General features: G+C 57.5%; 46 protein-coding genes and 2 pseudogenes (2 of these 48 cut by a window edge). 19 read left to right on the plus strand and 29 right to left on the minus strand.

Translation table 11 applies throughout. The features are described 5' to 3' along the window. The 3 genes from A3AY_RS0127465 to A3AY_RS0127475 all read right to left on the minus strand — a co-directional run. Positions 1 to 56, minus strand: partial view of a hypothetical protein gene (locus A3AY_RS0127465; protein ID WP_018328885.1) — the start only. The gene continues 391 nt to the left of window position 1, outside the view; the window shows 56 of its 447 coding nt (coding positions 1–56); its start codon is at positions 54 to 56; its stop codon lies off the left edge, out of view. 32 nt (positions 57 to 88) lie between these two features. Continuing rightward, on the minus strand, positions 89 to 1753 hold the full coding sequence (locus A3AY_RS0127470) for a GMC family oxidoreductase (RefSeq protein WP_018328886.1): 1665 nt from the start codon (positions 1751 to 1753) through the stop codon (positions 89 to 91). 78 nt (positions 1754 to 1831) lie between these two features. Next, complete coding sequence (locus A3AY_RS0127475) at positions 1832 to 2938, minus strand: NAD(P)-dependent alcohol dehydrogenase (RefSeq protein WP_026203893.1); 1107 nt, start codon at positions 2936 to 2938, stop codon at positions 1832 to 1834. 1110 nt (positions 2939 to 4048) lie between these two features. On the opposite strand from A3AY_RS0127475, the gene A3AY_RS0127480 reads away from it, so the two are divergent. From A3AY_RS0127480 to A3AY_RS0127510, 7 genes are all read left to right on the plus strand, one after another. Next, positions 4049 to 5137: an ABC transporter substrate-binding protein gene (locus tag A3AY_RS0127480; protein ID WP_018328889.1), complete on the plus strand. Its 1089-nt coding sequence runs from the start codon at positions 4049 to 4051 to the stop codon at positions 5135 to 5137. Positions 5138 to 5193: 56 nt separating this feature from the next. Continuing rightward, complete coding sequence (locus A3AY_RS0127485) at positions 5194 to 6720, plus strand: sugar ABC transporter ATP-binding protein (RefSeq protein WP_026203894.1); 1527 nt, start codon at positions 5194 to 5196, stop codon at positions 6718 to 6720. A gap of 9 nt (positions 6721 to 6729) precedes the next feature. Then, positions 6730 to 7671, plus strand: coding sequence for an ABC transporter permease (locus tag A3AY_RS0127490; protein WP_018328891.1), 942 nt, complete (start codon positions 6730 to 6732; stop codon positions 7669 to 7671). A 5-nt stretch (positions 7672 to 7676) separates the two neighbouring features. Continuing rightward, positions 7677 to 8675, plus strand: coding sequence for an ABC transporter permease subunit (locus A3AY_RS0127495; protein ID WP_018328892.1), 999 nt, complete (start codon positions 7677 to 7679; stop codon positions 8673 to 8675). A gap of 64 nt (positions 8676 to 8739) precedes the next feature. Next, on the plus strand, positions 8740 to 9840 hold the full coding sequence (locus tag A3AY_RS0127500) for an NAD(P)-dependent alcohol dehydrogenase (RefSeq protein WP_018328893.1): 1101 nt from the start codon (positions 8740 to 8742) through the stop codon (positions 9838 to 9840). An 11-nt stretch (positions 9841 to 9851) separates the two neighbouring features. Beyond that, positions 9852 to 10163 carry a putative quinol monooxygenase gene (locus A3AY_RS0127505; RefSeq protein ID WP_018328894.1) on the plus strand — a complete coding sequence of 104 codons (312 nt, stop codon included), beginning with the start codon at positions 9852 to 9854 and terminating at the stop codon, positions 10161 to 10163. 70 nt (positions 10164 to 10233) lie between these two features. Continuing rightward, positions 10234 to 11496 (plus strand): NAD(P)/FAD-dependent oxidoreductase, encoded by a 1263-nt coding sequence (locus tag A3AY_RS0127510; protein WP_018328895.1) that lies wholly within the window; start codon positions 10234 to 10236, stop codon positions 11494 to 11496. 24 nt (positions 11497 to 11520) lie between these two features. Here the strand turns inward: A3AY_RS0127510 and A3AY_RS40830 are convergent, their stop codons facing one another. Continuing rightward, positions 11521 to 11901, minus strand: a complete 381-nt coding sequence (locus A3AY_RS40830) for a hypothetical protein (RefSeq protein ID WP_234913117.1) — start codon at positions 11899 to 11901, stop codon at positions 11521 to 11523. A gap of 13 nt (positions 11902 to 11914) precedes the next feature. Between A3AY_RS40830 and A3AY_RS40835 the strand changes: the two genes are divergently transcribed. The 8 genes from A3AY_RS40835 to A3AY_RS41605 all read left to right on the plus strand — a co-directional run bounded on the left by A3AY_RS40835 (position 11915) and on the right by A3AY_RS41605 (position 21917). Further along, a complete protein-coding gene (locus tag A3AY_RS40835; RefSeq protein WP_026203896.1) occupies positions 11915 to 12208 on the plus strand; it encodes a hypothetical protein in 294 nt (97 codons plus the stop codon). 646 nt (positions 12209 to 12854) lie between these two features. Beyond that, on the plus strand, positions 12855 to 12983 hold the full coding sequence (locus A3AY_RS41125; protein ID WP_018328896.1) for a hypothetical protein: 129 nt from the start codon (positions 12855 to 12857) through the stop codon (positions 12981 to 12983). 161 nt (positions 12984 to 13144) lie between these two features. Beyond that, the gene (locus tag A3AY_RS0127530; protein WP_018328897.1) at positions 13145 to 13849 is read left to right on the plus strand and encodes an SDR family oxidoreductase; all 705 of its coding nucleotides are present in this window, start codon (positions 13145 to 13147) and stop codon (positions 13847 to 13849) included. A 183-nt stretch (positions 13850 to 14032) separates the two neighbouring features. Further along, positions 14033 to 16549 carry a methyl-accepting chemotaxis protein gene (locus A3AY_RS0127535; protein WP_018328898.1) on the plus strand — a complete coding sequence of 839 codons (2517 nt, stop codon included), beginning with the start codon at positions 14033 to 14035 and terminating at the stop codon, positions 16547 to 16549. A 220-nt stretch (positions 16550 to 16769) separates the two neighbouring features. Continuing rightward, the gene (locus A3AY_RS0127540) at positions 16770 to 17939 is read left to right on the plus strand and encodes an ABC transporter substrate-binding protein (RefSeq protein ID WP_026203898.1); all 1170 of its coding nucleotides are present in this window, start codon (positions 16770 to 16772) and stop codon (positions 17937 to 17939) included. 404 nt (positions 17940 to 18343) lie between these two features. Continuing rightward, positions 18344 to 20902 (plus strand): sensor domain-containing protein, encoded by a 2559-nt coding sequence (locus A3AY_RS0127545; protein WP_018328900.1) that lies wholly within the window; start codon positions 18344 to 18346, stop codon positions 20900 to 20902. A 7-nt stretch (positions 20903 to 20909) separates the two neighbouring features. Continuing rightward, positions 20910 to 21350, plus strand: a complete 441-nt coding sequence (locus tag A3AY_RS40840; RefSeq protein WP_245275952.1) for a 3,4-dihydroxy-2-butanone-4-phosphate synthase — start codon at positions 20910 to 20912, stop codon at positions 21348 to 21350. Between the two features lie 75 nt (positions 21351 to 21425). Then, the gene (locus tag A3AY_RS41605; protein WP_420830254.1) at positions 21426 to 21917 is read left to right on the plus strand and encodes a hypothetical protein; all 492 of its coding nucleotides are present in this window, start codon (positions 21426 to 21428) and stop codon (positions 21915 to 21917) included. Here A3AY_RS41605 and A3AY_RS40845 read toward each other — a convergent pair. The 16 genes and pseudogenes from A3AY_RS40845 to A3AY_RS0127625 all read right to left on the minus strand — a co-directional run. Beyond that, positions 21914 to 22215: pseudogene (locus tag A3AY_RS40845) on the minus strand (IS6 family transposase); the annotation flags it as partial. The gene A3AY_RS41605 and the pseudogene A3AY_RS40845 overlap by 4 nt on opposite strands. Positions 22216 to 22265: 50 nt before the next feature. Then, positions 22266 to 24965, minus strand: a complete 2700-nt coding sequence (locus A3AY_RS0127560) for a sensor domain-containing protein (RefSeq protein ID WP_026203900.1) — start codon at positions 24963 to 24965, stop codon at positions 22266 to 22268. Between the two features lie 174 nt (positions 24966 to 25139). Further along, a complete protein-coding gene (locus A3AY_RS0127565; protein WP_026203901.1) occupies positions 25140 to 27407 on the minus strand; it encodes a methyl-accepting chemotaxis protein in 2268 nt (755 codons plus the stop codon). A 271-nt stretch (positions 27408 to 27678) separates the two neighbouring features. Continuing rightward, positions 27679 to 28659 (minus strand): helix-turn-helix transcriptional regulator, encoded by a 981-nt coding sequence (locus A3AY_RS0127570; RefSeq protein WP_018328904.1) that lies wholly within the window; start codon positions 28657 to 28659, stop codon positions 27679 to 27681. A gap of 187 nt (positions 28660 to 28846) precedes the next feature. Beyond that, positions 28847 to 29023, minus strand: a pseudogene (locus A3AY_RS41610) (IS6 family transposase); the annotation flags it as partial. 6 nt (positions 29024 to 29029) lie between these two features. Further along, positions 29030 to 29833, minus strand: coding sequence for a 3,4-dihydroxy-2-butanone-4-phosphate synthase (ribB, locus tag A3AY_RS36305; protein ID WP_018328905.1), 804 nt, complete (start codon positions 29831 to 29833; stop codon positions 29030 to 29032). 15 nt (positions 29834 to 29848) lie between these two features. After that, positions 29849 to 30358, minus strand: a complete 510-nt coding sequence (locus A3AY_RS0127580; protein ID WP_018328906.1) for an NADPH-dependent FMN reductase — start codon at positions 30356 to 30358, stop codon at positions 29849 to 29851. A gap of 16 nt (positions 30359 to 30374) precedes the next feature. Further along, a complete protein-coding gene (locus A3AY_RS0127585; RefSeq protein ID WP_018328907.1) occupies positions 30375 to 31391 on the minus strand; it encodes an ABC transporter permease in 1017 nt (338 codons plus the stop codon). Positions 31392 to 31403: 12 nt separating this feature from the next. After that, positions 31404 to 32372, minus strand: a complete 969-nt coding sequence (locus A3AY_RS0127590; RefSeq protein ID WP_018328908.1) for an ABC transporter permease — start codon at positions 32370 to 32372, stop codon at positions 31404 to 31406. Beyond that, on the minus strand, positions 32372 to 33931 hold the full coding sequence (locus A3AY_RS0127595) for a sugar ABC transporter ATP-binding protein (RefSeq protein WP_018328909.1): 1560 nt from the start codon (positions 33929 to 33931) through the stop codon (positions 32372 to 32374). Before A3AY_RS0127595 ends, A3AY_RS0127590 begins: the two co-directional genes overlap by 1 nt. Before the next feature lie 498 nt (positions 33932 to 34429). After that, positions 34430 to 34828 carry a GFA family protein gene (locus A3AY_RS0127600; protein ID WP_026203904.1) on the minus strand — a complete coding sequence of 133 codons (399 nt, stop codon included), beginning with the start codon at positions 34826 to 34828 and terminating at the stop codon, positions 34430 to 34432. A 2-nt stretch (positions 34829 to 34830) separates the two neighbouring features. After that, positions 34831 to 36081: an LL-diaminopimelate aminotransferase gene (locus tag A3AY_RS0127605; protein WP_245275958.1), complete on the minus strand. Its 1251-nt coding sequence runs from the start codon at positions 36079 to 36081 to the stop codon at positions 34831 to 34833. A gap of 43 nt (positions 36082 to 36124) precedes the next feature. Continuing rightward, positions 36125 to 37294, minus strand: coding sequence for an ABC transporter substrate-binding protein (locus A3AY_RS0127610; RefSeq protein ID WP_018328912.1), 1170 nt, complete (start codon positions 37292 to 37294; stop codon positions 36125 to 36127). A gap of 128 nt (positions 37295 to 37422) precedes the next feature. Further along, entirely contained in the window at positions 37423 to 38547 is a 1125-nt protein-coding gene (locus A3AY_RS0127615) for an LLM class flavin-dependent oxidoreductase (RefSeq protein ID WP_018328913.1), read from the minus strand. 55 nt (positions 38548 to 38602) lie between these two features. Then, positions 38603 to 39004, minus strand: a complete 402-nt coding sequence (locus A3AY_RS0127620) for a carboxymuconolactone decarboxylase family protein (protein WP_018328914.1) — start codon at positions 39002 to 39004, stop codon at positions 38603 to 38605. Between the two features lie 89 nt (positions 39005 to 39093). Then, the gene (locus A3AY_RS0127625; protein ID WP_018328915.1) at positions 39094 to 39603 is read right to left on the minus strand and encodes a flavin reductase family protein; all 510 of its coding nucleotides are present in this window, start codon (positions 39601 to 39603) and stop codon (positions 39094 to 39096) included. A 129-nt stretch (positions 39604 to 39732) separates the two neighbouring features. On the opposite strand from A3AY_RS0127625, the gene A3AY_RS0127630 reads away from it, so the two are divergent. After that, positions 39733 to 40500 carry an SDR family oxidoreductase gene (locus tag A3AY_RS0127630; protein ID WP_018328916.1) on the plus strand — a complete coding sequence of 256 codons (768 nt, stop codon included), beginning with the start codon at positions 39733 to 39735 and terminating at the stop codon, positions 40498 to 40500. A 376-nt stretch (positions 40501 to 40876) separates the two neighbouring features. Here the strand turns inward: A3AY_RS0127630 and A3AY_RS0127635 are convergent, their stop codons facing one another. The 6 genes from A3AY_RS0127635 to A3AY_RS0127660 form a co-directional block, all read right to left on the minus strand. Further along, positions 40877 to 42109, minus strand: a complete 1233-nt coding sequence (locus A3AY_RS0127635; RefSeq protein ID WP_018328917.1) for an alpha/beta fold hydrolase — start codon at positions 42107 to 42109, stop codon at positions 40877 to 40879. 108 nt (positions 42110 to 42217) lie between these two features. Further along, on the minus strand, positions 42218 to 42907 hold the full coding sequence (locus A3AY_RS0127640) for a GntR family transcriptional regulator (RefSeq protein WP_018328918.1): 690 nt from the start codon (positions 42905 to 42907) through the stop codon (positions 42218 to 42220). Between the two features lie 151 nt (positions 42908 to 43058). Then, on the minus strand, positions 43059 to 43835 hold the full coding sequence (locus A3AY_RS0127645; protein ID WP_018328919.1) for an N-acyl homoserine lactonase family protein: 777 nt from the start codon (positions 43833 to 43835) through the stop codon (positions 43059 to 43061). A gap of 21 nt (positions 43836 to 43856) precedes the next feature. Next, positions 43857 to 44981 carry a zinc-dependent alcohol dehydrogenase family protein gene (locus A3AY_RS0127650; RefSeq protein ID WP_013984731.1) on the minus strand — a complete coding sequence of 375 codons (1125 nt, stop codon included), beginning with the start codon at positions 44979 to 44981 and terminating at the stop codon, positions 43857 to 43859. 12 nt (positions 44982 to 44993) lie between these two features. Continuing rightward, a complete protein-coding gene (locus tag A3AY_RS0127655; RefSeq protein WP_018328920.1) occupies positions 44994 to 45887 on the minus strand; it encodes an MBL fold metallo-hydrolase in 894 nt (297 codons plus the stop codon). A gap of 85 nt (positions 45888 to 45972) precedes the next feature. Continuing rightward, positions 45973 to 48489 carry a methyl-accepting chemotaxis protein gene (locus A3AY_RS0127660; protein ID WP_018328921.1) on the minus strand — a complete coding sequence of 839 codons (2517 nt, stop codon included), beginning with the start codon at positions 48487 to 48489 and terminating at the stop codon, positions 45973 to 45975. Between the two features lie 454 nt (positions 48490 to 48943). On the opposite strand from A3AY_RS0127660, the gene A3AY_RS0127670 reads away from it, so the two are divergent. Then, entirely contained in the window at positions 48944 to 51388 is a 2445-nt protein-coding gene (locus tag A3AY_RS0127670; protein ID WP_026203905.1) for a beta-glucosidase H, read from the plus strand. Between the two features lie 609 nt (positions 51389 to 51997). After that, positions 51998 to 52279 (plus strand): hypothetical protein, encoded by a 282-nt coding sequence (locus A3AY_RS38330; protein WP_026203906.1) that lies wholly within the window; start codon positions 51998 to 52000, stop codon positions 52277 to 52279. Positions 52280 to 52432: 153 nt separating this feature from the next. On the opposite strand, the gene A3AY_RS0127685 is transcribed toward A3AY_RS38330, so the two are convergent. From A3AY_RS0127685 to A3AY_RS0127700, 3 genes are all read right to left on the minus strand, one after another. Then, on the minus strand, positions 52433 to 53431 hold the full coding sequence (locus tag A3AY_RS0127685; RefSeq protein ID WP_018328926.1) for an MBL fold metallo-hydrolase: 999 nt from the start codon (positions 53429 to 53431) through the stop codon (positions 52433 to 52435). Positions 53432 to 54064: 633 nt separating this feature from the next. Then, positions 54065 to 55930, minus strand: a complete 1866-nt coding sequence (locus tag A3AY_RS0127695; protein WP_026203907.1) for a TRAP transporter large permease — start codon at positions 55928 to 55930, stop codon at positions 54065 to 54067. 9 nt (positions 55931 to 55939) lie between these two features. Beyond that, on the minus strand, positions 55940 to 56956 hold the full coding sequence (locus A3AY_RS0127700) for a TRAP transporter substrate-binding protein (protein WP_018328929.1): 1017 nt from the start codon (positions 56954 to 56956) through the stop codon (positions 55940 to 55942). Positions 56957 to 57474: 518 nt separating this feature from the next. Between A3AY_RS0127700 and A3AY_RS36310 the strand changes: the two genes are divergently transcribed. After that, positions 57475 to 57671: the start of an NAD(P)-dependent oxidoreductase gene (locus A3AY_RS36310; RefSeq protein ID WP_234913097.1), read on the plus strand. The gene runs 652 nt beyond the window's last position; the window shows 197 of its 849 coding nt (coding positions 1–197); its start codon is at positions 57475 to 57477; its stop codon lies off the right edge, out of view.

Raw genomic sequence — 57671 nt, forward strand, 5'->3', positions numbered from 1 at the left:
TGCGCCGAGAGTGAATAAGAGGCTGTAGTCTCGTCCAGAACCTCGACAACCCGCATCGAGATGGTATTTCTCGGTGTCCCCGCAGTCCTCATGCCGCGTGCTCCGCGCGGGTCACTATCGCGGCTAACTTTCTGCCCAGAATGAGATCGGCCGCCTTCTCCGCGATCATCAGAGTGGAAGCATTCGTATTGGCCGATGGCATTGAGGGCATGATCGAGGCATCGCAGACCCGGAGGCCCGCCACCCCGTGGACACGAAGCTCAGCATCGACGACTGTTCCTGGAGAGGAGCGGGGACCCATTCGTGCGGTCCCGATCATGTGATAGACAGTCGTCCCCTTCTGACGCGCGAAATCCAGCAACTCGTCATCGCTTTCGAAATTGGGTGTCGGGGATGTCTCCGCTTCGATGTAGCGATCGAGCGCCTGGGAGCGGAACAGTCGCCGGGCCAGCCGCATTCCTCCGATCAGCGCGTTCTGGTCGGTCTTGTGCGTGAGATAGTTGGGCTGGATCGCGGGAGATTCGAATACGTCTGAAGACTTGACGTGACAAGAGCCCAAGCTTTCTGGGCGCTCCTGCCATATTCCAAGGGTTAGCCCGGGATGTTTGTCCAGAAGCCCGACGACGCCTTCGCGGAAGCTCGCCGGAGCGCAGGCGAACTCAAGGTCGGGGCGCGGGAGTGCAGGATCGGATTTCCAGAAGATGTGGACGAGCGAGGGGCTGACGGCGAGGATGCTTGGTCTACCGAGCGCCCACCGAGCGATCTGGCCGAGCAGGGCGGGTCCTTGAGCGACGTCGTTGATTGTCTTCGAGCCTTTGACCTTGGCAACCATGCGGACCGCGTAGTGGTCGCGGAGATTGTTTCCTACGCCCGCCAAATCATGAAAAATCTCGATCCCGGCGCGGCTGAGGACGTTAGCCGGTCCGATGCCTGAAAGCTGGAGAAGCTTTGGAGTGTTCAGCGCGCCTGCGGTTAGAATGATCTCCCGCGAAGCGCGGACCTCCCGTCGTGAGCCGCCCGGCCCCCCCAGCACATACGTGATCCCGACAGCCTTATTGCCTTCGAAGAGAACCGATGTCGCGTGGCAGTTTGTGCGGACATCGACATTGTTGCGTTTGATTGCCTTGCTGAGGAAGGCCCTTGCCGAACTGTGACGGAACCCCTTGTAGATCGTTCTTTGGAAGAACCCCACGCCGTCCTGCTCTGCTCCGTTGTAATCTGGATTTCGGGGAATTCCCAACTCGACGGCGGCGTCGATCAGCGCATCGCTCACTGGATGGTGCCAGTCGAGATCGGTGATCGGTAGTTCGCCCTCACGACCGCGATAGCGATCGTCGGCGTCGCCTATACGCCTTTCCGATCGCTTGAAATATGGGAGGATCTCGTTGTAGCTCCACCCTGGGTTTCCTTCAGCCGACCAGTTGTCGTAGTCGATCGCTTGGCCTCTCACATAGTTGAGGCCGTTGATGGAGCTCGATCCTCCAAGCACGCGCCCTTGCGGGAGAGAGAAACTGCGATTGTTGGTGCCCGGATTCGGCTCGGACATGAAGTTCCAGGTCAGCTTCTTGCTGGAGATGTTCTTGATGTAACCGGCGGGGATATGGATCATCGGATTGATGTCCTTAGGGCCTGCCTCTAGCAGACAAACCTTGAAGCCAGCTTGGCTCAGACGATTCGTGATGACGCATCCCGACGTTCCGCCTCCAATGACGACGAAGTCGAACGTCTCGATTTCTTCTCGCGCGTTTGCCATCACTCCTCCAAGTGCAAAGGCATCCTCGTGTCCGCAGACTGCCCGGTCCCTGTCAGTCGTTCATAGAAGATTGAAGCATCAATGCTTCATGCGGAGGATGGGCTTGATGACCTTCCCGCTTTCGGAGTCGGCCATCGCCTGGTTGATATCGTCCAGTTCATAGAACTGCACGAGCTTGTCGAATGGGAAGCGGCCCTGTTGCCAGTATTCGATCAATTGCGGCACGAACTCCGACGGAACGCTCTGGCCCTCCACGACACCGACCAGCGTGCGCCCGAACAGGAAGCTGCCGATGTCGATAACGCCTTCGGTTCCGAGGGCCGAAGACCCTACCAGGCCGCACGTTCCCGGCGTGCCAAGGCAATCGACGGCCTGTCGGAACACCCGCGGAGAACTTGTGCATTCGAGGCTGAAGTCCACGCCGGCGGGGACGATCTCTCTGATGGCCTTGACGCTATCCAACTTGCGCGCGTTTACGGTGTGGGTCGCGCCGAGTTCGATGGCGAGTTCAAGCCGTTCGTCGTTGAGGTCGATGACGATGATCTTAGTGCACCCAGCGATCTTGGCGGCCATGGCCGCTGCCATGCCGACTGCTCCCGCGCCAAAGATAGCGATTGATGACCCCTTCTGCGGTTTCAGGCAGTTCAGCACTGCGCCCGCACCTGTTTGAAGACCGCAACCCAGTGGGCCAATCAGCTCGAGTGGAACATCCCGCGAAATCTTCACGGCGTTCCGCTCGGAAGCGATAGCGTAGGTTGCAAAAGAGGACTGCTCGAAAAAACAGCCGCTAATTTGGGTGCCATGCGCATCATGGATCGGGCAGGTGCCGTCTGGGCGTGAGCCGCGAAAATTCCTGCCAAAGAAATCCTCGCAATAGTATGGCGTACCACTCGAACATTTCTCGCACTTACCGCAATAGGCGTAGCTCAAGGCCACATGGTCACCGGGGACAAGACCCTTGACGCCACTGCCCACCGCTTCGACGATGCCCGCACCTTCGTGGCCGAGAACGACGGGCTGCGGCACGTCGTACCCTTGATCTCGAACCACCATGTCGGTGTGGCATACTCCAGATGCGACGATGCGCACGAGGATTTCGTCTGCCCGTGGCTCCTCGATGCCTATGCATTCTAAGACCAGAGGTTTCGATTTCTCCCGCGAAATCGCGGCATATGCTTGTTTCATTAAATTGCTCCTCCAATGCGCCTTGGACGCAAATCCAGGAAAGCCTAGGATATGTTCAGACAATCAGTCAATCAATTTGTTGCCTGGATAGCGCACAACGCTTTGCCAATCATAGGAACCGCGTGAAGTTCACTGAATTGAAGGATTCGCGAGGCACCTGCGATTGGAACCTCATTAAATTTAACAGATTGACTGACGAAAATAAGGTTTTGACTCGTAAAGTCATGGCCCCACCTTTCTCCCTTGGTCAATCCGGTTAGTTCACCGTAGTCACGCTCGTTGAGAGCGTCGCTCCGCACCGGCGTGCCCGCGTGTCGTTGGCTTCCGACAAAATTATCCGGCATGTCTCCACGGCGCGGCTCAGGTTTGAGCTGAGCGCTTTATCGAAACGCAGGCCATAGCATCGTGCCGGCTAACGAGTTCCCTCCAGACCACGGCGGCAACGGGCTTGTCTTCCCAGCCCGTTCCGTTCGTTGCCGGAACTCTGCCTGTGACGGACGACAACAAGTGTAGGCAAGTACTTTACAAACAAACACAAGAACTTACTTTGGTCCGATTGACTGCGTCGAGACGTAAAATTACAGAGCAAGCGTCATGATATCAATCTCTTCTCTGCGCTCTTGGCTCGTCAACCTCTTGGATAGAATGGTCGCCTGTCAAAAGATGCAACACGCTTGGCAGATTGCTGATTTTTACGCGCTCAGCGAAAGCTCTAACTGAGGATACGCCATTCTTTTTCATGCCTCACCAGCCCCGTTTTTCGGGCGGTACGGCGGGAATCGCTCGAAACCTCACTTCCATGAACCTTGGCGGCGAGGCGCGATCCCGCCTGTTGCCTAACGAGGCGTTCATTACTGAGGAAACGGTGGCCGCGTTGTCTTATTGCTGTATCGAACCAGGAAGAGACAAAAAGAACTGTTAAATCAATGTGATAAACACAGAAAAAGCGTCGAAAACCTCGATTCAAGATAATTTATTGACAGATTGTCTGCTTATTCATAATGATGCGACCTGCCGTTTAGGGGAGAATTCGGCGACGGCTGGAGGATAACGGCGCTCCAGGTCGCAGACAAAATGGCCGCGTTGGGTGGCAAGAGGAGGAGAATTTCGATGAAAAGACGTACATTCCTACAGACGGGCAGTGCCTTGATTGCAGCTGGCGCGTTCGGAATACCGGGCATCCTGCGGGCAGAGGATGCGATCGCCCTGCTACCCGACACCTGGCCGTCCGAAGGGGAAAACCCCGTCGTCGAAGCTGGTAAGTTTGCCAAGGCAGGTCCCTGGAAGATCGGTCACAGCCATTATGGCCTGGCCGGTTCAACGCACACCTATCAAACCGCATTCGAGGCCGAATACGAGATCAGCAGGAACAAGGCCCGTGTCGCCGACTATCAATTCCGTAGCGCCGACCTCAACGCCTCAAAACAGGTCGCCGACATCGAAGATCTGATCGCACAAAAAGTAGATGCAATCATCATTGCGCCGCTTACGACAGGCTCGGCCGTGGAAGGCATCAGGAAGGCAAAGGCCGCCGGCATTCCGACGGTCGTCTATCTCGGTCGCGTCGATACCGACGAATTCACGGTGCAGGTTCAGGGCGACGACTTCTACTTCGGCCGGGTGATGGCGCAGTTTCTGGTCGATAAGCTCGGCAACCAGGGCAAGGTGTGGGTGTTGCGCGGCGTCGCCGGACATCCGATCGATGCTGATCGTTACGCCGGGGCGATGGAAGTCTTCAGCAAGTCCGGTCTCCAAATCACCTCAACCCAGCACGGCAGCTGGTCCTACGAGGACTCAAAGAAGATAGCGGAAAGCCTCTATCTCTCTGATCCCGATGTCGCCGGGGTCTGGACTGACGGCGCAAATATGTCGCTCGGGGTCCTGGACGCGCTGCAGGAAGCCGGGGCTTCCACCATTCCACCGATCACGGGAGAGGCCCTGAACGGTTGGATGCGTCGTTGGAATGACGAAAAGCTCTCTTCGATTGGGCCCATTTGCCCTCCGGCTCTTTCGACGGCAGCCCTGCGTGCGTCCTTCGCGCTTCTCGAGGGCAAGCCGATCCAGCGCAATTGGACCAACCGGCCCAAGCCGATCGTCGACGACAATCTTGCACAGTTTTACCGCTCCGATCTCACGGACGCTTACTGGGCCCCGACAGAAATGCCGAATGAGAAGCTCCTCGAGTACTTCAAGGCCTGACGCATGGAGGGCGCGGACAAAGCGCGCCCTCTCCACCCTCGCAGATGGAAGTGTTCATGAGTATGCTTGTCGAGATGGTCGGCATCAACAAGTCCTTTGGCGCGACCAAAGTCCTGTCGAATGTTCAATTTTCGCTTGAACGCGGCTCTGTCCACGCATTGATGGGCGAGAACGGGGCCGGAAAATCCACGCTGATGCGAATTCTGGCCGGCGTCTATCAACAGACCGCTGGACGCGTCCGTCTGCGAGGAGAAGAGGTGATCTTCCGGTCCCCCAAGGAAGCGCGTCTCGCCGGGGTGTCGACGGTGTTTCAGGAGTTCACCCTGATCCCCAATCTCACGGTCGCCGAAAACATGTTTCTTGGGCACGAACCGCGGCGTGCCGACGGGTCGATAGACAAGGTCGAGGTCGTCGAGCGATCCCGCAAGCTGCTTGCCGACGTTTTCCCTCAACTGGACCCGACGGCGATTGTGGAAACGCTGACGGTTGCCCAGCAGCAGGCAGTGGAAATCGCCAAAGGTCTGACATCCAATGCCGATGTCTTCATTTTCGATGAACCGACCGCGGCACTAAACTCGACGGACGTCGCTCATCTCTTCAAGGTCATCCGCGATCTCAAGGCACAAGGCAAGGCTGTCGTCTACATCTCGCATCGGATGAACGAGGTGTTCGAACTGTGCGATACCATCACCGTCATGAAGGACGGGGCTTGGGCAAAGACAGCCAGGACAGAAGACTTCAATCTCCAAACGCTTGTGGCAACCATGGTTGGACGCGAGCTTCAGAATTTCTTTCCGCCGAGGGCGCAGGCCATTGGATCGCCAATGCTCGACGTGGCAGGGCTTCGTCTCGATGACCATGGCCCGCCAGTCGGTTTTTCCGTATGCACGGGCGAGATAATCGGACTGGCCGGGCTTGAAGGCCAGGGGCAGCGCGAAATCATGCGTGCGGTCGTCGGGGTCGAAACCGCCGCAGCCGTGAGCGTCCGGCGTCGCCGCGACGATAGCATGATCAGTGTGAACGTATCCTCAGGCTTTTCGAGTGCGATCTCAGCCGGCATTGGTTTCATTCCTGAAGACCGCAAGCAGGAAGGCCTGTTTCTTCGGCTTCCGATCTACGACAACATCGCCCTTGGCAAGCAGTTGAACCGGAACATGGCGAGCGTTGCATGGCGTTCCATCTCCAGGGTTCACGATGTCATAAAGTCGCTCCGCGTTGCGGCCGCCGACCCAGCATCGCCCGTCGGCAAACTTTCGGGCGGAAACCAGCAAAAGGTCCTTCTTGGCCGTTGGCTGTTATCGGGGGTCGATATCCTTGTCATCGAGGAGCCGACACGTGGCGTCGATGTCGGCGCGAAAGCGGAAATCTACAAGCTGCTTCGCGATTTTGCCGATCGTGGCGGTGCCGTGATCGTCTCCTCACGCGAGCACGCCGAGCTGATCGGGCTTTGTGACAACATCCTGGTCGTTCACGACAAGAAGATCGTCGGGCAGATGCCCGCGCTTGATGCCACAGAGGAAACCATCCTGGGAACCGCACTCGGTTCGAACTCCGCGCACGATCCGCGCGCCGCTGTTCATTGAGGAGGATACATGAATACCGTCGCAAAGTTCCTGAAGACACCTTATAGGGCGGGTGCGATCCGGCTGTCGATCGGGACGCTACTCGTGCTGGTGGTCGCCTCGGTCATCCTGCTTCCAGAATTCCTGGCGCCGGAGAATCTGTCGAACCTGCTGGCCCAATCTACTGTTCTTGTCATTTCTGCGCTCGGCCAGACCTTTGTGATCCTGACGGGCGGCCTGGACGTTTCCGTTGGTTCGATCATCAGCGTGACGACCACGATCATGACACTCGACATGCCCGAGGTTGTCCGTGTCATGCTTTGCATTGCGGTTGCGATCGCATTCGGACTGGCGAATGGATACGGCGTAGCAAGGCTCAACGTCCATCCGATCATCATGACCCTGGCAACAATGGGTATCGGCCAGGGATTGGCGCTTATCATACTTCCTATCCCCGGCGGGAAGGTGCCCGAATGGCTTTCGGCGTCAGTCGCGGGTTCGGTCGGGCCCGTGCCAAACTCGCTGCTCTGGCTGATCGCCGCTGCTTTCGTTGCCGCCTGGTTGCTTTATCGCAGACCGTTTGGCCTCTACCTGTTCGCCTCGGGTGGCAACGACTTCAATGCCCGCATGAATGGCGTCCCGGTCGAGCGCACAGTCATCAAAGCCTACATCCTGTCGGCGCTATTTGCTTGCGCTGCCGGGATGTTCCTCGCGGGCCGCCTTGCCTCGGGCGATCCCAAGGGGGGTGCCACCTTCGGAATTGAATCCGTTACCGCAGCAGCGCTCGGGGGTGTTCACCTGGCTGGCGGTATCGGCAGCATCCTCGGCACTGTCGCCGGCGCGGCTATCCTCGGCATCGTGAACAACGTGATGAACCTCGCCAACGTCTCGGCATTCCTCCAGTCGGTCGTGAAGGGCCTTCTGCTGCTGGCACTCGTCGTCTCGCAGCGTCGCAAAACGATCGGACTTTGAAAGAGATGGACCTCTCGATGACCACAACAGATGCGAAAATTGAGACGCCATCCCGCACTCTCACCGCAAGACGCGTGTTTTCCTGGGTGCTCGGCTTGCCCCCAGCATATTACGTGCTCGCAATCCTGATCGCTGTGGCCCCCGCGGTAAGTGCGACGCTGATCAATCCGAACTATTGGTTCGTGATCCTGAAACAGTCAGCGCCGCTCGGTATCGCGGTGCTGGCGCAATCTCTTGTCATGCGGGTGCGTTCGATTGATCTCTCGGTCAGTGGCGTGTTTGCTTTTTCGATCTATCTCGCCAGCTCCGGGCTCCTCAACAGTTACTCGCCCTTCGTCACGGCCCTGATGCCGATCGTCATCGGCCTTGGCGTCGGTCTGATCAACGGCGCCCTCGTGGCCTATGTCCGCGCCTCCGCGGTCATCGCGACGCTGAGCGTATCGGCGATCCTCATAGGGATCGTCCAATTCATGAGTTCGGGCCGTGCACCGGGTTCGACACCAAGCTGGCTTCGCGTCCTGACGAGCGGGAACATCTACGGCCTGTCTTACTCCGTGATCGTCTGGATCGGGATTTCCGTTGTCGTCGCACTGGCGTTCCGCTTCCTGATCCTCGGGCGATACTTCCGCGCTGTCGGCGACAATCCGAGGGCGGCGGAGATAACAGGCATACCCCTGGCCCGCACGATTTTTGTCTCCCATACGTTTGCGGGCACGCTGACGGGCATTGCCGCCCTGGTTCAAGTGTCGGCGCTGGCCGTTGGCACGATCAAGCCCGGCTTCGACACGTTCATGAACGCACTCGCCGCCACGATTCTCGGTGGGGTGACGTTCGGCGTCGACCGCGGTGGCGTCGCGGGGCCTTTCGTGGCGGTCGTCGCCTTCAGTTTCCTCTTCGCGATGTTGACAGTGTTCGGCATCCAGGAGCCCGGCAAGCTTATCGTCCAGGGCGGGATCATCGCTCTTGCTGCAATCATTTACGGAGCACGCGTCGGTCGCGTCTAGGCCGCACAGGATCTGCCAGATAGATCATTCCCGGCGTCAACGCGGGAAAATGCAGGAGAAAAGCATGGTGAAGATAACAGCGGCCGTCGCCGTAAAACCGAAAGCTCCACTTGAGTTTCGTGAACTTGAGCTGGCGGATCCAGAAGGCAATGAAATTCTCGTGCGGACGGTCGCTACGGGCATCTGCCATACCGACCTGTTGCTCCGGGATGGGATCTTTGGGCCTCCCGCCCCGGTCATACCGGGACATGAAGGTGTTGGCATCGTCGAGGCCATCGGGGCGGACGTCCAAGGGTTAAGGGTCGGCGACCACGTTGCGCTCAGCCAGAGTTCATGTGGCTTCTGCGGTGACTGCCGGCGCTCTCACCCGATGAACTGCCAGAACTACACCCAGTACAATCTGACGGGGCTTCGTCCGAACGGCAAAAAGGCCTTGCTCTGTGATGAGGTCGGCATCGGCAGCAACTTTGTCGGCCAGTCATCCTTCGCGACCCACATCCTGGCGACGGAAAACAACGCCGCGCAGCTTCCCAAGGATTTCGACCTGACGAATGCGGCCCCGCTCGGTTGCGGCATGGCAACGGGAGCAGGTACCGTTATCAACGCCATGAAGCCGGAGATCGGACAAACCATTGCCGTGTTCGGCGCGGGAGCAGTCGGCATGGCTGCGGTGATGGCCGCCAAGGTCCGGCGGTGCAGCAAGATCATCATCATCGACCTGAACGAGCAGCGTCTGGCCATGGCCAAGACGTTGGGCGCGACCCACGCCATCAACGGCCGGGACCCAGACGTCGTGGAGCAGATCCACGCCTTGACGGGCGGCGGTGCCGATTTTGCGATCGACGCCGTGGGTATCATTCCCGTCATCCTGAACACGATCAAATGCACGCGGGCAGGGGGCCATGTCGTCCTCCTCGGGCTCGACGCGCTCGGCAAGGACATTCCAATTCCGCTGGACCTCATGGTCTTCAACCGGAAAATTCAGGGTGCCATCCTCGGAGATCAGATCCCTCAGCTCTTCATTCCCCAACTGGTCGAGCTGAACCAGGCGGGCCTGTTCCCGTTCCAGAACCTGATCACAAAGTATCCGTTCGAGAAAATCAACGAGGCCATCGCCGATGCCGAAGCTGGCCGCGTGATCAAGCCCGTCATCGTCTTCAATTAGGAGCTTCCCACATGGCATCGAGCAAGTCCGACGAACAGCATCTCATTGTTGAGTTTAAAACATCGACGCGTAACCGGGACCGTGTCAACACACTGCTCCAGGAGTTTGTCGGCCCTGCCCGCGAGGAAGAGGGCTGCCTTTACTACAATCTCTACCAGCGCTCCGACGAGCCGAATACGTTCTTCATTCTCGATGGTTGGGCAAACGAGGAGGCAGCCGCGCGTCACGGAGAATCTGCGAACGTCAAGCGTGTTCTCGAACCGTTGCTTCCGTTGCTGGTAAGCCCCCCTTCCATCATTGTGAGCAGTCGCATCAGCGACTGAGCTTGCGATCGTGCAACACCGAAGGACCCGCCCGAGGCGGGTTTTTTCCAAAAGCTCGCGGGAGGGCGAAATGGAGCATCGAGTTGTCATCGTGGGAGGCGGTTTCGCCGGCCTCCAATTGGCCAAGGATCTCAAATGTCCAAACCTCTCGATCACGATCGTCGACAGACGCAATCATCACCTGTTCCAGCCGCTGCTCTATCAGGTCGCGACGACGGTCCTGGCGACGTCTGAGATTGCCTGGCCCATTCGCGCAGTATTCCGTGGAAGGAAAGATGTCACGACGCTTCTTGGCGAGGTCGTGGACGTCGATGTCGAGAAGCGGCTTGTCTCGCTCAAGGGCGGTCATGCCATTCCCTACGATACCCTTGTTCTCGCAACGGGTGCCCGTCACGCGTATTTCGGCCGGGATGAATGGGAGCCTTTCGCGCCCGGACTGAAGGCGCTGGAAGACGCCACCACCATCCGCCGTCGTCTTCTCCTGGCATTCGAAAAGGCGGAGCTGGAAACCGATCCCCAAGCGCGGGCGGCGCTGCTGACCTTCTCGATAATCGGCGCCGGGCCGACAGGCGTCGAAATGGCCGGGATCATCGCCGAACTGGCTCAAAGGACGCTTGTCGAGGAATTCAGAAATATCGATACGACTTCGGCGCGCATTCTTCTTGTAGAGGCAGGGGCGCGTATTCTGCCTGTTTTCCACGAGGCGTTATCGCAATACGCCGAGCGGTCCCTTGCGTCGATGGGCGTCGAGGTTCGCACGGGACGGCCCGTAACCGACTGCAACGAGGAAGGTATATCGATTGGCGACGAGTTCGTCCCGAGCCGCACGGTCATATGGGCGGCGGGCGTGCAGGCATCCAGGGCCGCCGTTTGGGTCGGGGCGGAGATAGATCGAGCAGGGCGGGCGGTCGTGCAGCCCGACCTCACGGTCTTCGAACACCCGGACATCTTCGTTATCGGCGATACCGCCTCCGTTAAGACCGGCGAGGGAATGCTGGTTCCTGGTATCGCGCCTGCCGCAAAGCAGCAGGGAAAATACGTCGCTCAAGTGATCAAGGCCCGCCTTAAGCAGCGCGCAGCGCCGCCTGCCTTCAAGTACAGACATCTTGGTAACCTTGCGACCATTGGACCAAGCTCCGCGGTGATCGATTTCGGAAGGCTGCGGCTGAAGGGCTCCATCGCCTGGTGGATCTGGGGCCTTGCCCACATCTACTTTTTGATCGGAACACGGAGCCGCATGGCGGTCGCGCTGAGCTGGCTCTGGGCATTTACCTCCGGACACCACTCTGCCCGCCTTATTACCCAGAAGGAGACGCTGAAGGACGAGGTTTAGCAGCATGGGCAGGAGGTGCGCTGGTCAACATGATATTTGAGAAGGGTGGGCAATGATCTCGTTGAGCTCAATGCCGACAATCGCCGCGCGTTCTCGTACAGACCGACCCGCGGCGCCGCCTAATTTAACAGCGTCGATCTGCTCGCCTAGATAAGCACATTGACTGTCTGCAAAGTGAAGCAATCGAGACCCGTCAATGATCCTGCCGGCGGTCCCGCCGGTGCGTTGATGGTCCTTTATCGGATTAAGGCGCTGAAGCAGCATCAGATCAGAACCGGAAGCATCTTCGGCTTCGAAGGCGCGGCCTCGTTCCCCGGCGATATGACGGGCATTGAGCAGCCGTGCGGCGTTCTCATTCCGGCGGCCGTGGAAAAATGCCATCCATACCGGTAATGCAGACCGCATCAAGGCAAACCTGGTGGTCGAAGCCGCCAACGGAGCCGGTTACCTTCGAGGCCGACAAGGTGCTGCGCGCACTCGTGGCGTCACCATCCTTCCCGATCTCTACGTCAATGCCGGCGGTGTGGTCGTCAGCTACTTCGAATGGGTGAAGAACCTGACGCATATTCCCTTCGGCCTGATGGAACGGCGCCGCCGCGAACGGCGCAACCAGACCATCGCAACAGCCCTCGAACGCATGACCGGCAAGGAATTCCCCGCCGATATCCGCGATGAGTTCCTCGAAGGCGGCGCCGAAACCGATAACCCATGACATCAACCAGGCGAACGAAAGTCGCTCCCGAGAGACTGTCCGGGATTTAGTGAAACGACTGTCCGGGATTTACCGGAATCGCTGTTCCGTTAATCCGAAATCCGCATCGTAATCCCGCGCCCCCGCGTAGCCGCGGCCGGGTGGCTGTCAAACTGCGGGTCGAATTGCGCCGATCAGAAACCAGCCGTAAGGTGTCAGCCAGCTCGGAAGAGCCCTAACCGCGTGTCAAGGCTCAATAGTAGAGCGCATCTCATTTTTTGCTAAACCGCGTGCAATAAACAGAAATCCGTCGGCAATCAGGTCGCGGAAATTTGTGGCCGGCCCTTTGTCTTTGTTGGCCTCGTGCGGCATGCAAGCACCACATCGACATGGCGGCGAAGGTAGGGCTTTGCAAAAGAATTTGCCCAGTAAACAATAACAGATTGACAGATTGTCTGATAATCAGTTTAGTCCGACTCAATACCCTGCCGCGATGGCGCGTGTTCCACCGGAGGAAAATTGTCAGACTCTCAATAAGCGCGCGTTGAATTCATTTGGTTGGGCGCGATAGGCCAACCGAATGGCATACGGACCAGCGAGCCGCGTGTAAAAGCGTACGATTTTCCCGATAGATGCCGTTCCCCAAAGACATCCATGGGCGCTTCTATTGAAGGTTCAACTGTGGCGCGGCCAGACCAAGCCGACGCGCGCCAAAGATGAGGTGACGCCGGACGTCGAAAAAGCCGATGGATTATCCGTCGATCATCTTTTCACCTCTTCGTGGCTGCCTGAGTAGGAGAGGCGGGAGACAACGTGATTTGGAGATAGGTGTGTGGATTGCCTGTTGAAATATGATCGAGGTGCTAGAACTCACGATTTCCCACATGGGCCGTTTTCCGCGTGAAACCGGTATCGCAGACACACAACGCACGCCCGGCGACGCCGACGGATCGGTTTATGGAAGGAGGACAGACCGCCGCCGGCTCTTATGCTGGCAAAGTATGCGTGTTGGTGGGCGCGTCAAACCCGGTCGGTTTCTGTCTCGCGCAGTCTTTTCTCGAAACTGGCTACCGTGTCGCCGTAGGCGATCTCGACCCTTCAGACTTCAGTTCATTAACCGCAGTCTCGGGGACGAATTTGTTTCCGGTTAAGGTCAATTTGAATAGGGACGTGTATGTCAATTCAATGGTCGATCAGGTCTACCTACGCTGGAGCCGGGTCGATATTCTGGTGAACATAGCCTTCCGTCGACGTGAATGCGCCGATCCGCTTTCCGCTACGGATCTTGGGCTTGATGCCGTCTCCAATCTAATAAGGGTGACAAGTGCTTTCGGCTCCCGGCTCCAGGGAGAGGAACTCGCTGTTGTCAATATTGCGTGGTTTGACGAGAAGACGCTGCTAGAGGCCGACCGCGAGGCTGTGCTCCAAGCGGCCTTACGAACCACGACGAGTGCAATGGCGAAGAAGTATATCGACACGGGGCTTCGAATAAACGCTGTTCATACCAGAAATGCGCGTTCTACATCTTGCGTTCAAAGCGAGACGCTCAGGACGCTTGTTCAAGCTGTCCAATTCCTTGCAAGTCCGGAACTGTCTGGAAAGCTCACGGGGAACGTCTTGGACATCGACCTGAAACCTGACGATAGTCCTTTCCGAGGATAATCCGCGACTATATTAACTTGGCGTTAAGGTTGATAGTTTGTGCGTCAATTCGACGTGGAAATCCTAACAAGATGTAAAGCGTTTAGCGTCTCGGCATTCGAACATTCTTCCTCTTCGTTTAGGTCAAATAACTAAAACTCCAAGAACGGGTGGCAGTGCCCGCTTTAGTCATCTGGAGGTTTTATGTTCGTCGATCGCTTGCTATCCGCTTTCAGCATCAGAGCGAAAGTCCTATTAGTACTGGTGCCGCTGGTCATGATACTGGCAGCCGTCGGCGTCGTGAGCCTGCAGGCGACCGGATTGCTGCAATCTCGCCTACGCCTATCGAGCGAAGTTCTCGAGACTTTGAGCGGATTTCGGGACGTCTCTGAGAGCATGAACCGGTTTTTGGCGCAGAGTTCGACGGAGAACCGTGATCAGGCCCTGGCAAGTCTAAGCGGGCAGGGCGCCACGATGCTGTCGCTTCAGAAAGCCGCCGCTGACGTTGGTAGTGACACTCGTGCTCTTGAAAGCAGTGAGTCCGCGATGTCTGCTATTTCTGACAGCATGGACCGCATGTGGTCCCTGCACAACGATGAGCTGTCCATTCGTCGTGACGTTGCCGCGAGCTTGACCGAGATCAAGCAGGTCGCGGCCGACCTGAAGCTGGCCGCGGTTAAAGTCCGTGCGCAGGTCCGCAACCAGGAAAACTCTGGCAAAACGATGCTCAGAGAGGCTACCCGCTCAATCGACACGGCGGCAATTATGCAGCGGTTGTCGGAAAATCTAGTGAACCTTCCGGCCAGCGCGATGCAAACCCCCGAGGCACAGCAACAGGCGCTCATGATTAAAAAGGCGATGAAAACTGTCAAGCGCGTCGTTGCTACGGGCGATGATGGACAAGCAGTCGCAAACTTGGAACAGGCAATCTCCAGGCTCGTCGCTAATTCCGGGCTGGATAGCGCTTTCCTTCACAGCATTGGGATCGACCTTAGTGCGTTTGCCCCGCGACTGCGAAATGACGCCATACAGCATATGATCGAGGGAACCCATGCAGTTCGGGGCTTGGATAAGCCATTGGCGGAATCGGAGACGCTCGTTGCGGCAGTGGCATCGGTAGGCCAGGATGCCGATTCGATTGAGATTGAGATAAACAACCTGTTGCGGGCGGCCAGCACGGAAAACCAGCAGCGACTCGTTGAGCAACTTACGAAACTGACGCGTGACACCGTAGCGGTTGGAGGCGTAGCCGGTTCATTGCCAGACTTCCCCAAAATGGAAGAGACCCTCTACTCACAGGGGGATGCCATCGAACAGAATACCGAGAAGTTGGTCAAGATTGCGGAAGGGCGGCAGGCGCAGTACGCAGAGGCGGATAAAACCGTCCAGTCGATATGGAAAAATCTCGTGTCGTTCGCGTCGACTCAGGAACATGACGCTCACCGGGAAAGCGATTTCGCCCGACTGTTGTCCGCAGCTGCTACCGTCTCGGGTGTCTTGGTCGCCCTCTTGGCTGGAGCCGGCCTGATGGCGACATTGCGCTCGCCAATCGAACGGATCGCAAGGCGCATGCAGGCGCTAGCAACCGGTGATCTTCGATCAGACATCGTTGGCTGCCAGCGGAAAGACGAAATTGGCGATATGGCTCGGGCGCTTGAAGTTTTTCGCGGAAATGCGGTCTCCAAGCTCGAAGTTGAAGCACGTGCGCAAAACGACCGGAAAACGGCTGATCAGGAGCGGACGGATCGTGAGTTTGAACGTGCCCAGCTTGAGAAAGAAGTGTCCAGCGCTGTACAAACACTCGGGGAGGCACTGTCTCGATTGGCGCGGGGAGACATCTCGCAAACGATCGACCGCCAGTTCCACCCCAATCTCGAGCAACTGCGGCGCGACTTCAACCACTCACTGTCCGTCCTCAGGGATACCGTGTCCCATATCGACGAAAATACCCAACAAATCAAATGGGGAACCAACGAACTTTTCAAAGCCTCCGATGATTTGTCACGCCGGACTGAACGACAAGCTGCTTCCCTCGAAGAAACCGCCGCAGCCGTCGAGCAGGTGACTGCGACGGTGAGGAACTCCTCGGAGAATGCCTGTGAGACACAAGCGTTCGTTTCTGCAGTCAAGGAACATGCAGAGGGCGCGGCCATCATTGTAACTGATGCTATTAGCGCCATGGGGCGAATTCAGGATGCATCTTACAAGATCGGTCAGATCATAGGATTGATCGACACGATTGCATTCCAGACGAACTTGCTTGCGTTGAATGCCGGCGTTGAAGCAGCTCGTGCCGGCGATGCTGGAAAAGGCTTCGCGGTCGTTGCACAAGAAGTACGCGAGCTTGCCCAAAGGTCGTCAGCCGCAGCGCTCGAGATCCGGCAGTTGATTTCAGAATCTTCCTCAGAGGTGGCCGTCGGTTCGGATTACGTCGGCAAGACCGGGGAGGCTCTGCACAGCATAGCGGCATCCATCGTGCAGATTTCTGATCGCATCGACCAGATCGTGAGTTCCAGCCGCGAACAAGCGACTTCGCTGGCCGAGATCAATAACAACGTCAATGTTCTTGATCAGGGGACGCAACAGAATGCAGCCATGGCTGAGCAGACAAACGCTGCAACGAAGACGCTTTCTGATCAGACTGTTGAACTCAGCGAACGGCTTGCTGGGTTCAAGTTATCAGATGACGGGCCGGCTCATCGGATAGGTCTCGCTGCATAAGGCAGCCGTGGTTAGGTTCGAAGCATTCCGATGGCGGGCCATGCCGCCATTCGATCGAATGAAGGTCACATACCCCAGCGCACGATTTCGCTTCGATGCGCCGGTCTCTCTCCTGGTAGCTCTTTGTCGCTCTCCGTCGCGCAGGATTCAGCACGGCCCGGGCCGACCTTAAGACAACGAAACTATCATCCAGTGCTCAGACTTTGAAAGGTGTCTATCCGTGTGCGTACGTGAGTTGATAATTGGATTTTTTCTCGCCGCAACCCTGGCTATCCCGCTGACGGCAAAGGCTGGCGGGCTCAGTGAACTGCCGCGGGAAGAGCGAAAGACCTACGAGTTATTGGACCCGCGGTTGCCCACGGGAGAGTCTGTATTTCGGAATTTCAAAGCAAAGCGAGCGCCACCGTGGAAAATTGGTTACGCCTCTAGCTACGCTGATAACACATGGCGTGCGAACGTCCTTGATGAATTTACAAATGAGCTTCTGCCGACTTTCAAGAAGGCTGGGCTGGTATCCGAGCTCGTCGTTACGCAGTCCAATCTCGATGATAGCGCCCAGATCAGCCAAATGCGGCAGATGGTAGATGATGGTGTCGACGCCATAATCATATGCTGCTCCAACCTTACAGCGCTCAACCCGACAATAGAGTACGCCTATTCGAAAGGCGTGCCTGTTATCTCATACTCCGGTTACGTGACGTCGCCGTTCGCAATCAATGCGACAGAGAATAACATGCAAGGCGGTTTTGAGGCGTCAAAGTGGTTGGCTGAAGAAATCGAAGGCAGCGGCAATGTGCTGCTTGTGTCCGGAATCACTGGCTTCGCCTCCTCAGACAGCTTCCAGGTCGGCGCCACAAAGGCCTTGGAGTACTATCCCGAGATCAACGTCGTCGGACAGGTTGACGGGAAATGGACAGACAGCGTCGCACAATCTGAAGTGCAGAAATTCCTTGCCGCTAACCCTGGCCGAATTGATGGTATTATTGTTCAGTCGGGAGCCGAGTCTGGTGTGATCGACGCCGTCCGCCAGTCCGGGCGCGAGATAGTGCCGGTCGTGCTTGGGGGAGAAGCTTCGGCATCATGCTACTGGCGTAAGAATCCTGAATTTGTAAGCAGGAGCTTCCACTTCTGGCCGCCGCGCTCCGAGGCTCGTTTCGTATGGGACGTAATGATGCGCACTCTGCAGGGTCAAGGTCCGAAGATACAGTCCATTCTGCGACCGGCGATTCCTTACACGATCGATGATGTAAAGGCGGATCTGCCAGCCAATTGCGATCCTAATAGTGAAGACTGGCTCGAACCGAAGGATGCAGCTTGGTGGACTGCTGACGCTGCCGCTAAATATTTCGACAATCCAGCAGATCCACTTTCTTGGAGACCAACCAATTGATCTTGCATTGCTGTATAGTCGGTGAAACGCACCCCGCCCAGCCTCGGGCGAGGTCGGCGACGTGCGGGGAACGCCGCTTGTCGCGTCAGGAGGAATTCTAGAAACGTTGCGGTTCCAATGGAGCAACGATGTTCCTTGCCGGGGCACTCTCGCCCCGGACGCTGGGCATATTCTCCTGCGCTATTACTGATCCACCCCTGCCACACCCCCTCACGAAGTAGGACAACGTTCTCACTGCGCCAACCAATCCGCACTACGCGGCGAAAGTTGCCGCTCCGGAAGGCAGCCGTCCGACCACAACTGCAACAATTTGCGGCTCAAATGACTTGGGCAGCGTTCCCCGGAAGAACTCCTGATGGGATGGATGATGCATCCTATTTTGGTCCTTGGTAAGGAGCTTCACGATGAAGTCGCCACTAGAACCGCTTGGGCAGCCTTCCTTTTTTGTGGAAAGGCGCGATCGCCAGCGAGACGGAGCGCTGCATCACGATACCTCAACCGACCGAAGAGCGGTTCTTGAAGCGTTGCTCGGCGTGTTGCCCCTCCCGATTTTCTACAAAGATTGCCAGTGTCGTTACGTGGGCTGCAACAAAGCGTTCGAAGACCTCCTTGGTTACTCGCGCGATGAAATCATTGGGAAAACGGATCTTGATCTCGGTTCGACACAACTAGCGGAACTTTATTCTAGCGAGGATAATGCCCTTCTCGAAAGGGGTGGATCCCAAGTCTCCGAGCGTAAGATCGCCATTGCAAGCGGTGTCGTGCTAGATGTTGTCTGTAACAAGGCCGTTTTCAGAGTTGAGGACGACGAGCCCGCCGGTTTGATTGGTGTTATAGTCGACATTACCGAGCACAAGCTGGCAGAGCAGGAGCTCAAAAACGCCCTTGAACTCGCCGAAGGGATCGTCACTGCCATTCCAGATGTTCTCTTCGAGGTGGACGAGGAGGGGCGTTATCTTCAAGTTTGGACCAGAAATCCGGAACTCCTAGCCCAGCAACGGGAGATGCTCCTCGGCAGGACGGTCAACCAGGTTCTCGCGCCTGATCAAGCGGCCATCGCAATGGAGGCGCTTCGAACTGCAAGCAATGAGGGAGTTGCCTACGGCCGATGCATTTGCGTCTCATTGCCGAACGGCGAGACACGGTGGTTCGAGCTGTCTGTGGCCAGACGACCGAGCGCCGATCCTGACGCCGCCACGACGCTCCTGGCATTCTCGCGCGATGTCACCGAACGAAAACAGGCGGAAGACGCCATCAACTACGTGCGGACGCAATTGCTGAGCGTGCTTCAAACAATTCCTGATATGGTTTGGGTAAAGGACGTGGATGGTGTCCACCTATTGTGCAATCATGCCTTCGAGCGGCTGACTGGGAAGACGGAGGCGGAGGTCGTTGGAAAAACCGACCTCGAGTTGTTCGGGGCTAAAAGAGCTCGGATTTTCCGAAAGTCTGATAAGGCTACAATCGAGGCCGGTGGCATTCTGATGGACGAGGAATGGGTGGTTTCGTCGGAGAACGGTCAATCCATCCTTCTCGAAACACGTAAAGTTGCGGTCCTCGGCGCAGGTGGAGAAGTTACCGGAGTCCTGGGTGTATCTCGCGATGTCACGGAACTGAACGCCTCGCGGGAAAAAATCAAACAGATGGCCTTCTACGATGCGGTGACTTGTTTGCCGAACCGATTGATGTTTAACGACCGATTGCGACAGGTGGTCAGTGCCGTGTCATCGCAAGGTAAGCGTGCCGGGATAATGCTGATAGACATCGACCATTTCAAAGTTGTCAACGATACGATGGGTCACCCGGTCGGTGATCAATTACTCTGCCAGGTTGCTGCTCGGCTTAAAGCATCGGTTCGCGACCGAGACACCGTTGCCCGGTTCGGCGGCGACGAATTCGCCATCCTGCTGCCAGAAATCCGGAAAGCCGACGACCTCGATCGGGTTGCCTGCGCGATCCTCGAGAGGTTCAAAGATTGTTTCCTACTGGATGGCAAGGAAGTCTACGTTTCATGCAGCGTAGGCATCGCGGTCTCGCCCGACGACAGCACAAATGTCAATGACCTCGTGAAATACGCCGACTCGGCGATGTATTTTGCCAAACGCTCGGGAAGAAACAGTTTTCGCTTCTATTCGAAGGACCTGACCGTAGACGTGGAGGAGCGCATGCACTTGGAATCTGAATTGCGCCGCGCTATCGAGCGCGAAGAATTGGAGCTGCACTACCAGCCCAAGGTGCTTCTGGCCAGCGGCGCAATGGTTGGTTCGGAAGCGTTGTTGAGATGGAATCATCCCCAAATGGGCATGATTCCGCCCGCCCGCTTTATTCCGGTCGCGGAGGATACGGGGCTAATCGTTGAACTCGGGCGATGGGTGCTGCGTGAAGCTTGCGAGACAGCGAAGGAGCTGAACGCCGATAGCCAGCAACCGCACAAGGTGGCAGTCAACCTTTCGGTTAAGCAATTCCAATGTGCACGGTTGGCAAACTCGATCGCGGAGATTCTCGATGAAACCGGCTGCCGTGCGGAATGGATCGAAATCGAAATCACGGAGAGCCTGCTTTTGGATCGGAAAGACAATACACTGCAGACGCTTCTCAAGCTGCGTCAGATGGGATTTTCAATTGCTATCGATGATTTTGGCACCGGCTATTCGGCGCTCAACTATCTCGCCCGCTTCCCAATCGATACCCTGAAGATTGATCGGTCATTCATAAATAGCGCAGACAAAAGGAACGAAGAGTTGGTCAAGGCAATCCTCTCCATTGCGCAGTGTCTCGGACAGAATGTGGTGGCAGAAGGTGTTGAGACCGCCGAGCAGGAAGCATTTCTAGCGGCGAACGGATGCGGTTCGGCCCAAGGCTTTCTTTACAGCAAGGCCTTACCCAAGACGGAGTTCATCGCTCTGTGGCAGAGCTCGTCCGCCACCGGCTACGTTTCAGGTGAAATGAGGCGTTTTGGATGATTGCTAAGTGAACGTCGCGAACCGATTTAGCGGCAATTACCATCGTCGGCCAGAGCCTGCGGCCGCCGGTCTTCCGGGGCGCGCAAATCGTCTCGGCGTCTTAGGTCGTCCTGGGCACACTGAAGGCGCCGTGGATATTGCAAGCTTGGCGGGCCTGGTTGGTGTCATCTGCGAGATCGCCAATGACGATGGGACCATGTCGCGACTGACAGATCTCGAGAAGTTCGCGAACGCCCATGGCCTGCACATAATAACGATCGACGCTTTGATTGAGTACTGCAGTAGCCACGATCTCAAGGTCAAGCGTTACGCGCAATCGCGTATGCCAACGCCATTTGGCGCATTCAATGCGATCGCCTACCGCGGCGGATTGACTGGAACAGAACACGTAGCATTGACACTTGGCGAGTTGCGCGAACAGGAGGACTTCTCGACGCGTGCACTCTGAAAGTCTGATGGGTGAGGCCTTCCGCTCCCTGCAACTCGAAATGCCCCTTCGAGCGGTCCAGCTATCGGGTGCGGGTTGCGTGATCTATATGCGCGGCCAAGAGGGACGTGGCATCGGCTTAGGAAACAAGATCGCGGCCTACAGTTTGCAGATTCATCGTTTGACACACTCGAGGCCAATCGGGCACTCGGCTTTGCATCCGATTCCCGTGGCTACGATGCCGTTGCGGAAATCATCCGCGACCTCGGTATACGTCGCAGAGGCGCTCGCGGGGAATGGCAGAGTTTTACGGCTGCGCTGGCGCACCATTGTTGCTTCGGAGGACAAGTATTCGAATTGCTCGAAAGAAATTTCGACAAGTCACGGCACAAGTTCCATAATAGAACTTACCTGATTTTGGCTAAGTCTCTCGAATCATTTGTTAAATGGCGAGTTTTTGCGCCCCATGGCGTGAAAATAACGGTCCGCCTCGTCCCTCACATCGGAACATCAAATTTCGTGACGTTTATGCTTCGGCCTCGAGCGCATGCTTCACGCGCACAACCAGCAGTGCCACGGCAACACTGATCTACGGCTCGCCCGAGCCAATGCTTTTGCCACGGATCGAAACACCGGTCTTGTCCAGATGTCACTTGTGCCGAGCCGACCGGAACTGCGGCGGCGAATGTGGTTTGCGAAGATACGACCAAATTTCCCTGCCCACAGGCCAGATCGTCTGGTGCGAGACAATGATCCCACGAGCGGCCCAGCATGTCCTCGACCATCCGCAGTGTCAAAAAGGGAAACGGAACCAAAGCCACACCGCATGGGCAATAATTTCAGTAGGAAAGCGGTGGCGGAGATAAAGTGGATCACGGTCCGTTATGCCCAATCATGGCACGGCGTATCTCAAGGTCCGTTGCCGTTACGATCCCCTCAGGGGCGTGCGTTTGCGACGAGAAGTTCGGACTTCGGGACGGGCTTACTATAGTAGAACCCTTGTGCCACAGCGCAGCCGCTTTCAGCCAAGAATTTTTCTTGTTCGACCGTCTCCACGCCCTCAGCGACCACATTTTGCCCTAGGCAGCGCGCAATCGAGAGAATTGCCTTCACCAGTTCCCGACTTCGCTTATCCGATCGATTGATGAATGACCGGTCAATCTTGAGGGTATCAATGGGAAAGTTAGCCAAATAGCTCAGAGATGAGTAGCCGGTGCCGAAATCATCGATCGCTATGGAAATTCCGCTCGCATGCAATTGAGAGAGTGTCGTCGAAACGCCCTCGCAGTTGTGGAGCAGGAGACTCTCAGTTATTTCGACCTCGATCCACTCCGCACGACAACCGGTTTCCTGCAATACGTCCGCGATCGTTTGCGACAAATGCGGGCATTGAAACTGCTTAGGAGACAAATTTATCGCGATCTTGTGCGGGGGCAGTCCATCTGCATTCATGGCGGCAGCCATCAGACACGCCTCATGCAGCACCCAGCGTCCCAGATCGATGATCAATCCGGTTTCCTCGGCGACACCTATGAATTCTCCCGGAGGGATCATTCCCTTCTTCGGATGATGCCATCGAAGCAGGGCTTCTGAACCGATCACCTTTCCGTTGTCCAAAAGGACCTTTGGCTGATAATGGAGTTCAAGGTGCCCATGTCTCATAGCTAGGCGTAGGTCTGATTCTAGCGCCAGACGCTTTTCAGCCCCAATCGTGAGATCCCTTGAGTAGAAGCGGAAGTTGCTACGTCCCGAACGCTTCGCCAGATACATTGCAGAATCCGCATATTTCACCAAATCGTCGGGTGCCTCGCCGTCATTTGGAAATACCGATATCCCGATGCTGCAGGATACGAAGAACTCCCTGTCGGAAAGCATGAAACGTTCTCCGAATGCGGCGAGCATTCTGCTGGCAATTTGAGCCAAATCGTCATTGTCCTTAACATTCGGAAGCAAGACAGCAAACTCATCGCCACCGAGTCTCGCCACTGTGTCGCTGGTACGGACGCCTTCTTTCAAGCGGGTCGCCACCTGCCGCAGCAACTCGTCACCGACGGGATGTCCCATAGTGTCATTGACTGCTTTGAAATGGTCCATGTCGACGAGCATCACCCCGGCTCGCTGGCCCGCCGAAGCCGCGTCCCCGATCATCTCGCGTAACCGTTCATTGAAAAGTGTCCGGTTAGGCAGGCCGGTCAGAGAATCGTAGAATGCCATCTGACGGATTTTCTTACGGGACGTGTCCAGTTCGGTGATATCGCGGGCGACGCCGAGAATCCCGGTCAGCTTTCCCCCCGTGAATACCGGAACCTTACGAGTTTCCAAAAGCACTGATCGGCCGTCCTCGTGAGCGGTGAACCGTTCCTCATTGATGAGAATACGGCCGGCTTGCATGGCCTCCTCATCCTTGTCCCGAAAAAACTGTGCGAGCTCGGCAGTAAACAGATCATAGTCCGTTTTCCCAACGATTTCCGCTTCTGCCTTGCCGACCAATCCTTCGAAGGCATGATTGCACAACAGATATTTGCCTGTTACGTCTTTCAGCCATACCATGTCCGGAATGGTCTGCAAGACACTTAGGAGGCGAGCCCGAGCTTCAATAGTCGTTCCCTCGGCGTGCTTTCGTTCGGTAATATCGCGAGATAACACAAGAAAAGTGACGGTTGAGTGATTGCTGCTTGGTCGCTTTGCCACCGAGAGTTCAAACCAACGGGATTCGCCGTTTGGTAGGGCGATACGGACACACCGACCGTAGGAGGCGCCGGTTTCGTCGGCTTCTTCAAGTGCCAGCATGGCGATGTCGCCCTGATCTGGAGGGAGCACATCGCGGACAAGCTTGCCGAGCAGTACTTCTTTTCGCTGCGCCAGGAGCTCCTGATTCCTTGCCCAGACCTGCAGGTAGCGACCGTCGGCATCTACCTCGAACAGAACGTCAGGAATGGCGGCGATAATTCCCTCTGCGAATTCAAGAGCCTCTTTGAGATCATGCTCCGCACGTTTTCGCTCTGTGATGTCCAACATTGCGCCAACCAAGCCGATCCTGTTACCGGCGATATCAGTGATCGCTGTTTTGCTGAGTAAAAGATCAACTACGCCACCATCTTCGGCGGTGGTCTTTGCTTCATATTGCTGAACACCGCCATTTGCAAAAAGCGCCTCGTCCAACGCGGCATACGTCTCGGCTATGGGTGCGGGTACCAAATCGAAAACGGTTTTTCCGATAATCTCTGCCCTTGAGCGACCGGAGAAGCTTTCGAACGCCCTGTTGCAACCAAGGTGTACCCCCTCTCTGTTCTTGAAGAAGACGGGTAACGGGATCGCGTCGAGTACGACGGCACTGGACATCTCTTCGGCGTCGAATGGCATGTCGACGGTTGTCTCAGAATGCCGGGGGGCCGCCCCAATAGACTTCTCAAAGGGTTGCGCCAGACTCGCGACATCCGCGTCGTGACCATGCGATGAACGGACAATGGAGGCCTCCGAAAATGGCGGTACCGTGCCCGTGGCAAGCGGAGGACTGGCATTGACCGCATTGCGAAAGGCGTGACGCCCCTGTTTGATTTGAGCATCAATCGCCATCTGCGTTTCTACAGGCTGTCCGAGGCGGGATGTTCGTTCCGTTTGACGTAACTGTTTCATGTGCCTGTCCTCTTTACCACGTGGCTGAACAATCATGCGTCAAGCCAGAGTTTTGTTAGGACCGCACAAGTCATTTGGCGGAGTACCATGCCGCGACCCCACCGGGATATCGCTCTCGTTCACAATCATCAAAGATGCGCATTTTACTGTGGTCGGCGACGCCGCCCATACGATTTAGAACGCTTGCCAATCATCGTTCGAAGGCGCGAGTGCCAGGTTACCGCGGCGCATCGGATAGTTTCCGCCGTCAACCCTTGTCTGACCGGCTGGGGACCTCTTTCCAAGTTCGCCCGTCACCGTCTGTGGCTTGAAATCCGCGCTCTTTTCTTCGAAGTGAAAATGTCTCAACAGCGCGGCTAGGCTTTGGCTCTCTTGGGCGAGGTGTGATCCTGCAGAATTCATCTCCGCGACCATGTTCGCATTTTCTTGAGTGGCATGGTCCATATGATTGACCGCGCCGTTGATCTCGCGCAGGCCCGACGATTGTTCCTGGGAGGCCGTTGCGATTGCGTCCATATGAAGATTTACATCCTGCACAAGCTCTTCAATCGTTCTCAGGCCCGATCCGGTTTCGCTCACGAGCCTTACGCCCTCGTCGACGGCCAGAGCTGAATTGCCGATGAGATCCTTGATTTCTTTCGCCGCTGTCGCTGAGCGCTGTGCAAGCTCCCTGACCTCCTGGGCAACAACCGCAAAGCCTTTTCCCGCGTCGCCAGCACGCGCTGCTTCGACGCCGGCGTTCAGCGCCAGGAGGTTCGTTTGGAAGGCGATCGCATCGATGACGCTGATGATCTGCGCAATCTGTTTAGAGGAGTTTTCAATGCGGTTCATGGCTCCGATAGCATTGCGTACAACGCGACCGGACATTTCCGCATGATCTCGCATCTGTCGGACGGTTCCGCGCGCCTCAGCCGTCCTCTTTGTCGTCGATACAACGTTGGCGGTTATTTCCTCCAACGCGGCTGCAGTTTCCTCGAGCGAAGCCGCCTGCTGCTCGGTGCGTCTTGAGAGATTTTCAGATGCGGCCGAGACGCCAGAGCTGCCATTCGCGACCGTTTCGACTGAATGGCCGACGGTAACAAGCGCGCCCCGGAGCTGACGAATGGAAGCGTTGAAATCCCTGCGCAAACTTTCAAATTGTGGCGCTAACGGCTCCTCAATCTCATAAATCAAGTCTCCGTCCGCCATCCGCTTCAACCCGGTTGCCAATGCCGTCGTCGCTCGGACGAGGCGCTCTTCTGCTTCTTTTTCAGCCCTTGTCTGAATATCCAGCTTCTCTTTGTCAGAACGAATGCGCTCAGCTTCCGCGGATGTCTCCAGGTGATTTTTTTGTATGGCCACGCCGCGGAAAAACTCAAGGCAACGCGCCATGTCCCCGATCTCGTCGCGTCGGATCGTCAAGGGCACCGGCGCCGATGTATCGCCTTCTGCGAGTGCCTTCATCCGGCTTGTCAGTGACCGAATGGAGCTTGAAATTCTCCGAACGACCGAAATGCACAGAATGAGTACCGTAGACATGATCAGAAGCGTGGCGCCGGAGTAGCCGATAAAGGCATTGCGAAGATCGGCGTACCGCTGAAATGCCATCCCGTCCAACTTGTCGCCGGTGCGCATAATGAGTCCGGTCAACAAAGCAGCCCGCTGTTGGGTCATTTCATTCCATCGATCCAACGTCTCGGTGGGGAACGAAACGGCCGGCTGGTTCGCATACATCTGATCGCGAACGCCCGCGATGAACTTGCCTGCGGCGCTGGCCTCGAAGTCGTCATAAGATTTGACGAGATCGGCAGGGAGAAATTCGTGCATCGTAGGCACATAAAGCTGCTTTAAATTTTTTGACTGTAAGAGGGACGAGAATAGATCGACGGACATTACTGAATTTTTGATGTAGGCTCGGCCGGGCCTGATCTCCAGCAAACTAGCTTCCGTGATCTGCATCAGCGCGTGAAAACCGGTAATTTGACGTGCCAAATCCAAATCATTGACAGTCGCCCCAGTGCGACGGACGAGCTCCAAACCCGCAACGGCAGCTGGGCGCAAGGCAACGGCTCCCTCCGCCTCGCCAGCCGTTCCGTCATCGACGCGCCGGCGGAAGCTGTCGATATTCTCCCGCCTTTCACGAATGATCTGTACTGCCCGCTCTATGGCCGGATCGTCAAATGCATTTTTCCAAGAGTCGTAAGCGGAAAAGACCGCTGTAAAAGCGCTGTCCGATGCGGCTCGCTTTGCCCGACGGACGTCGGCGCCTGCAAACGCTTCGGCCGCTATAGCTTGGGCGAGGAGTCCGCCTTCCCGCCCAAGTTGCTGCGTTGTTTGTGCGCTTCGGAACGTAGAGTATTCGTGGTAATATCCCAGTGATGTTGATACTCCGATGATTAGGAACGCCGTCAACGGGATAATTGCCAAAATCATTAGAAGTATAGATAGCGGCAGTCTCGACATATGTTCCTCATAGACTTTAAATTACACCGGCTTCCATTAGCGACGCGGTCCAGAAAATTCTGATGTCGACCGCTATGTGTGAGATGAGCGCGGCACACTTACCATATGATTAACCCGTGTACTGGTTTGGAACTGCGTTGCGCAGATCGGAACATCGTTGCGTTCAGGGGATCATCTGCAAGACAGATCTTGGGCCGAGCCAGTTGCTGGAGAGTTCTATTGCTATCAAGCCTTGAAGGGGGTCGAGCGCGCCGGCTGATCGGCAATCCGCCTATGATATACGCAATGTTTCCGAGGGAAGTACTCCATAGCGCTTGCGATAGTCCGCAGAAAACCTGCCTCTATTTACGAAGCCCCATTTCAGAGCGACCTGCGTGACCGAGAGGCCAGGCTCGCCTGTCATCAGTTCCTGATGCACTGATTCCAACCGTAGGTGCTGCAGAAATGCCAGAGGGGTCGTATTTCGAAAGTTGCGAAAACCGTTCTGAAGAGTGCGTCGGCTTACGCCACAGGCCGTTGCGATTTCCTCAAGAGATAGCGGCCGAGCAATATTGGCGCGCATATAGTCGACCGCCCGCTTAACGGCCTTGGGTAAGGGTGGTTCAGCAACGCGGCATAACTCGAGTGAGTAGCGATGCTGCGCAGCTTCGATCAAAAGCTCCATCGTCGTTTCGGTGAGGTGGTTAAGTGCTATCGGTGATTGCTGAAGGATTCCGTCTCGTAATCCAGCATACAGCATTGGTACCAGTTGCACCAAAAGAGAGCCGAACCCGACCGACAGGTCGATTTCTGGCGAGAAATCGAGGCTGCCTCTTATTGGCGTATTGAGCCGACGTCCTAAGCGGCGCGTCAGTTCATCGTGGGCGATCCTAAGACCCAAATGTTTCCTGGGCCCAATGAACTGGGTTGTACTCGCCGACATGCTGTTCACGAAAACGCCACGCCTTCCCTCTGACGGGATTTGTCTGCCGTCCACGGTAACGACCGATCGCCCATGTAGTGGAAGCATGACTATGTTTGCCTCCGCCGGTCCCCGGTGCTGTACCGTGAGGTCGCCCTCGTAGTGCGCGGCAATAACTGCAATCGGGCCATTGGCGATCGCATGTATATCGTAGGCGATCGTCTTAGCGCCCTCTACATGCGCTGGTGATTGCGGGGAAAGCCTGGAAAGCGCTTCCGCGAGTTCCTCGCTGCAGGTGCCTTTGAGCGAGAAATGGTCAATCTTAGAGGGGGACACTCTCAAACTCTCCATTCATCACTTCCTTCACGAAACGGTATCCGAGCATGAGGTCCGCCTATCGCCATCGAGGGGCGGTGAGGTCATGGGGTGGGATGTGGAACAGGTTGGCAATCGCGTCATGGATGGAGCCGAAGCGCTACACCCGGCATGAACTCTCGTTTTACAGCATCGTAGGATCGAAGCTTGTCGTTGGCGAAGTACGACCAAATTTCTCGGCCCACAGGCGGATCGTCTGCGAGACAATTATCCCAGGACCGGCCAGATGTCCTTGACCATCCGCAGGCGCAAAAGCGAAACGGAAAAAAAGCCACACCGCGTGGGCAATAATTTCAGTAGGAAAGCGGTGGCGGCGATAAAGTGGATCACGGTTTGTCATGCCCAATCATCGGACAGCGAACCCAAGGTCCGTTCCCCCCGTCGGCACCTTCGAAACGCGCTTTTCTTCTGGTGTATCGGAGGCCACCAACGCAGGAGTTCCGCTCTCCCTCTGCGGGCACGTGGAACGTCTGCTCGTCAGATACGAAACATTGGACATCGCCGTCGCCGCGGCTGGGTGATCGACACGAAGGCCGCTTTCGTCGATCTCGCGGCAATATTCGATCAGGGCTTCGATGGTCACCATGAGGAGGCCATGCCGCTCGGCGAATTCGCTGAGCTGCGGAAGACGCGCCATAGTGCCGTCGTCGTTGGCGATTTCGCAGATGACACCCGCTGGCTCGAGCCCGGCCAGCCGAGCGAAATCCACCGCGGCTTCCGTATGGCCGGGGCGTCCGAGAACACCAGATGGGTTTGCCCGCAGAGGGAGTATGTGGCCTGGCCGTGACAGGTCCTCCGGCATCGTCGATGCGTCGGCGAGCGCCCTGATGGTCTTGGCGCGGTCTTCTGCGGAAATCCCGGTCGATACGCCTTGTATCAGGTCCACCGAGACAGTGAACGCTGTCTGCATGGAATCCGAGTTACGCTCCACCATGAGGGGGATATCCAGTTCGTCTAGCCGGTCCCCGGTCATCGGAACGCAGATCAGGCCGCGCGCATAACGCATCATGAAGGCAACATGATCGTTCGTCACCTTGTCCGCGGCAACCAGGATGTCGCCTTCGTTTTCCCGGTTTTCGTCGTCCACGACGATGATCATCTCTCCGGCGGCGATTGCTTTAACCGCGCTCTCGATGGAAGCAAACTTCATGGTCTTCTCCTTGAACTAAACATGGCCCAGAGTGCGTGCGAGTTCGCGGTCGACCCGCGCCCGGAGTTCCGCAGACGGTGCCGAATCTGGAAAGTCGCCGTCCATCGCATAGATGAAGTCACCGCGAACCTCGGCTTTGAAGAAGCCCATCAATGATCGCAGGTGAGCCTCGACGTGCTCGCCATGGGCCTCGGCCTTACCCGTTGCGAATATCAATACGGGTTTCCCCTGCAGAGCTGTCATTTCGAAGAGGTCGAAAAGATGCTTGAGAAGACCGGTCATCGAGGACTTGAAGACCGGTGTCCCCACGACGAGGACGTCCGAAGACTGGATTGCGTCAAGGACGGTCGCAAGTCCAGCAGGAGCCTCCGAACGCCACAGGGTGGTTCCTAAAACCGGGAGAACATCGACCAGGTCAAACAGGTACCGGGCGTGCCCGGGCGGGACGCTCGAGAGTGCGTATTCCCCGAGCGCCCGCGTCTTCGAGGGGCGCGTGACATTGCCGGTTATCGCGACAATCTTCATTTTGCCGGCCTTTCGATCAGATCTGGTTGCGGATGTGAGCGGTACGAGCGTAGACGGCCACCATCGGTACGATCAGCAGACCGACGATCGCCTGTTGCGCGGCGAAGCTCAGGCCTAGCCCAACCAGCAGGGACGTCAATACCGTCAATACGAGTACCCCGAGAACGGTTGCCCCGTATCCGCCTGCGCCTCCAAGCAACGAGGTGCCGCCGATTACAACGGCCGCAACGGTGGTAAAGAGATATGGGTCCCCGACGCCAACGAAGCCGCCGCCGGAAAACCCGAGCAGCAATACGCCCGTCAGTGCCGACATCGCCCCACTGATACCGTGAATGCTGGTCCAAACCTTGGTTTCGGAAATTCCAAGCCGTGCCGCTGCAGTCCTGCTGCCCCCGACTGCGTAGATGGAGCGGCCGAACCATGTGTTATACAGAGCCCAGATGGTGACGAGCGTGACGAGGAGCCAAACCAGCACCACGGGCGGCAGGGGCAGCCCGAAGGTCTTCCCGTTGAACGCGGCGAAATTCCGGAGCCAGTCCGGTACGGGGGCGAAAACCGTGCCACCGTAGTCGGAACCGATGGAGGTGTAGAGTTGTACCGCACCGACAAATGCGAAGCCGACACCCAGCGACATGATGAGGGCCTGGCCCTGCAGCCTGAAGCTCAAAAAGCCGTTCGCGAGCCCGATTGCTGCTCCCAGGAGAACGACCACTATCACGGCCAGCCAGGCAGGCATCCCTGTAACCAACAGGCTTGGAAAGAGAATGTTCGCTCCCCCGATGACATACGGAATGGAGAGATCAAGCGCGCCGACCATGGCACATAGCGTCTGTCCCAACGATGCAAGCCCCAGGAAAGCGGCAAGCAGCAATATCGAACGCGCGTTACGGGGCGAGATGAACCCCGGAACGAGGATCGTACCCAGCACGAGAAGTGCGGCAAGCAGAGCGAAGCCGATTACGATGCTGCGCTGCAGCTTTACCGACCGTCCTGTGATTTGGCTCATCGTCTGTTCCGTTGCAAGTGAAGTCATTACCAGTCCTCCCTAGAAAGCCGTGCGCCGGGCCGTCATGAACACGTTGACGAGGAGCGATGCCACGAGGATCAGCCCGAAAGCCATTTGTGTCACGAACCCCGTCACGCTTCCGAAGCTGAAGGCCGAAAGCAGGTACGAGATGAGGAACATGTTCAGAGCACCAAGCGTCGACCCCAAAGCTCCCCCTCTCCCGCCAGCCAGGTTTGCGCCACCGAGCACCAGAGCGGTAACCGCCTGTAGCGTGTAGCTGCTTCCCTGGGTAGGATCGCCCGAAGAGATCAATGCCGTATAGCTGAGCGCGGCAAGGCCGACGAAGACGCCGCCGAGGAGATGAGCGCAGATGCGTACGGTATTGACTTTCACTCCGCTCGTGTAGGCCATCCGTTCGTCAGCGCCTGTCATGCGGAGGTGGGAGTAAAAGGTGGTCCTGCGCATAAAGGCCCAAAGAGCCAAAGCCGCGAGGACGATGATCAGCACCGGAGATAAGATCGTGGTTCCTGCTCCCCACGTCATCATCCAGTCCGGCGCAACGCCGCCCGGCCTTGACATGACCATGAGGTTCAAGCCTGAGAGGACGAGGAAGCTGGAAAGCGTAACGATGATGGGGGCGACCCGGACGTAGATGATGATGAGTGCCTGCAGCAACTGGTACAGTGCGCCGACCGCCACCACCCAGCAAATCACCGCGAGTGGCGACGTGTAACCACTTGCCGAGAGCCAGCCGATCAGGGTGACGTTCACGAAACCCATCAACGGGCCAACGGAAAGGTCGACCGAACCGCGGCCTGCCATCACGATCGGTGTCAGGGCCAGCGTCGTGAGGATCAAAGGTGCTGCGACGATGATTGCTCCGCCCATTCCGGTTGCGGTAAACAGCCGCGGCGAGAGCACGGCCGCGGCGACGAGCAACACTGCGAAAAGAACGAGCGGTACGGCCAGCGACCTGTCGAGCGCGGGAAATCCAAAACGTTGCGACATCAGTGTGCCTTTCTCTCTTTGGAGAATTCCATGGTGTCGGCAACCGAGCGGCCGAACATTGCAGCGAGAATGGTTTCTTCGTTGATGTCCGGGCCGTCGAGGGAGCGATGGATGCTCCCTTTGTGAAAGACATCGACGCGGTCGGCGAAACCAAGAAACTCCTCGATCTCGCTCGAAAGGTAGATTACCGAGCCGCCACCTTCGGCAAACAGCCGAAGCTCGCGATACAGGTCGCGTTTGGTGTTGAGGTCCACGCCCCGAGCAGGGTCGTTAAGAACGATCACTTTGGGGTCATTGGCGAAGGCACGACCGATCAGGACCTTCTGCTGGTTACCACCGGAAAGGGACGTAATCCGGTTGTCCGGATGGCCGATCTTGACGCGGAGCCGCTCGACCTCCCGGGCGAACGTCTGCTTCAGCTTTTTCCGCCTGATGACACCGAACGGCCCGAGGTTCTTCTGGTAGATACCGATGGCGAGGTTTTCGAAAATGCTCTGCTGCGGGAAAATTCCTTCCCGCTTCCGGTCTCCGGATACGTACACAATGCCCTTGTTCGTGGCGTCGTCGAGCGTGCTGACTTTGACGAGACCGGTGCTTTCCGTATTCAGGATCCGGACCTCCCCTCCGAACGGCGAGATAATCCTTGCGACCAGTCGCACGAAGGCGTCCTGGCCCTGGCCGTCCAGTCCCGCAACGCCCACGATAGATCCCTGCGGAAGGACGAAGTCGAACGGTTGCGATGCCTCCTGGGGGCGCGCGCCATGGACGGAAAGAGCCTCCTTGCGATCACCCGGCAGGCCCGCTGCAGACGTTGAAGCAGCGGCGGAAATCTGGCGGTCTTGAGGGGTCATCATGCGCAGGAGATTGGCCTCGGTGATCTCGGATTTCTCAAGGACACCGACAGTGAAACCGTCTCTCAGTATTGTCGCCCGATCGGCGATCCGGACGAGCTCGGCGATGCGGTGCGTGACGATGATTACAGCGCACCCCTCGGACCGGAGCCGATCGATCTCTTCGTGGAGGCGGACGGTCGCGTCGAGATCGAGTGCAGCCGAGGACTCGTCCAGGATCAAGACCTTGGGTTTCCTCAGAACGGCCCGGGCGATAACGATCCATTGCTTGATGCTGAGCGGAAGATCACCGACGTTCTGCCGGAGATCGACAGGCTTTCCCACCAGGCGGTCGAGGAGGCTTTGCGCAACGCTTTCACGTTCCCTGGAGGATTTCCGAAGCGAGAACAGGTCCTCGCTTCCTACGAAAAGGTTGTCGAGGACACTCGCTTCATCGGCGACCAGGACTTCCTGGAAGATCGTAGCGAGGCCAACCCCTTTGGCATCGACTGGCGAGGTGATGGACTTGCCAAGGATCAGGACAGATCCTGCATCGGCAGCGATAACGCCGGACATGATCTTCGCCATGGTGCTCTTGCCGCTGCCATTCTCGCCAACGATCGCGTGCACCTCCCCTGCCCTGGCGACAAAATCGCATTTCTTCAATGCCTTCGTTTCGCCAAACGATTTGGCAACGGCCGTCATGCTTACGGCGACGTCATTCGTCATGCCGATCCTCCCTCTAGGCAGCAGCAAATCGTGCCAGGACATCCGATGTCCGGGCCTCTTGCTGAATTGTGACTGCCGTCTTTGAACGCTCCGAGAACTCGCTCGGTGAACTATAGAATGACAGATTGTCTGCTAATCTGTCAATAGTGTCGCCACGCCGATATCGGGATGTCGGGTTGATTTCGATGAAACCGGTTGGTCGCTCGACGACCTCAAAGTTACAAAAGCATGTTTTCACGCACCTGACGTCGGTCAGAGGTTCTCGATCGGATCGGAAGCGATCTGGCAGCCATCGCGATCAAGACAGGACCAAAACACTATTGAGGGTGTCCGGTAATCTGATGAAGGCAACCGTTTCGATTGGGGGCATACGGAACGTCCCAACCTCCGCGCGCCGAACGCGGCAAGTGCCATTCGATCATCCAGCCCTTCCCCGCTGGGGGAGCGGGCAGATCGAACTCATGGTCGATCGGCCCCTGGCGCGCGCAACCGTGGAGATCACGGGAACTCTTCGAAGTTTTCCTTTGCGGGGTCGTGAGCAAGCCACGGCCTGGCATGGGACAGCCAGACGTTTGACATAGGAGCCGAACCAGGATCAGTGTCAAAAGTGCCTGCCCGCAGCACCTTCATCTCCGGGTTGGCAGGCCGTTCGGCATACACGTGCGAACCACACCGTGAGCAGAACCACCTCAGTTTCCCAGGGGTCGACTCAAAGCTGTGAAGGACGTCCTCGCCGGAAATCAGCTTGAAGTTCTCACTCTTCACCTTGGCGGCAGTGTTATGATCGGCCGCATGGGACTTTCTGCACGTCTGGCAGAAGCAGTTCCACATCGGGCCATCCAGTTCCGACACTTCGTACTGGACCGCTTTACATTGGCAAGATCCGAGGATCGGCATCTTCAAAATCCTTTCATCGCTTTATCGAGTTGTGGCTGTCGCGCGCTCGCAGAAAGCCACCGCTTCAAGTTCCGTGCAGCCTGCCGGATCCTGTCTTCATTCTCCACGAAAGCCAGTCGTACGTATTCGTCACCCATCTCACCGAAACCGATACCCGGCGAAATCGCGACCTGTGCCTTCTCGAGCACGAGTTTCGAAAACTCCAGCGAGCCAAGGTGTCGGAAATGCGGGGGTATCTTCGCCCATGCGAACATCGTCGCCGCAGGAGCTGGAACGTCGAAGCCGGCATCGGCAAAGGTCTTCACCAGTGTATCTCTGCGCGTCCTGTAGATGTCTCTTGCCCGCGCGGCGTCCTCCCCGTCCGAGTTTAGGGCATGAGCGGCGGCGACCTGTATCGGCGTAAATGCTCCGTAGTCCAGGTACGATTTCACGCGCGTCAACGCTCGGATGAGCCGTTCGTTACCCACCGCAAACCCAACGCGCCAACCGGGCATCGAGAATGTCTTCGACATCGAGGAGAATTCGACGGCCACGTCGATCGCGCCGGGGACTTCGAGAACAGACGGCGGCGGCGGACCGTCGAAGTAGATTTCAGCGTAGGCGATATCCGACAGAACGATGAGATCGTGCTTCTTCGCGAAGGCGATGACGTCCTTATAGAAGTCGAGCGTCGCGACGCGAGCGGTGGGGTTCGACGGGTAGCTTATGATGAGCGCCAGAGGTTTCGGTACCGAATGCCGCACCGCCATTTCGAGAGCTTGGAAGAAGGTCTCATCCGGCTCGACCGGTACCGACCTTATCACGCCCCCTGCCATGAGAAATCCGAACGTATGAATCGGATAGGAAGGGTTCGGACAGAGAATGACATCCCCAGGGGCGGTTATGGCCTGTGCCATGTTCGCAAACCCCTCCTTGGACCCGAGCGTCGCAACAACCTGGGTATCCGGATCAAGTTTCACATTAAACCGGCGGGCGTAATACGCAGCCTTGGCGCGGCGAAGCCCGATAATGCCCTTGGAAGCCGAATAGCGGTGCGTGCGCGGATGCTGCACCGCTTCGCATAGCTTGTCCACAACCCAGCTTGGCGTGGGAAGATCGGGATTGCCCATTCCAAGATCGATGATGTCGACTCCGGCCGCGCGCGCGCTGGACTTGAGACGGTTCACCTGGTCGAAGACGTAAGGGGGCAAACGCTGTATCTTGTGGAATTCCAACTTCTGGTTCCTTATCGTAGGTCCTCCGCGCCGACGGATGAAGCCGGCGCGGAGGTCGCGTGACAACTTGGGAGGTCGTCGATTACTTCTTCGGCCGCCAGGCCAGCGGATCTTCCGGGCGCTCGAAGTACTGTGCTGCTAGGTCCGCGGGCCACCATGCATCGCCCTTGGGCTCGATCCACGCCGTGGAGTTCGGATCGCAATCTTCCGGAATTGCTTCCTTCACATCGTCGATCGTGTAGGGAAGAGCCGGTCGCAGGATCGACTGGATCTTCGGCCCCTGGCCTTGGAGCGTCCTCATCATCACGTCCCACACTAGGCGGGCGTCAGCCCGCGGCGGCCAGAAATGGAAGCTCTGGCTGATGAAGTCGGGATTGTTGCGCCAATAGCACGCCGCCGACGCCTCGCCGCCGAGGACGATTGGCATCATGTCGCGCCCGGACTGCTGGACCGCGTTCACGACACCGTTTTCCGAGGCCGACTGGACGAGGATACCTGCGATTTCAGTAGGGTTGGTCGCGAGGAACTTCTGGACTTCGACCTGGGCGACCTGATCGGTCCACTTGCCAGCGACATCGCCCACGACGGTGATGTCTTTGTACTCGTCGAACGCCTTCTTGGCACCGACATTGAAGCTGTCGGATGATGCGAAGCCCGGGATGCCCGAAACCGTCAGGACGTTGCCCTTGCCGCCGATTTCCTCCGCCAGCCATTTCGCGGCCGTGTAACCGCCCTGGGTGTTGTTTTCGGTCGCATTGATCGCGTAGGGCGATGTCACGTAACCCGAGAACGAGAACACCGGAACGCCCTTGGAGTGCGCGTATTCGATGGTCTGGTTAATGGCCGTCACGTTCGAGCAGCAGATGATGATAGCATCGACGCCGTCGTCGACCATCTGGCGCATCTGCTGGATTTGCGTCGCGTCCTTCAGGTCGGACTGCGTGACGACAAGCTCAGATACCAGTCCAGCCTCCTTGTATTTCGGAAGCAGAACCTCGTTCAATTCAGTGAGGATCTGGGCACGCCACGTGTTGCCTGCATAAGTGGATGCGTAGCCGATTTTCCACGGCGGCGGCCGCTTCGCCACAAAATCCTTGAGCGGCGTACCACCGAGGGGAATTGCCGGGTCCACGAGCTCGTAAAGCTGCTTCTGGTCCGGTGGTAGCGAGTCTAAGCCGTCCGCGAATGCGGCGGTGGTCATCAGGCCTAGCCCGGTGATCACGCTCAATGCGGTGTAAACCTTCTTTAGCATGTGTAGGGTCTCCTCCCCTCTGTGCATCCGCTACAGCAGTTGACGCCGTTGGCGTCGAGCCACGGAATTGGTGAAACGTGTTTCGATTTCGGATTGGTGGCGGGCGGCTTGCGCCGCCCGCGGAACGGTCAGTTCCTGAGGCCAGCCTGTTTCAGCAGAGGCATGACGCGGTCGTTGAAGAACGGCAGCTCTTCGTTGTAGTCGACCATTGTGAGAAGCGCGCCGTCGACGCCCGTGTTGCTCAATGCGACGAGCTTGTCGGCGACCTGTTCCGGCGTTCCGACGATCGGGTAGCCGCCCCAGCCAGCGATAAAGCGCTCCTTGAACTTCTGGTACATCTCTGCCGAGTGGTTCTGTGACTGAACCTGAAGAACCTCGCAGATGTTTTCGCAGGCTTCCCAATCGCCCTTCTGGTTCACGTAGTAGTCGTAATAATCCCGGGCTTCCTTTTCGGTCTCGCGAACGACGACCGGGCACGCGGTGAAGGTTCCGAGTTCGCGCTTGTATTCCTCGCGAGCCAGCTCCTTCACCTTCTTCACCCACGCTGCGCCCGATTCCATGTCCTGCATGAAGCCGAAGTTGAAGTCGCAGAACTTGGCTGTGAAGTGCAGGCCCTTGCCCGACGAACCGGCGCAGATGAGGACCGGGCGACCCGTCTCCTTGTTGTAGGGCTTCGGCTCGCTGAACGCGTCTTTCACCTTGAGGAACTGGCCGTCAAAGGTGACGCCGTTCTTCTTCCACAGAGATTCGACGATTTCCATCCATTCCGTGGCATATTCGTAGCGGGTGTCGTGTTCCATCATCGGAACGCCGAACATCTCCATTTCCGGGGTAAACCAACCCGTCACCAGGTTCAGGCCGTATCGGCCCTTCGAAATATTGTCGATCGTCGTCGCCATCTTCGTCGCGACGATCGGGTTCAGGGTCGGGATATGCGTCGTCGAGAAAAACTGCAGCTTCGTGGTCACGGCAGCCAGGGCCGCGGCCCACGTGAACGTGTCCATGTTCACGCCGTTGAAGTTCGTCGGCCCGCCGAAACCGCGCCACCGGGCGATCGGCACCATGCATTCCCAGCCGGCCGCTTCGAGCTTTTTGGCAATTTCGACATTGTGTTCGAAGGTCGGTTCGAACGTTGATTCCGCGGTGGTGATGGCGCAAGCGCTGGAACAATTCGTTCCGAATACGCCAAGCTTCAGCTTGTTGCCGTTAAACATCGGGTTTCCGGCGGCGCGGAAATCATCGCTGGTCGTCATATTGAAGTCTCCTCCACAGAGTTAGTCTGGTCCCGGCCCGAAAGCCGGGCACCGATTAGATACCCATGTCCTCGAAGACTTCCTGCGCGACGCGGAAGCTGTCGATCGCCGCGGGCACGCCGCAATAGATCGCGACCTGAAGGAAAACTTCGCGAAGCTCGTCCTTGCTGAGGCCGTTATTGATCGCGCCGCGAACGTGCAGCTTCAACTCGTGGGGGCGGTTAAGGGCGGAAATCATGCCAAGATTGAGAAGGCTGCGCGAACGGCGGTCGAGGCCGGGCCTGTTCCAGATCTCGTTCCAGCAATACTCGGTGACAAGCTCCTGCATCGGCCAGTTGAACTCGGTCGCCTTGTTTACCGAAGCGTCCACATATGCACCGCCGAGAACCTCCCGACGGGTCTGCAGACCCTTTTCGAACCGTTCACTGACGGGACGCCCATTCACTTGCGATTTCATATCGGTGGCAATAGTCACGGATCAAACTCCTCATTATCGGCCGAAAGGCATTTGGTGGATGTCATAGGCCGAATGCTCGGCCAAACGTTTCAGGCGGCAGCATCGATCAGCGCTGCTGATCTAACCAATTTCCCGTCCTCGTAGAGGAGCGGAGCAATATTCTCGATAAACCGGGCCTCGATGACTTCCCCGAGAACGACGTCATGGGTGCCAACGGAGACTGCGGAGTTGAGGCTGCAAACGAATGCGGCCTGGGCGTCGCCGAGGACGGGAACTCCGCCAGCCGTGATCCACTCACCGTGAGCGAACCTCTCCTCTCCCTTCAGTTTTCCACTGAACAGCGGAACCAAAGGCGCATGGTTGAGATGCAGCATGTTGACTGCGAATTTCCCCGCCAGCTTGAGCGGGCCGCTGATCGAAGCAGATTGGTTGATGCAAACCAGGAGGGTCGGCGGGTCAGCCGTCACCGACTGGACGGCGGTTGCAGCCATGCCGTAACGGGCACCTTCCCATTCCGTCGTGATCAGGCAAATTGTCGATGTGAACCGGCGTAAAGCGGTCTTGAACGCCGCTTGCGCTGCTATTTCAGCACCAGCCATGGTTACCTCCCCAAGTCATTCGTGACCCAAGATAAGCAGATTTGCAGACAATCTGTCAACACGTTTTATTGGTCATTGACAGATTGTCTGCGAAAATGTTTTCTCGGGGCAGTGAAAGAGGAGACGATTATGGATCTGGAATCGAAAGTCTGTGTGGTGACCGGGGCTGGCAGCGGGATCGGGCGCGCAACAGCTGAACTGTTTGCGCGCCAGGGCGCTAAGGTTGGCGTCGTCGACGTCAACATCGATGCAGCACGAGACGTCGCCCGAGAAATCGGGACAGATGCGATCGCGTTAAAAGCCGATGTGTCTTCGTCCGCCGAAGTCGAGGCGTTGGTCAGGTCAGTTAAGGAAAAATGGGGCCGTATTGACGTTCTTGTCAACAACGCGGGGTTCGGAATGACGGGAAACGTCACGAACATCGCCGAATCCGACTGGGACCGGATCATGGCGGTGAACGTGAAGGGGATCTTCCTCTGCTCGAAATACGTGGTTCCGATTATGGCGGAACAGGGCAACGGATCGATTATTAACACGACCTCATACACCGCCGTGTCAGCCATCGCTAACCGCACGGCCTACGTGGCGTCGAAAGGCGCGATCTCGGCACTCACGAGAGCCATGGCACTGGACCACGCAAAAGACGGGATCCGCGTCAACGCTGTCGCCCCCGGGACGATCGACTCGCCCTATTTCACCAAGATTTTCGCGGAAGCGGCAGACCCACAAGCCCTGCGGGAAGACTTCAACGCCCGTGCAGCCCTGAACCGGATGGGCAACCCGGAAGAGATCGCCGAGGCGATGCTTTTTCTCGCTTCGGACCGCTCGCGGTTTGCGACCGGAAGCATTCTCACAGTCGACGGAGGATCGTCGATCGGGAACCACTTGGTGCGCTGAAGCACATAGGTGCTGGCGGGTGCCTCCCTTCTTGACCACGGGAGGCATTTTTACTGTGACACTACGTGCCGGAAACACAGAGACCCGCGGTGGGAAAAGATAGAGATCACGCGCAAAGCTGCGTGATCAAGACCCTGCGATGAGACGTCGCTACGGCGCTTTATAGACGCATCGCCGCGCCTGATCGTTCCCCCCAGATATCGCGGGAATTTTCCCAATTCCACACCGGAACTTCGGGAGCGCGTGAGGGATGCCGCCTGCGATGCCGGCCGTGTCATCGCCGGGACGCCAATTGCAAAGCCTCGGTATGCGCCCGCCCGCTTTCGCATGCGATCGCCCGGCGGCTGCACCGGGCGACCAGAGTCAATCCAACCGCTTAGCGGGCGGCTTGCCGTACGAAATCGAGCCCTTTGACAAGATAGCTCCGGAAGAAGTTCGGGTGTTCGCACATTGGAAAGTGACCTAGACCGCCCATGACGAGGTGGAGGCATCCCGGGATAAGTTCGGCGAGCTTGGCACCGTCGGCCGGCGTGGCTGAGTAGTCATAGTCGCCCGAGAGCAGCGCCACCGGGGTGCGTGACGGGTCAATACGGGGAGCTGTCGCTGCTCCGTCGAACTCGTCGCTGTAGAAGGAAAGATCGCCTGGGTAAACTCCGGGTGCTCCCTGCGAATAGATCCAGCTTGACCTCCTGCGCTCCCCTGCGGGGCTCAGTGGGCTCATGATCCCTCTGACATATGCCGAGTTATGAAGTGAGCCGTGTACGTTTACGTTGTGCTGGTATGGGTTCCGTCGTCCCTTGGAGCGGAAAGGTGGCTCGATCGCCACGATCCCGAGGATATGCTCCGGCCGTTCCGCCGCGAGAACCAGCGACATTGCCGCGCCCATGGACCCACCCGCGACAATCGCCTTTTCGCGAACCACCTGTTCGAGCATGGCCGTGCACCATTTCAGGTAGAGCGATGCCGTGAGCTTGTAGGGTGCTCCGTCCCACGTCAGCGGCGGCATGGACCGACCGTGGAATGGTAGGTCAACCGCGATCAGCCTGTAGCTTTTCGCAAGCTCGGTGTCCGCCAGCTGAGGCATGAATTGGCGGCTATCTGCTCCGGCGGTGTGAAGAAACAGGACCGGCACCCCCTCACCTGCTTCTTCGTAATATATTTCATGGGGGACGTCATCGATATCGACGACGGCATACTGCCCCCGAATTTGACGCAGGTCGCGTTGCGCACGCTCCGCTTTCATCTCGGGGGACGTGACGACGAGCTCGAACACCCGTTCCAGAGCCGGGCGTGCTTTCGCGAGGTCGAGCGGTGAGCCGGCGATCTCGAAGAGAGGGTTTGCAAGCTGCAACGCCGTGAAGGAGTGAAAGGTCGCCGGCGGCGGCGTCATCAGAACCTGCTCCCAGGCGTCCGCGGTGGCCCTCACTGTCACCTGAGGGGCACTGATTTCCCCCGAGATCTCCGCGCCGCCTTCAGCGAAATCGAGGGCGATCACCTGATCGCCGACGTAGAAGGCGATGTTTATCGTCAGGTCTGGAGTGAGCCGGGGCAATTCCTGATCCCCAAGAGCCTCCGCCATGCGGGACCGCAATTCATTGAAAATGCCCAAAGCAACCTCCCTGTTCGAACGAGCGCCAGGCCGCACGCGTCGGCAGCGCTAAGACTTCGAATAAGCAGATTATCAGACAATCTGTCAATACCGGCTAGTGCCGCTTCTTCAATCGCCGTCGTTTTCAGAGGTTTTACGCAGGTAGTCCAACGCGACCTTAGCCGCCATATCGATGTGGTACTTGCAGGCTGCGGCGGCTTTCGGTCCGTTTCGGTCGGTAATGGCCGCAGCGATCTCCCTTATCTCTTCCACACTGTGGTTCAAGCGCCCCGGCTGCGTCATCGACGTCATGCGCAGGAGCGTCACCCGATTGTGGAGCGATGTCAGCATTTGCTTGACGAAGACGTTTCCGCTCCCTTGCATCAGGCAGTCGTAAAACGCGGTTTTCGCCTTGATGAGCCTGCTACCGCCGCCGTTTGCCGCGGCTGCCGCAAACTCAGCAACCGCCTCATTGAGTGTATGGATATCCTGGGCGGTTCCGTTTTCAGCGAATTCCTTTCCGGCATAGCTCTCGAGCAAAGCCCTGACGCTGTAAAGCTGAGCGGCTTCTTCGTAAGTGATAGTGCTGACGACGGGGCCGCGGTGCGGATAGCTGGTAATGAGGCCCTCGGCCTCGAGTTGTCGAAGCGCCTCGCGGATTGATGTTCGTCCGACACCGATCGACTCGCAGAGTTCTCGCTCAACGAGGCGCTGACCCGGCTTGAAACGGCCGCTGGATATCGCCTGCCGCAGTTTATCTTCTACCTGAGTGCGCAAAGTGGCACTCTGCCGTGCAATCTGTAAATCCATATCACCCATGGGATCCAAAAGTCCGTTTTACCAAGGCCGGAACCGGCCGCGCAAGTCATGGTACTATATGGTGGGTTATCCCGATGAGACAACCCGATTGTCTGACGAAAGCGAAGAACACCCTAGCCTGGCCTCTTACCGGACATTCCATGCGTCCCCATTACCGTAGAACCTTTGCAAAAGCGAGATCCGGTGACAGCGATGGAAAACTCGTCAGGACTGCGGGATCGTGGCCTGGAACGAGTATTCCGGACGGTCCTGAAAGCTCACGGAGAGTTCGGTATCCCTCCAGTACGTCGGCGTAATCGGCGAAAAGCGGAAAGACGTCGTCATGCTCCAGATAGCGTTGAAAATGGAGGGCGTCCGATGCGATAACGACGACGTCATTGCCATCGTCCAGCCTCACGACCTGAAGGCCCCTAGAATGACCACCGACGAGATGGATAGTGAGCCCCTCCATAATCTCGCCGTTCCCGTCGTGGAAGCACACCCTGCCGGAAAACGTCAGGCGGACCGCATCGACGACGGCGTCCACTGCAAAGGGACGCCGAAGACGATCATGGCACATGCATCGTCCTGTACCGTAGGCCATCTCCCGATCCTGCAGGTGGAACAGGGCTTCGGGGAAGTCCGCAAGGTTTCCCGCGTGATCATAGTGAAGATGCGTGATGACGACGTCGGTAATGGACGATGCGGAAATCCCGAGCTGGCGAAGCGCCTCGACCGGATGGATCAACATGGTCCTCCCGCGCCTTTCCGCCTCCTGCGGGCTAAACCCGGTGTCAACCAGGATCAGACGTTCACCATGGCGGATCAACCAAACGAAATACTCGATCCTGCCCGGGGCGTCGTGGGGATCTCCTGCTTCCAGGCCGAGTTCGCCAGCGGGCCGAACCGCAGTGCCGTAATGTATCGCCAGGACTTTCCAGTCGGTCAAATTCTCGCTCCTTCCGCAGGCTCAAGGAACCAGCAGATGCCGGATCACCTCGCCACGGTCTAACCGGTCGAAGGCCTCGTTGATTTCCTCAAGCGGGCCAGTGCTGGACAGCAGTCTCTCCACGGGCAACCGACCCTTGAGGAACAGATCGATATAGCGGGGAACATCGCGCGAAGGTACGCAGGACCCCATGTAGCTGCCTTTGATGACGCGTTCTTCCCCGACAAGAGGAAGCGGCGAGATCTCGAATTTGGTGTTCACGTTCGCCAGACCCGCTGTGGCCGTCGTGCCGCCGCGCCGCGTAATGCCATACGCGGTTTCGAACGCTTTGCTCGACCCTGCCATCTCGATGGCGTAGTCCACTCCCCCGCGGGTCGCTTCCTTGACCTCGCCGATGACATCCGGCGTGGTTGCCAGGAAGGTACGCGTCGCGCCCAACGCCTTAGCCAACTCAAGCTTCTCCGGCATCAAATCGATGGCGACGATCTCGCTTGCCCCGCTGGCCACCGCTCCGAGGACGGCCGACAAGCCCACGCCTCCCAGGCCGATGACGGCGACCGACTGTCCCGGCTTCACGCCACATGTATTTACGACGGCACCGACGCCTGTCATGACGGCGCATCCGAACAAGGCCGCCATGGTGACGTCCACGTCTTTGGTGATCTTGACGACCGAGTGCGCCGACACGACCGCGTATTCCGAAAACGCCGATACGCCGCTGTGATGGTTGATATCGTAGCCCCGAAGACGGATATGCTTGCTACCGTTCAACAATGTCCCGGCGGCGTTTGCGCGATAGCCCGGTTCACAGAGGCTTGCGCGTCCTCCCGCGCAGTAATCGCAGTGTCCGCAGATGGGCAGGAACGACATCACGACGTGATCGCCAACCTTCACTGTATCCACACCGGGTCCGATTTCTTCGACAATGCCGGACGCTTCATGCCCCAACGCGACAGGCAATGGGCGGGGGCGGTCGCCATTTATCGCGGACAGGTCGGAATGGCACACACCAGCGGCCTTGATCTTGACCAGGACCTCAAGATTGCCCGGAGGCGCCAGATCGACGGTCTCGACACTGAGAGGTCGCGAACTTGCATAGGGCTTCGGAAGCCCTGACTCTCGGAGAATGACTGATTTCATCTGCATTGTCGCGTATTCCTATCTCGAGAGCATCTGCATGGCGGCGGGTACGTAGCGGAAGCCTTCCCGCTCCCGGGCGACGTTGCCGAGCCCGGGCCACGCAAAGTGATAGGACATCACGGGTATGCGGTCTGTCGCGAGCATATCCAGCACCCGTGTGCGCGACCGCGCCGAGAGCTTGGGATCGGTGTCGTACTTGAACTCCATCCACGGGCGTTCCATCAGCAGGATATGATGATGGGTCAGATCGCCGAGGAAGCAGAGCCGATCGTTGCCCGACTGCATGAGGAAGCAGAAGTGGCCCAAGGTGTGGCCTGGAGCGTGCACTGCCTGCACGCCCGGCAGAAACTCCTGACCGTCCACGAAATGCGTTATCCGATCACGGTGTGGGAGAAGGTTCCTCCGGGCATTTTCCACCTGGGCCTTGAACCCGTCATCAAGCTTGCCTCCGTCGGTCCAGTCATCGAAGTCGCTTTCGCTTATGAAGATCTCCGCGTTGGGAAAATTAAGCTTGCCGTCCTGATCGCAAAGTCCGCCGGTGTGGTCGATGTGTGCGTGGGACAACACCACGGCATCGACTTCCAATGGGTCGATCCCTGCCTCCTGCATGCTCTTCAGCAGGCGACCGGTCGTCGGCCCGAAAATCTTCGACGTCCCCATCCCGGTGTCAAACAGGATAGTCTTTCCGTTGATTTTGACTAGGGGGATGTTCTGCTCGAGGGTTACCGACGAGCTGGACAGGAAGTTCCTGTCCAGCATTTCCGTCACCGTGGCCGCGTCGACCCCGAGGAAATTCTCCCGCGGGTCGCCCAATTCCAACGGTCCGTCCGAAAGTACCGTTATTTCGCCGCTTCCGAACTTGAACGGATAGAAATAGGGCAACTTAGTCTGATGCGCTTGGTCATTGAGCACGCCGCTTATCCTCCCAGATTGGCTGCACTATTTGACAGATTGTATGAAAATCTGTCAACACAATATTGGTGATTGTCTACGAAAGTCAGGAAACGACCGAGAGCATGTGACCCCTTGGCCTGCCGATGTTGAACTGTTCGATCTGCTGCATCAGCCTCTGGGTTTCCTTTGTGAGTCCCTGAGTGGCGGCGTGGGCTTGCTCGGCGATAGCAGCGTTTCGCTGGGTGCTGTCATCGATCTCGCCAACGGCCTGGTTCACTTCGATAAGCGAAGCCGCCTGGTCCCTGCTCGCCGCAGCGATAAGCTCAACCCTTTCGGAAATTCCGGCAACATTCGACGATATCGCAGTCAACACCCTGCCCGCCTCGTTCACCAATCGCGAACCCGAGGCGACTTCCTCGGTTGATCTTGCTATAAGTTCCTTGATTTCCTGAGCGGCTAGAGCCGACCGCTGGGCAAGTTCCCTGACTTCCTGGGCCACGACCGCGAAGCCCTGCCCCGCTTCTCCAGCTCTCGCGGCCTCGACACCGGCATTGAGTGCCAGGAGATTGGTCTGGAAGGCGATCTCGTCGATAACGCCGATGATTTGCGAAATGCGCCCGGAAGCCGCTTCTATACGGCCCATAGCGTCGACCGCGTTCGTGACCACTGAAGCAGACGCATCCGCGGCCTGCTTGGTTTCCTTTACAAGCAGGGCTGCGGCTTGCGCCTGCTCTGTCGACGAACGCACGGTCGCGGTGAGTTGATGAACCGCAGCCGCGGTCTCCTCCAACGACGCGGCTTGACGCTCGCTGCGGCGGGAGAGATCATCGGCGCCACTGCTGAGGTTGTCTGCATTTTGCCGAATGAGCACGATGTTGCCGCGAAGTTCCGACATCGTCGCCTGCAAACGCAGCAACGAATTGTTGAAGTCCTTTCGCAACTGTTCCAGCCGCCCGGAGAACGGTTGATCGATCGTGCTCGAAACATCACCGTTGGATAACCTCTCCAGCCCAGCGGCAAGACTGTCGACGGCGTCGCCGATCTGTTTGTCGATCTCGGCTTTCTCCGCCTCGTTGTGCCGCCGTTCAGCTTCGGAAGCCGACCGTTGACGATCCGCGTCGTTCTCGATCTCGATTTTCCTCGCGGCATTCTCCCTGAAGACACAGAGCGCCCGGGCCATTTCTCCGAGTTCATCAGCGCGCTCAGAACCGCCGATCTCGATGTCAAGGTCCCCTTCCGCCAAACGCCGCATGTCGTCGGTCAATCGGACGACGGGTTTCTTGAAAGTCGCAATCATCCCGAAGCCAGCGAGAAGTGCGACGAGGACGCCAGCAAATGTCGTGATGAGGCCAATGCCATTCGCGTAAGCCGTCTCTTCAATGGCTCTTGCGCGCTGGGCGTCGGCAAACGTCGTGAGGTGGCCCCATATGGTGTTCAACTGGTCTGTCGTCTGCCTATATTGCGCACGCCTCACTTCCGAGATCTCGACGAGCTTCGCACTGTCCTGCGTCATACCCTCTACCGCCGGCGGCACCGTATTCTGGACTGCCTTAAAAAGGTCGAGGTCGGAAGCGGCACTCCAGATGTCCAATATCTCCTTCTTCGTTCTGTCAAAGTTCTGGACGAGCTGCGCGCGGTTTTGTTCGGTAGGGTCGGCTATGAAGCGCGCAAGGTTTATCCTGATGAGATAGCTGGAGTCCGAAAGTCTTCGGCTGCCGTCCAAGGCGCTGCTGATCTTCGCCAAACGTTGGTCGAGACCTGCGAACTCGACGATTGCTTTCTTTGTTTGCTGGTTCGCTACCGCGTTAATCGCGACGGAGATTTCCTTGAACGCGGACATTGCGGTGTCGAGGCCGACGGCGTTGTCCGATGCGGCGCCCTGCGACAGAAGTTGTGTTACGCTTTTCACCGCGCCATCGACCGAGCTCGACAGTTTTGTGGCGTCCGATGGCAAGGAAGCCCGCAGATTTCGGGCGCTCCGACGCAACTCGCCCACTTTGCCGCCCAAATATTTGAGTTTCAGCTCGGTCGTTCCGGCGGATTGGTAGCCCGCGGCAAGATCAAGGAAGAAGGTTGCATAGCCTGTCACCCTGTCGGCATCGCGCAACATCGATTTGGCGGCGCCCTCGGACTGCTCTCCGGACTTCCTCAACTCGTCAGCTAGCCTGAGCATTTCATTTTGCGACCAAACCAGCGATTCAGAATGATTGGCGATCGAGCTTACCAGTTGCTCTTCGCTTTCATGGACGCTCCAGAGAGAGTCAAAATTGTCCACCACGTCCCGCATGATCGCGTTTGCCGACCGGAGGCCTTCGCTTTCCCCCGTAGCTCCGGCATTCGTCACTAAAGCCTGCAGATGCGATTGCTGGGCGAGCAGGTCAGCCTTCACGCGATCGCGCCTTTCTTCCGACGCCTCGTCGAGAAACTCTCTCATCGAGGCGGAGACGTCACGGAAACCCGAGAGCACCTGCATCACCTGGCTTGAGGTTTCCAGGCGGCTTTGTAGGAGACCCGCGGCGTAGTGCCCCAAAAACCCCACCGCGCAAATGCTGATTATGAAAGGCAGTACGAAAATGATTACTTTTGTCTGTAGCCGGAAACGGGACAACAGCCTGTCCATTGTGGTCGATCCTTGTCCATAGGCGGTGAAGAAACTTCATCAATCGGGATCCGCCTCCGATGGAAGCATCGAATCATCAATGACGACACGAGGCTGCGCGACTGAGGATTGTCTGTCAACAGATTGTCTGATAAAGCATGTTAAGGTTTGTCAAATTGTCTCACGAACTTGCGGAGGAATAACTCCAGAACCGGCGCTGCCGCAGCGGCACAACTTTCACCGCTGACATCGATCAAACCGCGATGTCCTTGTTTTCAGTGGAAAGCGGTGGCCATGTGAAGGCTGCGAACATGTCGTGGTCGTCGTCGGGACGGCGCCCTTGGTGAACAAACGGGCCTTCCTTTTCATGGATGGGCGGCTCCGCGGATGACGCCGACATCACCAGCTTTCCCAATATGCATATCGAGATGCCGATCTGGGAAAGGTAAGTATTGAGATTGAGGAAGCAGAGAAGATGACTGATACGAGAGCATTGCTCGATAATATGACCTTGGCCGAGCAGGTCTCGCTACTTTCCGGCGATACGTTCTGGTCTTTACCGCCCATCGACCGCCTAGGGATAGGGAGATTGCGCTTGACCGACGGCCCCAACGGCGCCCGCGGGGCGGGGTCTTTTGTCGGGGGTGTGACCGCAGCGGCTTTCCCGGTAGGCATTGCCATCGGAGCGAGTTGGAACCCGGACCTAGCCAGGGAAATCGGCAGTGCGCTAGCTGACGAGGTTCTTTCAAAAAGTGCCCATGTCTCGTTGGCGCCGACCGTTAACATCCAGCGCAGCGTCACAAACGGCCGCAACTTTGAGTGCTTCTCTGAGGATCCGATACTGACGGCGAATCTTGCCGTAGGCTATATCGAAGGTCTGCAGTCCAAGAAAATCGGTGCCACGATAAAACATTTCGTCGGCAACGAGTCCGAGATCGAACGTACAACCATCTCTTCAGATATCGATGAACGCACTCTGCGCGAAGTCTACCTAATACCCTTTGAGGCGGCGGTGAAGCGGGCAAAGGTCTGGGCCGTGATGTCTTCGTATAACAAACTAAACGGTACTTACACGGCGGAAAGCCACTGGCTGTTGAACGAGGTTCTGCGCGGCGACTGGGGTTTTGACGGCGTGGTGATGTCGGACTGGTTCGGCTCGCGTTCGACCGCACCCACCGTGAATGCGGGGCTGGATCTGGAGATGCCGGGCCCGACCCGCGACCGCGGCTCCAAGCTTCTGGCCGCAGTCGAAGCGGGCGAGGTAAGTGTCGAGACCATCCGCGCCTGTGTGCACAATATCCTGACCCTGATGGAACGCACCGGCGCAATCAACGATCATCGCGAGTTTAAGGAGTACGCCATTAATCGGCCGGAACATAGGGCACTCATCAGGCGCGCGGGAGCGGAAAGCGCAGTTCTGCTACAGAATGATGGCATCCTGCCATTGGCTCAGCAAGGTACTGTCGCCATCATTGGACCCAATGCCAAGATCGCGCAGGTTATGGGAGGCGGCTCGGCGCAGTTGAACCCCCACTATGTCGTCAGTCCGTGGCAGGGGCTGGCGGACGCCCTGGGTGAGGAGAACGTGTTCTACGCTCAGGGTTGCAGCAATTATCGGTTTCAGCCACTGATAGAAAACCCGACAACCTTCGAATTTTTCCAAGAAAGGGAGCTTGCTGGCGAGCCGGTGAAGGTTGTCGAGGAACCGTCGAGCCTCGGTGTATGGTTGCCCCCCGTGGCCGGGGGCCTAGTCGATCCGCATCGCTTTTCCGCCCGAATGCGCACCGTCTTCACAGCCTCAGAAGCCGGCGTCTATCGCGTCGGCCTGACCTCGGCCGGGCTTGGCCGGGTCTATGTGGACGGCAGGCTTGTGGTGGACGCCTGGGCTTCCTGGACACGTGGTACCACATTCTTTGAAGAAGGCTGCGAGGAGGTCGTGGGTGAAATCACGCTCGAAGCCGGCCGTACATACGAGGTCGTCGCCGAGTACGCCCGGCACGATCACGTCAACCTCTATATCGCCGCAATTCGGGTAGGAATAGGCAGGTTTTCGGCCGAAGCGGAGATTGCCGAGGCAGCAGCCGTCGCCGCGAAGGCTGATCATGCGGTAGTCTTCGTGGGCAGAACGGGCGACTGGGATACCGAGGGCTCCGATCTCCGCGGCATTGCACTTCCTGGTCTGCAGGACCAGCTTGTTGAGGCGGTAATTGCGGCCAATCCGAACACGATTGTCGTCCTACAAACCGGTGGACCGGTGGAAATGCCCTGGCTTTCCGGTGCTCGTGCAGTACTGCAATGCTGGTATCCCGGCCAGGAGGCTGGCAACGCGATCGCCGATGTGCTCCTCGGCAAGGCCGAGCCCTCGGGCCGACTGGCACAGACCTTCCCCGTGCACTGGGCTGACAATCCCACACATACCGAGGATGACGCGGTCTATCCAGGCAAGGATGGCCATGTGCGATATGACGAAGGTGTGTTCGTTGGATATCGGCACTACGATCACCAGGGCATTAAGCCGCTGTTCCCCTTCGGTCATGGTCTCGGTTATTCAAGCTTTGCGATGTCAGACCTGACTGTCGGGCTGCCGGATGCTGCCGGCGCGGTGACAGTGACACTGGGATTGACCAACGTCAGCGAGCGGCCAGGTTCGGCAGTGGTGCAAATCTATGTCGGCGATGTTGAAGCATCTGTACCCAGACCGGTCAAAGAACTGAAAGCCTTCTCGAAAATCGCCCTGGAACCCGGTGAGAAACGAAGGCTCAGTTTCATTCTTGACGCCCGAACATTTGCCTTCTTCGACACGACCGAGCGGTGCTGGCGGATAGAGACGGGGGAATTTGCAGTTATGGCTGGGTTCTCGGCCACCGACATCCGTTTGAGTGGAAATGTCACGCAAAAGGGCGCGGTCTTGTCGCTCTAATCGTGCAGAGAATCAAAGACTACGTTTGGTGGTGGTTGAGTCCGAAAAAGAGCGCAGTGGCGGTGAAGCTCGGTGAGTGAGTGAAAGAATGGCTCAAGACGGGCGATATTGTCATCGACAGGAACGATATCGACCTTCATAGGCGGCGAAGATGGTGTCGGAAGCGTTGGCGGACACGTTCGCGACAGCGTCGGTCCTGCGCTTTTTTTGATGCCTTTCGCAGTCTCTCGAACTGAGCTCACGCTGTCGCGAGATCGGAATCGTCAATCGTATCGAGCCGAGCTGCCACATTCTCGTGCAGTTCGGCTCGACCGATCTCCTTCAGGACATATGTATCGAGCAGAAATTTCAAGCTTAGTCATCCAGCGCGCTAAGATCGGGAGCACCGATCGACCCGAGCGATATCGTATCCACCGGTGCGAAGACTACGGGGGGCAGCAAAGTTGGATCTCGATGGCCCAACCCTGATCATTCCTGGCAATGCGAAATCTTGTTTTCGGACGCGGAGCCACGGACAGACGCCGTCGCTCTGTGCGGAAACTTGAGCCTGCAACCCTTTCCAGGTATTTATCGGTCGAGAGCGCAAAATTACAGGCACAGGATGCGGCGATGCTGAAAACCGACACCCGCCAAGCAAATTGGCGCCGTGCTAATCCAGCGAAATATGATGCTCATCTTGCTGTACAGCGAGCCGTAAAGGCAGGCGAGCTGGAAAAGCAAACATGTGAGGTCTGCGGGATTGAAATGGTCGACGCCCATCATGATCAATACGACGACCCTTTAAAGGTGCGCTGGTTATGCCGACGGCATCACACAAGGCTTCACCACTACGGCGAGGATATGTTTCCGATCAGGAATGGCCTTTCGGTGCGGTCCGCCGATCGCTCTTGATTTCAGGTGGCGTTCCCGCGTGACTTGATGCCTAGCAACGCGATGAAGGCGCACACTGCTTGTTGCGTAACTTTCGCCATGTGATGATTTCGTTCGACTGCCCTCCGGATAGGATTGACGCGAAGGCATTGCCCTCGCGCCCTTCTCTACCACTCAGTCCAACAGGCTAAGATGCAGTGGCTCAGGAAAATACGCGAAGCCCTCTCCCGCTATGCCGACGTGCCCGTAGCCCGGCCATGGGAAGTGGTAGGACATGAAAGGTATTCTATTGAAGGCCAGCATTTTCAGAATGCGCACACGCGATTGAGCCGACAGTTTGGGATCGGTATCGAACGCAAATTCCATCAAAGGTTTTTCGAACAGAAGCACAGGATGATGAGTGAGGTCGCCGCCATAGCACATTGTCTTTCCTGCTGACTCAATCATAAAGCAGCTATGGCCGAGTGTGTGTCCGGGAGCGCTAATGGCATGAATACCCGGAAGAAACTCCTGTTCGTCCTGGAAAAAAACCATGCGGTCCCGCACGGGTTTGAGGTTGTGGATCGCGGCTTTAACAAGACCGTTGAGATCGCCTCCAAGTTTTTTCTCGTCGGTCCAGAAATCGTAGTCGGTTTGGCTGATGTACACCTGGGCGTTTGGAAACGTTGGTTTCCCGTCGTCGCCCCAGATTCCGCCGACGTGGTCCCAATGAGCATGCGAACAGACGACAGCGTCAATATCTTCCAGCGCAATATTCGCGGCGGCCAAGCAAGACTTGAGACGGCCAGTCGTCGAGCCAAATTGCTTGAGCGATCCCATCCCCGTGTCGAATAAAACAAGCTTGCCAGCGATGTTCACGACAGGTGCGTTCTGGGCTAGAACGACCTCATCCGTGGGCAAGAAGCTGTGGGTGAGCATGGATCTTATCTCGTCGGCAGGAACGCCGAGAAAGCTTTGTGTCGGGTCGCCGAGCGGAAGTGGGCCGTCTGAAACGACGGTTACCTGGGCGTCCCCAATGGCAAATCGATAAAAGTCTGGAGCTTGTGCCCCGGAAACGGGGCTTGCCTCAGCGGGAGCCGCTATACTGTTCGCACCTAAAACGGCTCCACTCAATGCAGCTCCTCCTGCCAATAGTAAGTTGCGGCGGTCGATCTCGAAACGTTCATTTCCCATTTCACTCCTCCCGAGTTGCAAAAGTGCGTTTGCAGTGCGAACGCATATGCGCCGCGCTTGTCTTGCGGCGGATTTCGGCTTTGCCTGCATCGGAAAAGGTATCAAGTAGCAGGTCTAGGACAATTGAATTGCACGTCCGTTTCTATGAGCATCGCTCAAGAAAATGATCTCGATCGGACATGCAATTCATCAATCGAATCAATCCGGTCCGGATTGCCGCGTTGCTTCGGCCATCTGATCCCATTGGCTTTCGGCGAGTTCGGAAGAACACTTGGTGCCTGACCGCGGGACGCGGTTCGCATCCGAATGTCGGCAAGATTATCGCGGATTTCCTTGCCTGCCTCATCGTCATGTGAGTGCCTCGGCGTCAGGTCGCCAACGGGCGTTCAGAAAGCGTTCGGAGGGTGTTACCTCTGCCCGCGAAGACGCGCACGGCACCTTGAAGAAGATGCCACGGAAAACCGCGAGAACGTCACGTTCGTCCAATGGACGCACTTTTCTTTGCGCATGGACATGTTGCGGAGCCGGCACCATGCTTCGGAAGCACTTGCCAGCCCAGCATTCGTCCTTAAATCCGCGAGATGGTGGCGCAACGAAGTGGCCGACATATCTGCGGCCGCCTACGGTCACACCTCACAGGAAGCCGGTCGAGAGCCAGGGCACCGCCGCGACGATCGCAAGCCCGAGAAGCAAGGCGATCATGTACCCCCACAGCGGCTTTATGCCTTCCACCGGGTTCACACGGCCAATTGCACAGGCGGCATAATAACCGACGCCGAACGGCGGGAGAAACAGGCCCACTCCCATGGCGAGAATAACCACGATCGAATAGTGCACGTCGTGGATTCCCAATCCCTTGGCGATCGGGAAAACGAGCGGCGCGAACAGAACGACCGCGGGAATGCCTTCCAGGACGCTACCGAGCACGATGAACGCGACGATCGACACGAACATAAAGATCGGCGCTCCTCCGGGAAGACCCGCCATCGTCTGAACCAGACCACGCGAGAAACCCGACTGGGTCAGGCACCAAGCCACAGCCGTTGCCGCCGCGATGATGAAAAGGATGGCCCCGGACAAAACCGCCGTTTCCACCAGCATCGGGCCGACCCGCTTCCAGTCGAACCGGCGGTAAATGAGGACACCTGCCAGCAACGAGTAGGCAATGCCGATTGTTGAAACTTCCGTGGCGGTAGCAACGCCTTCGACAACCGCTGTGCGGATGATAAAAGGCAGTGCCAAGGCCGGAAGTGCAATGAGGAATGTGCGGAAGATTTCCCTGGCTGGCGGCTTGCTAAAACCCGACATGTCCTCGTTGCGATATCGCCACCAGACGACAACGCAAAGCATTAATCCGCATACGAGTGCTGGCAAAAGTCCGCCTATGAACAGCGCAGAGATCGATACGCTCGTAACGGAGCCGATGGTGATCAATACCAGGCTCGGCGGGATCGTCTCCGTCTGCGCACCCGTGGCCGCAAGCAGGGCCACGAGATCGCCGGGCTTTGATCCTCTCGCCTTCATCTCCGGGAACAGTGCCGGGGCGACAGCAGCCATGTCGGCGGTCTTCGAACCCGATATCCCAGATACCAGGTACATTGCCGCTACGAGGACGTAACACAGGCCGCCTCTGACATGTCCGAGCAAGGACGCCAGGAAGTTCAGCATCGCTTTTGCCATGCCCGTGACCTCCATCAGCATACCCAGCAGCACGAACAGCGGGACCGCCAGCAGGAGAAGATGCGACATTCCCTCATCAAGCCGACCCGCGATTACGCTTATCGGACGGCTGGTACCCAGAGCCACATAGCTGATAGCAGCGAGAGCGAACACGAAAGCGATCGGAACGCCGCTCAGCACACCCAGTCCAATGAAGACAACGAAGAACAGCACAAGGTTCCAGTTGCCCATCGCCATGATCAACGGTTTCGCCGCAATCGCCAACCCTATCAAGCATGCGGCTACAAGGACCCCGATCAGGAAATCGCTCAGCCTGATGCGCTGGAGGGCATTGGTCACGCCAAGGATAAGCATCAGCCCAAGTCCGATCGGAAGACCAAACGACCGCCATGCGACCGAAACTTCCATCGCGGGAGTGACGACCGGAACTTCATGAAGAGCGTAGGTCGTGGCCTTGGGCAGAAGAAGCACGCAGACCGAAAGGCAAAAGACGAGTGCAGCCACCTCCAGTCTTGCCCTTACGACGGGCGGCATCGCGTCCGCGATAACGCCCATCCTCATATGCTGTCCGCGGTGAAAAGCGAGGACCGCGCCCACGATCGAAAGCCAGAGGAACAACATCGAGGCGAGCTCGTCCGACCAGATGAGGGGCTCGCCCCATGCATAGCGGGCGAAGACGCCTGCAGACAGCACGAGTACCTCGACGACAACAAGTGCAGCCGCGATCATTTCAATCAGGCGCACGAGGCCCATTTCAGCTTTCGCCAGGACTGGCCACGTGCCGACCATGGGGGGGCTGACATTTTCAGAAGTAGCCATGTCAACGCCTCAGATCAATTTGCCCGAGCTAGACTCCAGCAACGCCCATGCTTCCTCGCCAAAACGCCCCTTCCAATCGGAGTAGAACGACGAAGCTTGCAGCGTCGCGCGAAACTTGGAAACATCGACGTCGATGAATTCAAGACCCTTGCTCGTCAGCTCTGCCTGGAGTTCGGAATTCAGCTTTTCGACATCGGCGCGTTGCACGAGGGCGGAGCGATTGATCTCGGTGACGACAATGTCACGCAAGTCCTCAGGAAGCATCTCGAAGTTGTCCCGATTGGCGAGGATCCAGAAGCCGTCCCACATATGGTTGGTCCGGGAGAGATACTTTTGAACCTCGTACATCTTGGCAAAGTAAATGCCAGCGAGCGGGTTTTCGAGACCGTCGGCCACGTGGGTCTGAAGCGCGGAATATGTTTCGCCCCATGGAATCGACGTCGGCGCGGCGCCGAGAGACTTGAAAAGCGATGTCCAGAGCGGCGCAGGAGGGACGCGGATCTTGAAACCCTTGAGATCCTCGGGCGACTTGATCGGTTTCCCGATTGAGGTCGTCTGCCGGAAGCCGTTGTCCCACATCTTCTCGAAGGCGAGCAGGTTGACCTTCTCAAAAGCCGTCCGGATGCTCCGGCCGAGCTCGCCATCCACCGACTTCCAGACCTGCGCGTAGTCGGGATAGGCAAATCCTACGCCGGTGATGGCCGCCGGCGGGACGAGTGTGGCTGCGATGAGGCCTGTCTGCGCAAGAAGGTCCAGGCCACCCGATCGAAGCTGGCTAAGCATGTCCGCATCGGTGCCGAGCTGGCTCGCGGGAAACACCTGAATGCTGACCCGGCCGTCTGTTTGCTCGCTAATCTTGTTGGAGGCCTCGGTCATGCGGGTGTTGAGCGGATGGTCAACGGGCATGATGTTGGCAAATTTGAACGAAAACTCCGGCGAGCTCGCGCGCATGATGCGCGGCGCCGCAAGCGTGGCGGTCATCGCCACGGAACTCATAATAAGCGTCCGTCGATTCATTGTGATCATTGGTTCCTCCTCTAACCGTGTTGATCTATGTCGATGTTTTTGGGAATTTGCTGTGCAGGCGCTCTCCTCGTAAGCGTCCGTCAGCACTCGCAGGTCACCTGACCTTTGAAATGATGTCCCTTGAAAGCTGGGAGCCTCCCAGTGTGCGGCTGGACGTAAAATAGGCGCTTGCGCCAAACGTCCGCAAATGAATTGCCACGGGGCATTGGTGAACTGAGCTCAGGGACGTTCGGCGCGATGCGCGAGGATGCCAAAGGTTTCTTGGCGGAGCCGTCAGGCAACATGAATCCAGGTCACATGTTCATCGCGCAAACTCTTTTGATGCGGAGGAAGCGGCCATGTTAACCGCTTCGTATGCGAGTACGGCACCCGCCTATGGAATGTGCCGACCTAAGACGTGCCAGTATCTCGAAGGAGACCCGGAAGTGCATAAAGCTTTAGAAACAAAGCCGAGCCCGGCACGAGGACCGGGAAAACCGACAATCGGTTTTATCGGTCTCGGCTCTATGGGATTGCCCATGGCGTCGCATCTCCTGAAAAGCGGCTTCAGGGTCAAAGGGTTTGACATCTCGGAGAATGCTCTAAGAAGCTTCGCTGACAGTGGCGGGACTGCCTATCCAGACGCTACGGAAGCCGCCAGCCAGACCGACGTCTTGATGTTGATGGTGGTCAACATCGACCAGGCGCACCAAGCCCTCTTCGAACGGGGCGCCCT

Source organism: Rhizobium giardinii bv. giardinii H152 (assembly GCF_000379605.1).
Taxonomy (GTDB): domain Bacteria; phylum Pseudomonadota; class Alphaproteobacteria; order Rhizobiales; family Rhizobiaceae; genus Pararhizobium; species Pararhizobium giardinii.

Coding starts and splice junctions, on each gene's coding strand:
- A3AY_RS0127620 (WP_018328914.1), bottom strand. CDS start 39,004: ATGAAATCGCAAGTGAATGGGCGTCCCGTCAGTGAACGGTTCGAAAAG.
- A3AY_RS0127500 (WP_018328893.1), top strand. CDS start 8,740: ATGGTGAAGATAACAGCGGCCGTCGCCGTAAAACCGAAAGCTCCACTT.
- A3AY_RS0127610 (WP_018328912.1), bottom strand. CDS start 37,294: ATGCTAAAGAAGGTTTACACCGCATTGAGCGTGATCACCGGGCTAGGC.
- A3AY_RS0127625 (WP_018328915.1), bottom strand. CDS start 39,603: ATGGCTGGTGCTGAAATAGCAGCGCAAGCGGCGTTCAAGACCGCTTTA.
- A3AY_RS0127480 (WP_018328889.1), top strand. CDS start 4,049: ATGAAAAGACGTACATTCCTACAGACGGGCAGTGCCTTGATTGCAGCT.
- A3AY_RS0127650 (WP_013984731.1), bottom strand. CDS start 44,981: ATGCAGATGAAATCAGTCATTCTCCGAGAGTCAGGGCTTCCGAAGCCC.
- A3AY_RS0127510 (WP_018328895.1), top strand. CDS start 10,234: ATGGAGCATCGAGTTGTCATCGTGGGAGGCGGTTTCGCCGGCCTCCAA.
- A3AY_RS0127560 (WP_026203900.1), bottom strand. CDS start 24,965: ATGAAACAGTTACGTCAAACGGAACGAACATCCCGCCTCGGACAGCCT.
- A3AY_RS0127485 (WP_026203894.1), top strand. CDS start 5,194: ATGAGTATGCTTGTCGAGATGGTCGGCATCAACAAGTCCTTTGGCGCG.
- A3AY_RS0127685 (WP_018328926.1), bottom strand. CDS start 53,431: ATGGGAAATGAACGTTTCGAGATCGACCGCCGCAACTTACTATTGGCA.
- A3AY_RS0127495 (WP_018328892.1), top strand. CDS start 7,677: ATGGACCTCTCGATGACCACAACAGATGCGAAAATTGAGACGCCATCC.
- A3AY_RS0127695 (WP_026203907.1), bottom strand. CDS start 55,930: ATGGCTACTTCTGAAAATGTCAGCCCCCCCATGGTCGGCACGTGGCCA.
- A3AY_RS0127580 (WP_018328906.1), bottom strand. CDS start 30,358: ATGAAGATTGTCGCGATAACCGGCAATGTCACGCGCCCCTCGAAGACG.
- A3AY_RS40830 (WP_234913117.1), bottom strand. CDS start 11,901: ATGCGGTCTGCATTACCGGTATGGATGGCATTTTTCCACGGCCGCCGG.
- A3AY_RS0127490 (WP_018328891.1), top strand. CDS start 6,730: ATGAATACCGTCGCAAAGTTCCTGAAGACACCTTATAGGGCGGGTGCG.
- A3AY_RS0127700 (WP_018328929.1), bottom strand. CDS start 56,956: ATGATCACAATGAATCGACGGACGCTTATTATGAGTTCCGTGGCGATG.
- A3AY_RS0127595 (WP_018328909.1), bottom strand. CDS start 33,931: ATGACGAATGACGTCGCCGTAAGCATGACGGCCGTTGCCAAATCGTTT.
- A3AY_RS38330 (WP_026203906.1), top strand. CDS start 51,998: ATGCTGAAAACCGACACCCGCCAAGCAAATTGGCGCCGTGCTAATCCA.
- A3AY_RS0127475 (WP_026203893.1), bottom strand. CDS start 2,938: ATGAAACAAGCATATGCCGCGATTTCGCGGGAGAAATCGAAACCTCTG.
- A3AY_RS0127660 (WP_018328921.1), bottom strand. CDS start 48,489: ATGGACAGGCTGTTGTCCCGTTTCCGGCTACAGACAAAAGTAATCATT.
- A3AY_RS0127590 (WP_018328908.1), bottom strand. CDS start 32,372: ATGTCGCAACGTTTTGGATTTCCCGCGCTCGACAGGTCGCTGGCCGTA.
- ribB (WP_018328905.1), bottom strand. CDS start 29,833: ATGAAGTTTGCTTCCATCGAGAGCGCGGTTAAAGCAATCGCCGCCGGA.
- A3AY_RS0127630 (WP_018328916.1), top strand. CDS start 39,733: ATGGATCTGGAATCGAAAGTCTGTGTGGTGACCGGGGCTGGCAGCGGG.
- A3AY_RS0127585 (WP_018328907.1), bottom strand. CDS start 31,391: ATGACTTCACTTGCAACGGAACAGACGATGAGCCAAATCACAGGACGG.
- A3AY_RS0127570 (WP_018328904.1), bottom strand. CDS start 28,659: ATGGAGAGTTTGAGAGTGTCCCCCTCTAAGATTGACCATTTCTCGCTC.
- A3AY_RS0127565 (WP_026203901.1), bottom strand. CDS start 27,407: ATGTCGAGACTGCCGCTATCTATACTTCTAATGATTTTGGCAATTATC.
- A3AY_RS0127600 (WP_026203904.1), bottom strand. CDS start 34,828: ATGCCGATCCTCGGATCTTGCCAATGTAAAGCGGTCCAGTACGAAGTG.
- A3AY_RS0127470 (WP_018328886.1), bottom strand. CDS start 1,753: ATGGCAAACGCGCGAGAAGAAATCGAGACGTTCGACTTCGTCGTCATT.
- A3AY_RS0127535 (WP_018328898.1), top strand. CDS start 14,033: ATGTTCGTCGATCGCTTGCTATCCGCTTTCAGCATCAGAGCGAAAGTC.
- A3AY_RS0127545 (WP_018328900.1), top strand. CDS start 18,344: ATGAAGTCGCCACTAGAACCGCTTGGGCAGCCTTCCTTTTTTGTGGAA.
- A3AY_RS0127530 (WP_018328897.1), top strand. CDS start 13,145: ATGGAAGGAGGACAGACCGCCGCCGGCTCTTATGCTGGCAAAGTATGC.
- A3AY_RS0127670 (WP_026203905.1), top strand. CDS start 48,944: ATGACTGATACGAGAGCATTGCTCGATAATATGACCTTGGCCGAGCAG.
- A3AY_RS0127505 (WP_018328894.1), top strand. CDS start 9,852: ATGGCATCGAGCAAGTCCGACGAACAGCATCTCATTGTTGAGTTTAAA.
- A3AY_RS0127615 (WP_018328913.1), bottom strand. CDS start 38,547: ATGACGACCAGCGATGATTTCCGCGCCGCCGGAAACCCGATGTTTAAC.
- A3AY_RS0127640 (WP_018328918.1), bottom strand. CDS start 42,907: ATGGGTGATATGGATTTACAGATTGCACGGCAGAGTGCCACTTTGCGC.